Annotated in this window: 38 protein-coding genes (2 of these 38 cut by a window edge); 14 read left to right on the forward strand and 24 right to left on the reverse strand. The window is 68.4% G+C overall.

Annotation, left to right across the window (positions count from 1 at the left end; translation table 11 throughout):
* A protein-coding gene (locus G6O54_RS10640) for a beta strand repeat-containing protein (RefSeq protein ID WP_165224446.1) crosses the window boundary here: on the reverse strand, positions 1–480 show its 5' end (the start). Its footprint begins 2,430 nt before the window's first position; only the first 480 of its 2,910 coding nucleotides appear in the window; its start codon is at positions 478–480; its stop codon lies beyond the left edge, outside the window.
* A 219-nt stretch (positions 481–699) separates the two neighbouring features.
* Positions 700–2,136 (reverse strand): 30S ribosomal protein S1, encoded by a 1,437-nt coding sequence (locus G6O54_RS10645; RefSeq protein ID WP_165224450.1) that lies wholly within the window; start codon positions 2,134–2,136, stop codon positions 700–702.
* Positions 2,137–2,427: 291 nt separating this feature from the next.
* Here G6O54_RS10645 and G6O54_RS10650 point away from each other — a divergent pair, with 291 nt between their 5' ends.
* On the forward strand, positions 2,428–3,267 hold the full coding sequence (locus G6O54_RS10650; protein WP_205678734.1) for a hypothetical protein: 840 nt from the start codon (positions 2,428–2,430) through the stop codon (positions 3,265–3,267).
* A gap of 17 nt (positions 3,268–3,284) precedes the next feature.
* On the opposite strand, the gene G6O54_RS10655 is transcribed toward G6O54_RS10650, so the two are convergent.
* Together G6O54_RS10655 and G6O54_RS10660 are read right to left on the reverse strand one after the other, a co-directional pair.
* On the reverse strand, positions 3,285–4,922 hold the full coding sequence (locus G6O54_RS10655) for a prenyltransferase/squalene oxidase repeat-containing protein (protein WP_165224454.1): 1,638 nt from the start codon (positions 4,920–4,922) through the stop codon (positions 3,285–3,287).
* 194 nt (positions 4,923–5,116) lie between these two features.
* On the reverse strand, positions 5,117–7,759 hold the full coding sequence (locus tag G6O54_RS10660) for a M16 family metallopeptidase (protein ID WP_165224457.1): 2,643 nt from the start codon (positions 7,757–7,759) through the stop codon (positions 5,117–5,119).
* Between the two features lie 355 nt (positions 7,760–8,114).
* Here G6O54_RS10660 and G6O54_RS10665 point away from each other — a divergent pair, with 355 nt between their 5' ends.
* On the forward strand, positions 8,115–9,290 hold the full coding sequence (locus tag G6O54_RS10665) for a PP2C family protein-serine/threonine phosphatase (RefSeq protein WP_165224460.1): 1,176 nt from the start codon (positions 8,115–8,117) through the stop codon (positions 9,288–9,290).
* 49 nt (positions 9,291–9,339) lie between these two features.
* On the opposite strand, the gene G6O54_RS10670 is transcribed toward G6O54_RS10665, so the two are convergent.
* On the reverse strand, positions 9,340–10,149 hold the full coding sequence (locus G6O54_RS10670) for a PhzF family phenazine biosynthesis protein (RefSeq protein WP_165224462.1): 810 nt from the start codon (positions 10,147–10,149) through the stop codon (positions 9,340–9,342).
* A gap of 397 nt (positions 10,150–10,546) precedes the next feature.
* Between G6O54_RS10670 and G6O54_RS10675 the strand changes: the two genes are divergently transcribed.
* Positions 10,547–10,768, forward strand: coding sequence for a hypothetical protein (locus tag G6O54_RS10675; RefSeq protein ID WP_165224465.1), 222 nt, complete (start codon positions 10,547–10,549; stop codon positions 10,766–10,768).
* Positions 10,769–10,781: 13 nt separating this feature from the next.
* Here the strand turns inward: G6O54_RS10675 and G6O54_RS10680 are convergent, their stop codons facing one another.
* The 7 genes from G6O54_RS10680 to yegS form a co-directional block, all read right to left on the reverse strand.
* The gene (locus G6O54_RS10680; RefSeq protein WP_165224468.1) at positions 10,782–11,489 is read right to left on the reverse strand and encodes a YdjY domain-containing protein; all 708 of its coding nucleotides are present in this window, start codon (positions 11,487–11,489) and stop codon (positions 10,782–10,784) included.
* 225 nt (positions 11,490–11,714) lie between these two features.
* A complete protein-coding gene (locus G6O54_RS10685) occupies positions 11,715–16,109 on the reverse strand; it encodes a secretin GspD/PilQ domain-containing protein (RefSeq protein ID WP_250846819.1) in 4,395 nt (1,464 codons plus the stop codon).
* Positions 16,110–16,610: 501 nt separating this feature from the next.
* Complete coding sequence (locus G6O54_RS10690; RefSeq protein WP_165224473.1) at positions 16,611–18,722, reverse strand: hypothetical protein; 2,112 nt, start codon at positions 18,720–18,722, stop codon at positions 16,611–16,613.
* 93 nt (positions 18,723–18,815) lie between these two features.
* Positions 18,816–20,579: a hypothetical protein gene (locus G6O54_RS10695; RefSeq protein ID WP_165224475.1), complete on the reverse strand. Its 1,764-nt coding sequence runs from the start codon at positions 20,577–20,579 to the stop codon at positions 18,816–18,818.
* Positions 20,580–20,713: 134 nt separating this feature from the next.
* Complete coding sequence (gene pilM / locus G6O54_RS10700) at positions 20,714–23,305, reverse strand: type IV pilus assembly protein PilM (protein WP_165224477.1); 2,592 nt, start codon at positions 23,303–23,305, stop codon at positions 20,714–20,716.
* A 585-nt stretch (positions 23,306–23,890) separates the two neighbouring features.
* Positions 23,891–27,028 (reverse strand): hypothetical protein, encoded by a 3,138-nt coding sequence (locus G6O54_RS10705; protein ID WP_165224479.1) that lies wholly within the window; start codon positions 27,026–27,028, stop codon positions 23,891–23,893.
* A 210-nt stretch (positions 27,029–27,238) separates the two neighbouring features.
* Complete coding sequence (gene yegS / locus G6O54_RS10710) at positions 27,239–28,183, reverse strand: lipid kinase YegS (RefSeq protein WP_205678735.1); 945 nt, start codon at positions 28,181–28,183, stop codon at positions 27,239–27,241.
* Between the two features lie 127 nt (positions 28,184–28,310).
* On the opposite strand from yegS, the gene G6O54_RS10715 reads away from it, so the two are divergent.
* The 4 genes from G6O54_RS10715 to G6O54_RS10730 all read left to right on the forward strand — a co-directional run bounded on the left by G6O54_RS10715 (position 28,311) and on the right by G6O54_RS10730 (position 33,659).
* Positions 28,311–29,630, forward strand: a complete 1,320-nt coding sequence (locus G6O54_RS10715) for a hypothetical protein (protein WP_165224481.1) — start codon at positions 28,311–28,313, stop codon at positions 29,628–29,630.
* A 163-nt stretch (positions 29,631–29,793) separates the two neighbouring features.
* Positions 29,794–30,699 carry a carbohydrate kinase family protein gene (locus tag G6O54_RS10720; protein ID WP_165224483.1) on the forward strand — a complete coding sequence of 302 codons (906 nt, stop codon included), beginning with the start codon at positions 29,794–29,796 and terminating at the stop codon, positions 30,697–30,699.
* Positions 30,700–30,749: 50 nt separating this feature from the next.
* Positions 30,750–32,099, forward strand: coding sequence for a sugar porter family MFS transporter (locus G6O54_RS10725; RefSeq protein WP_165224485.1), 1,350 nt, complete (start codon positions 30,750–30,752; stop codon positions 32,097–32,099).
* A gap of 48 nt (positions 32,100–32,147) precedes the next feature.
* On the forward strand, positions 32,148–33,659 hold the full coding sequence (locus G6O54_RS10730; protein ID WP_165224487.1) for a glycoside hydrolase family 32 protein: 1,512 nt from the start codon (positions 32,148–32,150) through the stop codon (positions 33,657–33,659).
* Here G6O54_RS10730 and G6O54_RS10735 read toward each other — a convergent pair.
* Positions 33,649–35,019: a sn-glycerol-1-phosphate dehydrogenase gene (locus G6O54_RS10735; RefSeq protein WP_165224489.1), complete on the reverse strand. Its 1,371-nt coding sequence runs from the start codon at positions 35,017–35,019 to the stop codon at positions 33,649–33,651. The two genes, G6O54_RS10730 and G6O54_RS10735, sit on opposite strands and share 11 nt — an antisense overlap.
* 186 nt (positions 35,020–35,205) lie before the next feature.
* On the opposite strand from G6O54_RS10735, the gene G6O54_RS10740 reads away from it, so the two are divergent.
* From G6O54_RS10740 to G6O54_RS10765, 6 genes are all read left to right on the forward strand, one after another.
* Positions 35,206–35,916, forward strand: coding sequence for a Uma2 family endonuclease (locus G6O54_RS10740; protein ID WP_165224626.1), 711 nt, complete (start codon positions 35,206–35,208; stop codon positions 35,914–35,916).
* A gap of 228 nt (positions 35,917–36,144) precedes the next feature.
* On the forward strand, positions 36,145–38,670 hold the full coding sequence (locus G6O54_RS10745) for a DNA gyrase/topoisomerase IV subunit A (protein WP_165224492.1): 2,526 nt from the start codon (positions 36,145–36,147) through the stop codon (positions 38,668–38,670).
* Positions 38,671–38,709: 39 nt separating this feature from the next.
* Complete coding sequence (locus tag G6O54_RS10750) at positions 38,710–40,632, forward strand: DNA gyrase/topoisomerase IV subunit B (RefSeq protein ID WP_165224495.1); 1,923 nt, start codon at positions 38,710–38,712, stop codon at positions 40,630–40,632.
* Positions 40,633–40,662: 30 nt separating this feature from the next.
* On the forward strand, positions 40,663–41,655 hold the full coding sequence (locus tag G6O54_RS10755) for an ABC transporter ATP-binding protein (RefSeq protein WP_165224629.1): 993 nt from the start codon (positions 40,663–40,665) through the stop codon (positions 41,653–41,655).
* Entirely contained in the window at positions 41,642–42,517 is an 876-nt protein-coding gene (locus G6O54_RS10760) for an ABC transporter permease (RefSeq protein WP_165224498.1), read from the forward strand. The genes G6O54_RS10755 and G6O54_RS10760 overlap by 14 nt, the downstream gene beginning before the upstream one ends.
* A 3-nt stretch (positions 42,518–42,520) precedes the next feature.
* Positions 42,521–43,333 (forward strand): ABC transporter permease, encoded by an 813-nt coding sequence (locus G6O54_RS10765; protein WP_250846822.1) that lies wholly within the window; start codon positions 42,521–42,523, stop codon positions 43,331–43,333.
* A 70-nt stretch (positions 43,334–43,403) separates the two neighbouring features.
* On the opposite strand, the gene G6O54_RS10770 is transcribed toward G6O54_RS10765, so the two are convergent.
* The 11 genes from G6O54_RS10770 to G6O54_RS10820 form a co-directional block, all read right to left on the reverse strand.
* Entirely contained in the window at positions 43,404–44,075 is a 672-nt protein-coding gene (locus G6O54_RS10770) for a GAP1-N2 domain-containing protein (RefSeq protein ID WP_165224501.1), read from the reverse strand.
* Positions 44,076–44,095: 20 nt separating this feature from the next.
* Complete coding sequence (locus tag G6O54_RS10775) at positions 44,096–44,995, reverse strand: TRAFAC clade GTPase domain-containing protein (protein ID WP_165224504.1); 900 nt, start codon at positions 44,993–44,995, stop codon at positions 44,096–44,098.
* A 63-nt stretch (positions 44,996–45,058) separates the two neighbouring features.
* Entirely contained in the window at positions 45,059–46,135 is a 1,077-nt protein-coding gene (locus G6O54_RS10780; protein WP_250846823.1) for a formylglycine-generating enzyme family protein, read from the reverse strand.
* A gap of 19 nt (positions 46,136–46,154) precedes the next feature.
* Positions 46,155–46,700, reverse strand: a complete 546-nt coding sequence (locus tag G6O54_RS10785; RefSeq protein ID WP_165224507.1) for a hypothetical protein — start codon at positions 46,698–46,700, stop codon at positions 46,155–46,157.
* Between the two features lie 34 nt (positions 46,701–46,734).
* Complete coding sequence (locus G6O54_RS10790) at positions 46,735–47,730, reverse strand: coiled-coil domain-containing protein (RefSeq protein WP_165224510.1); 996 nt, start codon at positions 47,728–47,730, stop codon at positions 46,735–46,737.
* A gap of 1 nt (position 47,731) precedes the next feature.
* On the reverse strand, positions 47,732–49,270 hold the full coding sequence (locus G6O54_RS10795; RefSeq protein WP_165224513.1) for a response regulator: 1,539 nt from the start codon (positions 49,268–49,270) through the stop codon (positions 47,732–47,734).
* Positions 49,255–52,161 (reverse strand): hybrid sensor histidine kinase/response regulator, encoded by a 2,907-nt coding sequence (locus G6O54_RS10800; RefSeq protein WP_165224516.1) that lies wholly within the window; start codon positions 52,159–52,161, stop codon positions 49,255–49,257. Before G6O54_RS10800 ends, G6O54_RS10795 begins: the two co-directional genes overlap by 16 nt.
* Positions 52,158–53,522 (reverse strand): methyl-accepting chemotaxis protein, encoded by a 1,365-nt coding sequence (locus G6O54_RS10805; protein WP_205678736.1) that lies wholly within the window; start codon positions 53,520–53,522, stop codon positions 52,158–52,160. The genes G6O54_RS10800 and G6O54_RS10805 overlap by 4 nt, the downstream gene beginning before the upstream one ends.
* 9 nt (positions 53,523–53,531) lie before the next feature.
* Complete coding sequence (locus G6O54_RS10810; protein WP_165224519.1) at positions 53,532–54,032, reverse strand: chemotaxis protein CheW; 501 nt, start codon at positions 54,030–54,032, stop codon at positions 53,532–53,534.
* The gene (locus tag G6O54_RS10815) at positions 54,029–54,373 is read right to left on the reverse strand and encodes a hypothetical protein (RefSeq protein WP_165224522.1); all 345 of its coding nucleotides are present in this window, start codon (positions 54,371–54,373) and stop codon (positions 54,029–54,031) included. Before G6O54_RS10815 ends, G6O54_RS10810 begins: the two co-directional genes overlap by 4 nt.
* 143 nt (positions 54,374–54,516) lie before the next feature.
* Positions 54,517–55,668 (reverse strand): D-TA family PLP-dependent enzyme, encoded by a 1,152-nt coding sequence (locus tag G6O54_RS10820; protein WP_165224528.1) that lies wholly within the window; start codon positions 55,666–55,668, stop codon positions 54,517–54,519.
* Between the two features lie 213 nt (positions 55,669–55,881).
* Here G6O54_RS10820 and G6O54_RS10825 point away from each other — a divergent pair, with 213 nt between their 5' ends.
* Positions 55,882–57,671 carry the 5' portion of a M6 family metalloprotease domain-containing protein gene (locus G6O54_RS10825; RefSeq protein WP_165224532.1) on the forward strand. 592 nt of this gene lie beyond the right edge of the window, so only the first 1,790 of its 2,382 coding nucleotides appear in the window; it begins with the start codon at positions 55,882–55,884; its stop codon lies off the right edge, out of view.

Genomic DNA, 57,671 nt, shown 5'->3' on the forward strand with positions numbered 1-57,671 from the left:
CGGCCCGCGCTGGACGATCGGAGGGAGGGAGGCATTTCCCCTGAAGGTGACGACCGTCCCCGCGGCGTAGTCCTTGACCTTGAGGCTGCCCACCCTGACGTTCTTCAGGACCGCCACGCCCGCTGCGTCGGTCCTTGCCGCGCCCACGAACCGCCTCCCGAGCCTGAAGCTGACCACTTGCCCGAAGACGGGCTGACCGTTCGAGGTCAACGTGGCGGTCAGCTCGGCCCGCGCGTTCTTGAGCCCGATGCCGTGGATCTCGCTGATCTGCACTGCGGCCGGCGATGCGGGATGGACCATCAGCGGTCTCGCCCGGATCATCGTGACGTCCGCCGTACTCAGCAGGATTCGGGCCTCGACCGGCTCGATATCGGGCCGCCTGCCGATCGAGGCCGCTCGTGCCGCCCTGGTCCTCGCGTTGCGTCGGGCCGCCCGGCCGGACTCTCGCCATTCGTCGAAAAACGTCCGGATGCTCGACATCGGTCCAATCCTCACCGGAGGGGGTTCGGCTTCGCGCGGAGGCTCCGCGCCGAAGTCGCGACGGTCCCCGACAGTCGAGGCCCTGCGACCTGCTGCCGAGAACATAGGACACCCCTCGCGGCGATGAGAACCTCGACGCGACGACCGAACGTCCGGGCATCTGGCCGCCCGGCGCGCGAGCCCGCCGTGGCGAAAGGAATGCCGCCCGCGGCCGGCTGTCTATCCGAACAACCCGCCGTCGCGATCGCCGAGGCCGCCCTTCAAGGGCACCTTTCGCTCCGGCTTCGGGATCGGGGGCGTCTCGGGCTCCTCGGCCTCTTCCTCGGGCTCGTCGGCCTTCGGGGCGTCCTTCCCCTTGGCCGGGAGGAGCGACAGGGAGATCCGCTTGAGGTCGGGCTCGACCTTGAGGATCCGGACCTCGACTTCCTGCTCCGGCTGGACGATGTCGGAGATCTTGCGGACGCGGGTCGGCGAGAGCTCGGTGACGTGGATCAGGCCCTCGACGCCGGGCTCGAGCTCGACGAACGCGCCGAACTCCATGAGCTTCGTCACCTTCCCCTTGACCATCAGCCCGCGCGGGTATTTCTCCTCGACCGATTCCCAGGGGCTGGCCGTGAGCTGCTTCAGGCCGAGCGTGAGCTTGCGGGTGACCATGTCGATCTTGATGATCTTGACCGTGACCTTGTCGCCGGGCTTGACCAGGTCCTCGACCTTCTGGACGCGGGACCAGCTCATCTCGCCGATCGGCAGCAGGCCGTCCACGCCGCCGATGTCGACGAACGCGCCGAAGTTCTTGACCGAGCGGATCACGCCCTCGCGGGTCTGGTTGACCTCGAGCGTGGCCCAGGTCTTCTCGCGGAGCTCCGCGCGTTCCTGCTCGAGCAGCTCGCGGCGGGAGATGACCAGGTTCTTCTCGCGCGGATTCACCTCGGTGACCACGGCCTTGAGCTTCTGATTGACGTAGTCGGCGGCGTTCTCGACGCGGTTGAGGTCGATCTGGCTGATCGGCATGAAGGCGCGGATGCCGTCGATGTCGACCTCGAGGCCCCCCTTGACCGCCTTGGTGCCGCGGCCCTCGACCACGACGCCCTCGCGGAGGTTGTCCCAGTTCGCCTCGATCGCGGAGCCCTTGAGGCGGAGGTGCTGGATCCCCTCGGACGGGTCGTAGTGGTCGAAGACGACCTCGATCGTCGAGCCCGGCGCCGGGATCTCCCCCTCGAAGCTATTGATCGGGACCACGCCCTCGCTCTTTCCCCCCAGGTCTATGAAGAGGCTCTTGCCCCGGGCGACGATCACCTTGCCGGTGCGGACGCCCTTGCGGGCATTCTGCGACTGGGCCTGAGAAGCAATCCCCGGCTTCCCCGCGTCGTCCGCGGCTTTCTCCGCCTTCTTCGGGCGTTCACGCTTCGGGTCGACGGACCTCGGATCGAAACCCGCGAGGGCCGCCTCGAGCTCGGCCTCGAGCTGGTCGTCCCACTGGCGCTTGAGCGAGACCTCCTGGGGAGGTGTCATCCCGCTTACTTCACCCATGGCCTTGTCGAGGGCCTCGTCCAGGAGGGACTCCTCGGTGGAGGCATTCCGGGGGGAGCCCGGCGCGGCCGCGGGACTCGAGCCGGGCCTGGAAACGGGGCGGGAGAGGGGGTTCTGATCGGCCATGGGTCTGTCCGTCATCCGTCTGGGCGTGTCATTTCCAACGGGCTGGGCCGCGATCTGGGACGCGGCCACGGCGTCGGCTCGCTCCGTCCGCGAGGCGAACACCGAACCTTAGACTATCGATTCGGTGCCCGACGGCCAAGGTGCAGGACCCGGAACGAGATGCAGAGAGCATGGAAAAATGACCTGCCGTTGCCCGCCGGCCGGGGAATGCCTATGGTGGAAGGGGATGTTGTGCGCGCGGTCCTCGACGGAGGCACGAACATGAGGGCGAGACGGGCGGGAGTCGTTCTGATGGCCATGCTTGCGGCCTCCCTCGCGAGCGCAGCCGCGTCCGCCCAGAATCCGGGCCTCACGATCGACTCGGTCGTCGGCCGGCCGCGGGGCCTGCCGGACCTGCCGCCGGAAGGGGCCTGGGGTGAGGTGATCAACGTCACCTCGCGCTGGATCGTGATCCAGAACCACAGCGGCCAGCAGTTCCCGATCGCCCTCGACGACGTCCGCGAGTTCCTGATCCGCTGGCCGGCACGGTTCGACGAGCTGAACCAGCAATCGGTCGTCGAGGCCGTGGGCCAGGATGCGGGTTCCAACGTCGTTCGGACCAGCCACCTGGACGTGTTCGAGGGGGAAGACCGCGACCTGGTCAGCCCCACATACAACAGCATCCTCCCCAACAATATGGTGGTCACCACGCTCGACCCGGGGTTCAACCGGTTCATGAACGCGTGGGACTACGCCGGCCAGAACATGCTCTACGGATGGGCCTATCCCGTGCCGTCGAACACGAACGGGATCCCGTCGCGTCTCCATGTCGTGGGAAACGTCCTGGGCCTGCTCCAGGGTCCGGTGGTGAGGATCGGCCTGCCGGGCAACAACTTCGCCACGATCGGGCCGGATGCGTCCGGCCAGATGACCATCTCCCAGATCACGCGTGGGACATCGGCACTCACCAGGAAGGGCGACTACGCCTTCCTGATGCCGATCCAGATCACGCCCCGAGGGGTGATCGTGTCGCAGCTTGTCGTCTACAAGAAGGTGACGTATCGCCAGTTCCGGGCGAATCCCAACGCCAACGCCAACGCCAACCCCAACGCCAATGAGAACGCGAACGGGAATCGGAACGGCAATCGCTAGGCCGTCCGGTCGCCGATCTACGGCTGACGAACCGGCTGGGCCTTCTTCGCCTCGGGAGCCGTCGCGTTAGCCTCCAGGCCCTCGGTATCCGCCGTGCGATAGAGCGGCAGGTAGCGGTAATACACCTCGAGCGTCAGGATCGAGAGCGAGGTCTGGAAGAGCCGTCCGGCCGTCACCCCCCAGCGATCCTGGGCCGGTGAAAACGGGTCCCAGCTCCCATTGGCGCAGGTCTGATCCTTCACCTGAGCGCGGATGAGCCCCTCGCGGACCTCCGGGTTCCACTTCTCCCAGTCCTTGTTCTTCATGTTGTGGAGGAGCTGGGTGGCGTAATACCAGTAGTAGATGTTTCGATCCTTGTTGCTCTCCAGGTGGGCCGCGATCCGGCCCGCCCCCTTCACGAGGGACGGGTGGTTCCTGGGCCATCCCAGGAGCTGCCGGGCCAGGAGCGCCTCCGCCGTCATCACCGGCGAGACGTCCTGCCCGGGCTGGTAGGCGTAGAGGATCTTCTTGGAGTCGGTCGCGGCGGAGTTCAGCCAGTCCGAGCAGCCCTTGAGGGTGGTCCGGGGGATGGTCAACCCGGCGAGGTGACCGCTCCGGAGGGCGAAGATCTGCCAGCCGAAGACCGAGGTATCGCCAGCCTGGCCCGGGGCGTACCGCCAGCCGCCCGTCTGAGTGTTCTGGGAGTCGATGATGAAGGCGAGCGCGCGGCGGGCGGGTTCCTTCAGGTTCGAGTCGCGCGAGAGTCCGTAGGCCTCGCACAAGGTCATGGCGCCGATCGCGTGGCTGTACATGTACGCGATGCCCGGCGGCCCGGTGAACAGGTCGCCGCTGGGCTGCTGGTGCTGGACCAGCCATTCGAGGCCCCGGCGGACCGTGTCCTGGTGGCGACACTTGACGTTGTGGATGTAGCCCGCGCCGAGGAGCGGCAGGAGCGCCAGCCCGGTCGCGGCCGTGTCGGATTCCATGGCCCGCTGGGGGGGGCACGGATCCGCCTGGCAGTGGTCCTGGAAGTTCAGCGACCAGGAGCCGTCGGCCGCCTGATGGCGAACGATCCAGGCAAGCCCTTCCTCGACGGCCTTCTCCGAGTGGACGGTCCCCCCCTCGCGGCGGACGAGTTGCGCGCGGTCCAGACCCTGGCGGCCGGAGAATGGGGCGGAGACGTCCGCCGACAGCGAAGGGAACTGAGGGCCGCCTCGGAGGGCTCCGCCGCCGCTGAGGTCGGTGAGGATCTTCACGCCCCCCTTCTCGTTGCCCCGGGGCCCGGCCAGCTCGGGCGCGAATCGTTCCAGGGTGGGGATCATGGGCTGGGCGGCGAACTGCGCCAGGGGCTCGATCGGCTCCAGCCCGATGGACGGCGGATCGGGGCTCTGCTCCTTCGTGAACGGATCGCCGGCCTGCTCCGCCTCCACCAGAGAGCTCAGATCGCCGATCGCCGGGATGGCGATGGCCCCCTGGATGTCCTTGCTCGTCGAGGTTCCCTGCCCCGCGCGGATCAGGAGGGCGAGGATCAGCAGCAGGAGGGCATGCAGGAGGAGGCTCAGGCCCCATGACGGGACCGAGTAGACCGAATCGGTGTCCTCGTACCGGCGAGCCACCCGATCCAACCAGCGCTGGAGCCTCTGGGGCCGCCCTTCATTGGGGGGACGTGCGTCCATGGATCGTCTCGGAAGAGATGAAAACACGCCGGTCGCGAGGACCATGGGGGCGCCCCAGGCGACTCATTCTATGGGTCGAGGTGAGCCCTAGGCCATAGGAATTGGCGAGAGTCCGAATTTCTTCCCGAATGACGAGCTCGCGTCGACTCTCCGGGGGAGGCCCCGATCCCGGCGCGGTCGGTTCGGACCGGGAGTCACCCCCCGACCCGTTCCAGGTCCGCCCACCCGAGCCCCCTCAGGCTGTCTTCGACCTGCGAGGCGTCGGCGACGACCACGACGACGAGCGAGTCGGGATGGATCCGCCGGCTTGCCGCGGAGGCGAGGGCCGCGCAATCGACGGCCTCGAGCCGGGCGGCGAAGCCCCGGTAATGGTCCGATGGCAACGAATAGATGAAGAGGTTGGCGTAGCGGTTGACCAGGGCGGCTGGGGTCTCGAAATGGCGGGTCTGACCTTCGATGAGGGAGCGCCGCGCATCGTCGAGCTCGACCTGAGTCGGGGGACGATCGCCGACGAACGCGCGGATCTCGTGCATGATGTCGTCGAGGGCGTCGGCGACCTTGTCGGACTGGACCGAGGTCGAGACCGAGAATGGGCCCTCGGCGAGGCGACAGTCGAAGTGGCTGCGGACGCCGTAGGTGTACCCTTTCTCCTCGCGGAGCTTCTCGTTGAGCCTCGAGGTGAACTGGCCGCCCAGGACCTGGTTGGCGAGCAGGATGGACTCGAAATCGGCATCGGCCCTGGCGGCGCCCACGTGCCCGGCGCGGATCACCGCCTGGGCGGCCCCCGGGCGGTCCAAGAGCAGCAGGCGGGGCCGACCGGCAGGACGCGTGGCGGGGAACTCGGGCAGGGGGACGGGCGGTCCCGTCCAGTCGCCGAGCCGGCGTTCGAGGAGGTCGAGGGCCTTCTCGGGATCGATGTCCCCGGCGACGATCACGCCGGCTCGGCCGGGTCCGAGGGCGCGGCGATGGAACTCGATCGCCTCCGCCCGCTGGAGACCGGCGACGGACTCCTCGGACCCGTCGAGCGGGTGGTGATAGGGGTGGGCCGGGTCGTAGAGCGCGCCGATCAATGCCCGGTAGGCCAGGGACTCGGCGCTATCGCGTTCCGCCCTGAGCGCGGCGAGGGTCTGGCCGTGGAGCCGATCCCATTCCGACTCCGGGAAGGAGGGCTCGCGGAGGATGTCCGCGGCCAGCTCCAGGCTGGGCTCCGCCAGATGCGCCAGCGAACGAAAGGAAACGAAGGCCCCGTCCCAGCCGCAGCTCGCGGAGAGGCTGGTCCCCATGGCCTCGGCGGCGAGGGCGATCTCGGCGGCGGATCGTGTCCGCGTCCCCTCGTCGAGCATCGAGACGGCGAACTGGGCGAGCCCGGACCGGCCGGTCGGCTGGAGCCCGGCCCCGCCGCTCATGGCCACCGCCACGGAGATCGTCGGCAGGTCGCGGCGAGGGATCACCCAGACCGGGATCCCATTCCGGAGTCGCAGGATCTCGGGCGTTGGGGCCAGGAAGGCCGAGGGAGGAGCACTGACCGGGGGGATCGATCGGTCCAACGACTTCGAGGTCGTCAGGTTCTTGTGGCCCACGACCGAGAGGCTCACGCGGGGCTTTCCCGCGAGATACTTCCCCGCAACACGGCCGATATCGGCCACCTGGACGTCCTTGAATCGGAGCAGGTCCTTCGTGATCAACGAGGGATCGTTCCGATAGACGTTGTAGGCGTTGAGACGATCCGCGACCCCGCCGAAGCCCCCCAGATGCTCCAGGGCGAACAGGAAGCTGGCCGTCTTCATGGTCAGGACGCGAGCCAGCTCCTCCTCGTCGACTCCGGATGCGGCGATGGCGGAGATCTCGTCGTCGAGGAGCCCGCGGAGCTCGTCGATCGTCCGAGAAGGGCGGAGCGTGACGGTGAGCCCGAACGCCCCGGCCAGCTCGCGTCCGGACTGGTACGCGGTCACATCCTGCGCGATCTGGAGATCCATCACGAGCTTGCGATAGAGGCGACTGGACTTTCCCCGGGCCAGGATCTCGCCGAGCAGGCTCAGGGCCGCCTCGTCGGGATGGAAATGGGGGACGGTGTGCCAGAGGAGATAGAGCCTGTCCAGCTCCACGCGGTCTTGCAGGGTGAGCCGGCGATCCTCGGAAAGGCCGGCTCCGGGTGCCCAGGGCGTCAGGGCCTTGCTGCCGGCGGGGATCGACCCGAAATAACGCTCGACCTGCGCGAGCACGGCGTCCGGCTCGATGTCGCCGACGACGGCCAGGCTCGCGTTCGCGGGGACATAATAGCGCCCGAAGAAGGCGGAGACGTCGCCGAGGGTCGCGGCCTCCAGGTCCTCCATCACGCCGATCGTCATCCAGCTATACGGATGCTGGGGAGGGTACATGGCCTCGGCGATCAAGGGCCAGACCATGCCGTACGGACGGTTGGCATAGTTCTGTCGATATTCGTTCTTGACAACTCCCTTTTGAATCCTCAGCTTGTTTTCATCGAGCGCGGAAACGAGATGCGCCATGCGATCCGATTCCATCGCCAGGACCGTCTCCAGATGCGCCCTGGGTATATCCACGAAATAATTCGTCCGGTCGCTCGACGTCGATCCGTTGATACTGGCACCGAGTCTCTGGAGGTGTTTGAAAAAGTCACCGGGGTAATGCTGAGAGCCCTCGAACATGAGATGCTCGAAGAGGTGGGCGTAGCCCCGCTGGCTACGCTCTTCGTTCTTCGAACCCACATGATACCAAAGGTTTACGGCGACGATCGGGAGGCCATGCTGGGCCCGAAGGATGACGCTCAGGCCATTCTCGAGGGTGAACTTGGCGTAGTCGAGATCCGGTGGTTGCATGGTTGAAGTAAACCGATGGAGGTTTTCTGTTTATTCAAGCGGAGCGAGCGAGGTCACATGCCCTGGGCGGATGGGGTAATAGTCAGTACGAACGGGACCTCTCGCTCCCTGAGGCCACGGTCCGGGGTTCAACACGCGTGCAACGACTCCCGGGATGTCATCCATGCCGCAACCGAGGTGCTCGGCCGCTTTTCCGCCGACGAGTGATCGACGAGGCTCGGCTGCAAGTATCGCAACTGACCTTAGTCGTCGGTAGATTCCGAGGTCAAGATAGGATCGAGCCGATGCGGACGCGGCCGGTTCGGTCGGATCGGGGACGAGCTGCGGCCGCGTTTTCCAAGTTCAGGGCCACGCCGTGAAATGGGATGACATCATCATCGACGCGGCGGCCTCGGACACGGGGATGCGGCGAGCGAACAATCAGGACAGCCAGACGACCGTCCGGGCGACCCATCCCGAGGCCTGGAAGGCCCGGGGCCATGTCTTCATGGTCGCCGACGGCATGGGGGCCCATGCCGTGGGCGAGCTCGCCAGCAAGATGGCCTGCGACCTGATCCCCCATACCTACATGAAGGCGAAGGCCGGGACCCCCGCCGAGGCGATCTCCAAGTCGTTCCGCGAGGTGAGCGCGCTGATCTACAGCCGGGCCGCCGCCAATCGCGACTTCCAGGGCATGGGGACGACCTGCTCCTCGCTCATCCTCCTGCCCGAAGGGGCCCTGGTCGCGCACGTCGGCGATTCGAGGGTCTATCGGATCCGAGATCGTCGGATCGACCAGCTCTCATTCGATCACAGCCTGGTCTGGGAGCTTGTCCGACGCAACCACCTGACCCCCGAGCAGGCCAATCTCTCCGTCCCCAAGAACGTGATCACGAGGAGCCTGGGACCGGAGTCGAACATCGAGGTGGATATCGAGGGTCCCCTCGACGTCCACCTCTCCGACGTCTTCCTCCTCTGCTCCGACGGCCTCTCCGGCCCGGTCGAGGACCGGGAGCTCGGGGCCTTCGCCGGGAGCTTCCATCCCCGGGACGCCTGCCGATATCTGGTGAACCTGGCGAACCTCCGCGGCGGACTCGACAACATCACGGTGGTCATCGTCCGCATCGGTGACTGGATCGACCCGGAGTCATCCGAGGTGGCCCAGCAGCAGCCCGCCGGAACTCGCGACAGCAAGTCGGAGGCAGCCGGGAGCTGGAAGCAACGGCTCGGGCGGATTTTCAGGCCCTCGCGTAAGCCGCCCGCCGCCCTCCCCCCGGAGGAGGAGCACCGGTACAGGTCCTGCGATTGCCCCGTCGAGGCCAGCCTGCTCGATAAGCTCTCCGGGCTCATCGAGCAGGCTCGAGAGGCCGCGATCGAGCATGCCTGGTCGGTCGACTGGACGGAGTTGGCCGGCCGCCGCCGGAGGCTGGCCGAGGCACGGGCCAGCCGCAGGGACTGGGCTGCGTTGCGAGAGATCGGCGAGATCATCGCACTGCTCGGGCAGGCCGCACGCGCCCAGCGAAAGAGCTCCGGGGCCGCGGCCGTCAAGTAAGAGGGAGGGCTCCATCCTGGGGCAACCCGGCCTCAGGACCGCGATCCTCTCATTCGACGAGATGGCCCTTCAGGACCGTGACGGCCTGGCCCAGCAGGTGGGTCCGGGCACCCCGGACGCGGGTCCGGACGACTCCCCCCCGCCGCGACACCTGGTGTCCGGTCAGGTCATCGAGCCCGATCCGGGCGGCCCAGAACGGGCCGAGACAACAATGGGCCGATCCGCAGACCGGATCCTCGTCGATCCCCAGCGCCGGGGCGAAGAAGCGGGAGACGAAGTCGAAGGCGGGATCGGCCGACCGGGCGGTCACGATCACCCCTCGGACCGGGATTCTGGCCACGCGACGGTGGTCCGGCGACAGCTCCCGGACGGCCCGTTCATCCTCGAGCTCGATCAGCAGATCGAGGCGGTTCCGCCCCGCCCATTGCACGGACGCGCCGAGGGCCTGGCGGATGGAGTCGAGCTCCGTCGCGTCGACGATCTCATCCCCGCAGGGCTCGGAGGGGAAGTCCAGGGCGATCCAGTCTCCCTCTCGCTTCGCCTCCAACCGGCCGCTCCGCGTGTCGAAAAGGCACGGGTCGGAGCGATCGAGGATTCCTCCTTCCCAGAGGGCGTGGGCCGTGGCGAGCGTGGCGTGGCCGCAGAGATCGACCTCCGCCACGGGCGTGAACCAGCGGAGCCGAAAGATCCCGCTCCCCGCCTCGCGGTAGACGAAGGCCGTCTCGGACAGGTTCATCTCGGCGGCGATATGCTGCATCCGGATCTCGTCGGCCGGCCCATCGAGCAAGCAGACGGCCGCCGGATTACCGGCGAACGGCCTCGCCGAGAAGGCATCGACCTGGATGATCGGCGTTTTCATGGGCCCTGCTCCTGGTCTTCCTCGATCGTACACTCCGCCGTCCGCGGACTCGACCCATCTTGACCGAGCCGTTTCAGGCCTAGATGCCCCGTTATCTGCCTCGTGGGCCGGAGTTCAATGCTTAAGTAACGTTTGATCGACCTAAACCAAGGCTTTTTGGGGAAATAGGTAAGTAAACCGGAAAGGAGCCTTGACTAGTCAGTTTTATAAAGCAGATAATACTGTACACAGAGGGTATCACCAAGCGAAGCATGCTTCGACGACGCAGGGCCTGCATGCAAGAGTGAAACCTTCGGGCCACGACTCGACGATCCTTCGCAGGAAAGTCGAGGGACGGCCTCCTGGCGAGTCATACCTGAAACAAGTCGCTCAGGCTGCGACTGAGGAGTTGCCTCCGATGCTTCGGAATCTGCGCGAGCGAGGTCCTCGATTTGGCCTCTCGTATCCGAGGCTCTTTGATCCGGGGCACGTCGTCGAGGAGACGGCCCGATGGAGGATCAACGGCTTCAAGGTTCGACTGCTGATCTGGTCCGCGGATGAGTGGGATCTGCTGGCGGAACGGCCGGCGGATGCCCAGTTGCATCCGACCGGAGTCTGGTGCGCGCTGCGATACGATTGACCGGTCGAGGAGATCATCGAGGTTTCTCGTCCGGGCGCCCCTTGGCGGGGCGGAGGAAGACGAAGACCTCGGTGCCCAGCGGAGGGATCCGGGCCGTGTCGGCCAGGAAGAGGCGCTCCTCATTGCTGGCGGAACTGGCGATCGGGAGGTCGAGGATCGCGCTGCCGAAATTGGCAACGGTGATGAGGTCTCCCTCGTCGGCGGCGTACATTTTCTGCTTGGTGATGGGATCGGTGTAGACTTCACTCCCCGCGAAGACCCAGTTCTCCGGAAGATACTTCCTGTCCTTTGCATCCCTCAGCCACTTCCGAGCGTCGACGGTCTTCGGCTTGCCTCCTTCGTTGAATTGCAGCTCGATCGCGATGGGGCTGCCGGCGGGGGGTTCGAACTTGGGGAGGAAACGGACGGGGTGGCCTTCCTCGGCCCCGGTCAGCAGGAGGCCGGCGTGGATCTGTCGGGCGGGGGCGTCCGTGGCCAGGATGGCCTCGTGCTCCTTCGTCCCCTTGAGGCACATCAGGTGCTCCAGCGGGCCCTCCCTCAGGACGACCCGGGCGCGGATGATCACCTGCTTCCTGGCGGGGTCGAACCAGAGGCTGCGGGCCAGGGGCTTCCAGGACGCGTCAGGCTCTCGCGGACTGGCGGGGGCCGCGGAGTCCGGCCTGGCCGACTGCGCCTGAGCGGTCACGAGGACAGCCATGGCGATGGAAAGCACGGTTGACATGGTGAAGCTCCCTGGGTGCCGGTCGCGGTGCCGGAGGAGTTGCTTGACCCTCGTCGGTCGCCGATTCACCGATCATCGGCATGCGGACCCTTGATGGCAAGTTCATTCGCGACGAACGCGACCTCGCGGCGTCTCGCGGGGGGCGCACGGCAGCGGGCCGCCGGAGAAGGGATCTCCGGCGGCCCGCTGGACGTCTCGAATCGTGGCGGACCGCGGTCCGAACGATCAGAAGGTTGCCGTGGAGGGGATGCCGAGCTTCTCCTCCTCCTCCTCGATGATGATGATCCGCGGCGTGACCATCAGCATGAGGCTGCTGCTCACCCGGCCGATGCCCACGTTGCGGAAGAGGCGGTCGATCCACGGGGTCTTGGAGAGGACCGGCACGCCGAATTCCCTCCGCTCCTCGTTGAGGCGCTTGACGCCGCCGAGGAGGACCGTGCCGCCATCGGGGACGGTGACCGTCGTATTCACGAAGGTCGTGTTCGTCTGGGGGAGCTGGAGGGTCGCGTTGATCGACGCGGACCCACCACCGAGGCCGGCACCGCCGACCGCGGCCGGGACCTGGATGGTCGTGAACCCGTCAATCGTGTTGAACAGCGGAGACAGCGTCATCCGGACATACCGCCGATCGGCGGAGACGACCGGAGTCACGCCCAGGGTCACGCCGTTGGGCAACGGTTGCGGCTGCGGCACGAAGGCGACCGAGCCGGGGCCGACCACCGGGGTCAGGGCCGCGACGTACCACTGAAGCTCGGCGTTGACGATCGAGGCGTAGGCACCATTGAAGGTCGTCACCTTCGGGGCCTGGAGGATGTTCGTCCGGGTGTCTCCCTGGGCGGCCGTGAGGAAGAAGTAGACTTCCAGGTCGCTCAGGAAGGCGAGGCCGAGCGTGGCTCCCGCACCCTGGACGGCATTCGTCGGCGAGATCAGGCTGGCACTCGTGTTCGTGAACGGGATCTGAAGGTTCTGGGAGAAGTTGTAGAGCCCTCCCCCCTGAGTGCCCACGGTGATCGGCAGCTTGCTGCCCAGGGCATGATCGCGGATCGGGTTGACGAGGTAGGACTGGATGACGTTCGACGTGCCGCCGGTGCCGCCGCCGATGCCGCCGCCGCCGCCGCCGCCGATGCCGCCGCCGCCGCCGCCGATGCCGCCGCCGCCGATGCCGCCTCCGCCGGTTCCGCCGCCGCCGATGCCGCCGCCGCCGGTCGTGCCGCCGCCGGTTCCGCCGCCGCCGACGCCACCGCCGCCGGTCGTGCCGCCGCCGGTTCCGCCGCCGCCGATGCCGCCGCCGGTCCCGCCGGTGCCGGCCGTCCCTCCGGTGGTTCCCGGAGTGCCGGGGACGGGGATGACCTGGGCCGCCGAATTCGGCACGGCCCACGTGCTCTTCTTGCCGACCGAATCCGACTGGATCGAGAAGTCGAAGTCGACGCCGATCTGCTCGAAGAAGTTATCCGTGACCGTGATGAACCGCACCTCGATGGAGACCTGGAGATCCTGCAGCCGCCGGAGCTGGCGGAGCAGGTCGGCGATCTGCTCGTGGACCTCGGACGTGTGGCGGATGATCAGGCTGATGCTCAGGAAGAACGGGATGATCGATCCCGGCGGGCGACCCTCGTCGCCGCCGATGCCGCCACCGCCACCGCCGCCGCCGAAGCCGCCGCCGAGGCCGTAGTTGGACGAGAGGTCCTGGCCGTTCACCGAGTCCTGGACCCTCCACGTGCCCGGCGCGATCGAGGTCGTGATCAACTGGATCAGCGGCGTCATGTCGACCGAGGGACGTTCCCCCTTGGTCACGCCGCTCGCATCGGAGACGGTCCCTGGCGCCATGTTGCCGACCCCCGGGACCTGGCTGAGCGCGGTCTGTGTCGACGAGGTGTCGCCGAGGACGCCGAGGCCGGAGTTCTGCGGGGCCCGGTTGACGGGCATGATCAGGTCGCCGACATAGTACGTCACCGGGTACATGTCGGCCGTGTTGGCCTGCTGGCTCGTGATCAGGAGGACCTCCTCCTCGACCCGGTAGACCAGGCCCAGCGGGCGGAGCATGAGCTTCAGCGCCGACTTGAGCGAGATGTTGTTCACCGTGAGCGAGACCGGCGCGGCGGAGGTCAGCCCCTCGTCGCTGAGCGCCTTGGGGTCAAGCACCACGTTCAGTCCCGTGTAGTTCTGCAGGAACGTGATGGCCTCGCTGAGCGGCTGCTTGTCCAGGTTCAGCGAGATCGGCTCGCGGAGCTTGGACTCGATGGCCAGGACCTTGGGGTCCTTCTTGACCTCGAGGTTCTTGTTCATCCGCAGCCGTTCGCGGGTCAGGTCCTTGAAGTTCTTGGGGAACTTGAAGTTGTTGAGCTGCACCTCCGGGTCGGCGACGCTCGCGAGGTCGACCTCCTGGAAGGCGACCACGGCCCCGTTCTCCTTGGCGTTGCGGGTGTCCACGTCCTGCCTGAACCGCCGCTCCATTCGGGCCTTGTAGGCGAGCATGGTGGCGGCGACCTCGTTGGGGTCGACCTCGGCCGCCTTCTTGGCGTAGGACTCGGCCTCGGCCAGGTTCCCCTCCGCGTACGCGGCCTGGGCCTTGTCCATGAGGTCCTTCATGCGGCCCTTCTTGGCCTTGTCGGCCTCGAGGATCCGCAGCCGCTTGAGCTCGATCTCGGCCCGCTGGGTCTTGTCCTGCATCTTGACCTCGAAGGCGACCTTGTCCTTCTTGGCCAGTTCCAGGGCGACCTCGAGCCGGCGAACCATCGGCTTGGTCAGGCTGGGCGAGAGCCCGGATGCCTTCACGGCCTTCATGGACTGCTCGTAGATGGAGATCGCCTTGTCCGGGTCGGTCTCCTGGAGGCGGCGGGCCTCCGCGATCTTGGTGCCGACCTCCGCGTTGAGCCGCTGGGCGGAGAGCGCCTCCGCGTCCGCGATCGGGGCCTTGTCGCCGACGACGGCGCGGCCCGGGGCGGCGGCGGTCTTCTCATCGGCGGGGAGCTTCTTGAGGAGCTCCTGAACCTTGGTCCGGAGGTTCTCGTCGAGCGACGACCCGGCCGCGACCTCGTTCAGGTAGGCCCGGGCCCGGGCGTTGTCGCCCTTGCGCATCGCCGCGAGGGCGGACTCGTAGAGGCTGAGCGCGCCTCCCTGTTCGGCCATGCCGATCTGGGAGATCAGCTCGTCGGCCTTGGCGTCCACGCCATGCTTGCCGGACTTCGCCTCCTCCGCGAGCTGCCGGGCGGCCGGGAAGTTCCCGCTGGCGCAGAGGGCCCGGGCCTCGGCGAGCAGTTGCTCGCCCTTGTTCGTTTCGGCCGGGGCGGTCGACGCGGCCGCGGCCGGCGCGACGGCCCGGGGCTCGTCATCGAGATCGGGGACGGCGTTCGCGGCGGCCGGCTCCGGGGCGGGAGCCGCCGCGGGTGCCGGTGCCGGGGCCTGGGGCAGCTCGGCCGCGACCAGCTCGGGAGCCGCGTCGGCGGGCTTCGCGGCGACGGCCGGGGCCTGGGCCGGTGCCGGTGCCGGTGCGGCCGCCTCCGGGGCGGCCAGCAGCGGAGCACCGGCCGAATCGCCGGAGACCTGCTTCACGGCCGCGTCCAGGGTCGAATCCGAGCCCTTCCGGACGACCTCCTTGCGGCGGAGCTTCTCGGCCTCGATGAACTTCTCGGAGGCCCGAGTCTGATCGCCGGAGGCCAGCAGCTTGTTCGCCTCGCGCTCCGCCGCCGCGCTCGGCGATTCGGCGGCCGGGTTCCCGCCCTTGCCCGCACGCGCCGCGGCGATGTCGTAGAGGACCGACTCGGCCCGATCCGCGGTGAGCGGCGGCGCCACGTTCATCCGCTGCGCCTGCTTCGCCTTGGTCTCCGCCTGGTCGAGATCGCCGACCTTGAGGAGCTGGCGAGATTCCTGGACGAGGACGTCGTAGACGCCCGTGCTGGGCTGCTCTCGGGCCGGCGCGTTCCGGATTCGGTCTCGCTTCCGCAGGGCTCGGGCGGCGGCGATGATCTTGTCAGGATTGTCCTCGAAGAGGCTGTAGCTGAGGTTCCACCCCTTGACCTGGGTGGCGATGGCCTCCGCCTGGTCCACCTGGTGCTTGGAGAGGGCCGCGCGGGCCTCCTTGAGATGGGCCCTGGCGCTCTTGGGATCGCCGCTGGCGGAGACTCCGGTCGTGCCGGCCGTCGCGGCGGCCTTGGGGAGCTCACGCTTGAGGTCGTTGCGGACCTTGGCCGGCGTGTCGTCGAACAGACCCCACTTGACGTCGATAGCCTCGGCCCTGGCGAGCTTCTCCTCGGCCGCGGCCGAGTTGCCGGCGGCGATCTGCTCCCTGGCCTCGTGGAGCAGCCACCGGGCGCGCTGCTTGGGATCCGTGATCACGGGTTCTCCGGCGCGGCCGTCCGCGGCGGGGGACGCCACCGCGACCGTGGGGGCCGGAGCCGTCGCGGTCGAGGCCGCGGCCGTGGCCGCCGCCGGGGCGGGGGGCGTCGCCGAGGCGCCCTGCACCTTGGCGAGCTCTTTCAGGTAGGCGTCGAGCGTGGCCTGCTCGTCGGCCTGGAGTTCGTCCCGATACATCCTGGCGGCGTCGAGATACTTCGACGCACGATCGAAATCGCCGCTGTTGTACAGCCTGGCCCCCGCCTCGAGGTACTTGATCGGCGGCACGGGTGCTGGCTTGCGCGCCGCGGCTGCCGGCGATGGGGCGGCGTCACCGGGAGCCGCGCCTTCCGTGGCCGCTCCCCACGAGCCGAGTATCAGGATGACAGTGAGAGTTCTGAGCCTTCCCAACGCGACCTCCTTTCGCCGCCTCGATGGCCACCGCCGACGTCCCTGAGGGCGGCCCCTTTAGCCTTCGAGGCGAGAGACCATTATTCGTTGCCTTGCCGGAGCCGCCCCGTCTTGCGGGGGCGGCAACTCGCCCGATCCACGCGTCCCTGCGGGCAGTCTGGATGTGGAGTCGAAGTCGCGCAATCGGGACGAGGGCAAGTTCGTTGTGGGCTGTGTACTCGGTGTCCCGCTTTGGGTCAAGGCGAATGGCGGAAAATGTCGCCCGAAATTCGCTCTCGGGAAAATCCGACCCGCTCCGGTTACACGGGCGCAAGAAAAACCCCCATCGACAGGACGGGGGTTCGGTGGGTTCTCTCGAGATCGCGTCGGCGAGAAGGGCTATTTCATCCCTCCCATGCCTCCCATGCCGGGATAGCCGCCCATCATCCCGCCGTAACTGGAGCCCATGGAGCTCTCTCGCTTCTTGTTCGAGTCCTTGACCTCCTTGGCGTAGTTCTTCTCGATGTCCTTGCGCATCTCGTCGTTCTCGTCGTCGAGTTGCAGGCGTGCGGTCACGCTTCCGTCGCTCCGGAGCACCAGGGCCAGGGCCGGACGCTCGACGGCGCCTCCCGTGAACCCGTTGGGAAGCGCCTGGAGGCCTCCCGAGGTGTCCAGCACGATCGAGCGTGTGTTGAAGTCGATGCGCTTGGCCTTGGCACCGGTCCCTTCCGAGGTCGGGATGTCGACCGAGCTGGTCTCGCCGATCAGCTCGCCGGGGCTCGAGGCGAAACGGTGGGGGACGGTCACGCCGTCGGCCTCGTCGAACCGGACGACCTGGAAGTTGACCTTCAGGTCGGACCGAGGGCCGGTCGGCATGGTCCCCATGGCGTAGGGGGAGACGTCCGGAGGCATCGTCACCACATCCGTGGGCTGGCTCCAGGGGCCGGTGAGGTACATCTGCGTCTTGATCTTGCCGGCCTCAGGTGTCACGTCGTCGCGCTTGTAGTTCGGGTTGTAGACCACAATCCGGACGCGATAGCGATACTCGGAGTCCGGCTGGGCGGTGAAGTCGAGGCCGCGGATCATCACGGTCTTCTCGTCGCTCTTCCAGTCGCCCGTGATGTCCACGCCGCCACCGCCGCCGCCCATGCCCATCATGCCGCCCATGCCGGGGCCTCCTCCCATCATGCCGCCCATCTTCCCGGACATGCTCATTCCACGCATGGCGCTACCGCCGCCATAGCCGCCACCTTCCATGCCGTCGCCGCCGCCGGCGCCCATCGGGCCGCCCCGCATGCCGCCCATGCCGGGGTAGCCGCCCATGCTTCCCATCATGCCCCGACCCATCATGCCGCGGCCCATCGAGCCACGACCTTCGCCATCGTCCCCACCCATGCCGAGGCTCGGCGGAGGAGCGACTTCTTTCTTCTCCTTGGGCACCAGGCTGGCGAGGTGCACCTTCTCCCAGAGGCCGGTCTTGAGGAACGGGAGGGGATCATTGAGCCCCGGCGGGCGGACGCTCTCCGGGGTAAGCTCCTCATCCTCTTCCGGGAGATTGTCGAGGACCTTCAGGTTCTCGTCCGCGTTGACGTCTTCCCAATCACCCCACGAGCCGTCGTCCTGGTGCACCTGCCGTTGCATGTCGAGCCGAGCGTAGTAGGGCTGGGCACTGGCACTCTTCAGGGCTTCCTTGTAATTGGCCACCAGCTTGCCGTGGTCGAGCTTGCCCGTGATCGCGACCCAGCGGAGCCCCTTGGTGATTTCCTTGTACTGCTCCGGCGGTCCCTGCGGCTTCTCATCCTTCGACTTCGCCTTCTCCTCGGCGGACTCCGGCTCGTCGCGGCCAACGAGCTTGGACTGCACGGCCTCCTTGCGCTCCGCGAACTCCTTCTGCTGCTCGCGCTCGAGCTCGGCCTGGCTCTTGCGGCTGGCACGTGAACGCCTGCCGCCGCCCATCGCGGTGCCGCCCATCCCGCCCATGCCACCCATCCCGCCGGCCCCACCCCGGCGGCGCCGGCCGAGGCGTTCCTTTTCCTTGGGGAGTGCCTTTCCGTCCTTGTCGACGATCCGGTTGCCCTCCTTGTCGAGCTCGTAGACCAGTGCCCCTCCGCGGCTCGCATAGGCGTAGAGCTCGTGAACCGCGATGAGGACCGGGGTATCGCGGATCAGGCCGGCGCCCGGCTCCGGGATGATCCACTCGCGCACGGGCTTGTACTCGCTCGAAACGAGGACGGTCTTGACCGAATCCGCCACCTCCTTGGAGAAGTTGGTCGGCTTGATGTCGGCCTGCACGAGCGCCTGGTTGATGGTCTCGCGATCCTGCTTGCGATTGATGTTGGAATCCGCCTGCTCCGCCGACTTCTTGATCTGATCCGGCGTCAGTTCGATGGACTTCTTGGACAGCGCCAGCCCGAGGCAGACCACGAACAGGAGCGAGCTGAGGGCCACCGCCGCCTTGTCGCCATAACGCAGGCCGGCGTCTTTCATTTTCTCGACGATGGGATGGGCCATTCGGGGATCTCCTGCGAAGACTATTGGCTCACAGACGCTGGACGAGATCGAATTCGGGTGATGGCGATTGAGGCCGGGCTGAGACAGGGGCCGTCAGGCTCCCGGCGCCTTCTCCTTGGCAGGCTCCGGTGCCTTGGCAGGCTCCTGGGCCTTGGGGGCGTCGGCGGGCTTCGCGGCGTCGGCCTTGGGAGCCTCGACCTTGGGAGCTTCGGCGGGCTTCGCGGGTTCGGCGGGCTTCGCGGCGTCGGCCTTGGGGGCGTCGGCGGGCTTCGCGGCGTCGGCCTTGGGGGCGTCGGCGGGCTTCGCGGCGTCGGCCTTGGGAGCTTCGGCGGGCTTCGCGGCCTCGGCCGGCGTCTCGGATACCGCCTGATCGCCCAGGCTGGGATCCGGCGGTACCTCGGCAGGCGGGGCGTCGTAGAAGCGGGCCTGACCGTAGACCTTCAGCTCGACAATGTTGTAGTACGGGTCGAAGAGCGAAAGCCCCTTGGACGTTTCGACGGCCTTCTTGGCCTCCTCGCGCTTCTTGGCCTTGTCCTCGGTCCGCTTATCGGTCCCCGTCCGGGCCGGGGCGCCGCCGCCCATACCGCCCATGCCGCCGTAGGACATGCCCATGGGGCCGCCCATGCCGCCCATGCTACGCATCATGTTCGACATCTGGGACGCCATGCCGCCGTATCCCATCATGCCGCGGCCGCCTCCCATGCCCATCATTCCCCGCATCATGCCTTCTTCGCCGGCCCTGCCGTAATAGCCGCCCATCATGCCGCCCATCATCCCGGTCTCCCCCTTCTCGGGCTTGGTGACCCGGGCCGAGGGGCGCTCGAGGGTGAAGTCCTTGACCTGGATCGCCATGGGGGAGTTTTCGAGCTCGCAGAGCAGGTCCTGGATGTGGTCCTGGTCGATGAGCACGGAGAGGAGGACGGGGAGGATCTTGTAGGAGCCGCTCTCCGGCTTGATGAAGGAGATGGTCTCAGGGGCGGCGGTGGAACCGCCCGCGCCCATCATCCCGCGGCCCCCCATCATCTCTCGCATCCCCATGCCTCCATAGGCGCCGCCCATGGGGCCCGAAGACGCGGAGGTTGATTCCTCGGACGCGGCTTCCTCGCCGGGGGCCGTGATCGCCTCGGCCTCGGTCAAGGTCTGCCCCTTGGCCTGCGACTGCTGGTCCTGGGCCCCGGCGCTGCCGACGTCCAGGAAGTTGATCTGCTTGATGATCGCCGTATCCCAGTCCTTGGCATCCTTGTTCACCTGGGCAACGACCTCGAGGGCCGACCGCTGCACCCAGAGGCGCTCCTGGGCCGCCCAGACCTTGCCAAGGTCGGGCGGGGAGTTGATGTCGAACGGGCTGGGCTGGAGGAGCTGTTCCTTGGGAGGCGCGGCGATGACCCCCTTGCCGGTCTCGTAGTCGAACGGATTGATGATCTTGTAGACCGATTCAACGTAGGCCGGGTAGGCCGAGATGTAGTCGACGATCGCGAAAGTGACCGCGCCGTCGGCGACCTTCTCGGGCCACTTCCGGCCCCACTCGCGGAACCGATTCTCGACCACGTCGGGCCACTTGAGGAGAGGCTTCTGGCGGTTGTAGAGCTCTCTCCAGGCCGTGTCGACGTCCTTGTTCAGGACCGCCGTCTTCTCGTCGACGGCCTTGCGATAGTCGTCATTGGGGACGCCCGGGGCCTTGAACGGCTCGACGTCCTTGCTGGCCTGGGTGATGTTCTTGGTCTCCGTCTCGGCCTTGAGCTGGACGGGGCCCGCGCCCACGAAGTAGGCGATGAGGGCGAAGAGGGCCGCCGTGGCGACGGAGATCCAGAAGCGATAGATCACGCACTGGCGGAGGAATTCCTTGACTTGATCCATGGTCGTTCACGCCTCGTCTTGATCGATCAGTCGGTGAATCGCGTCCCGGAGCGGGGGTTGACGTCGGGGGCCGTGCGGGGCGCCGGGGCGGGATGTCGTCCCCGGCGGCCTCGCTCGATGCCCGGCGAGGAAGCTCACGGCTTGGTCGCGCCGCCGGGGGGCGCCGCGGCGGGCGGGGTGCCTGCAGGTGCCGGCGTGACCGGTGCCGGAGCGCCCGGCGCCGGAGTGCCCGCGGCCGGGGAGCCCGCGGCGGGGCTGCCCGGACTGGCGGGGGCGGCCAGCTTGGAGACGGCGTTGTTGATGGCCGTGTCGACCTCGGAGGATTTCTTCTTGGAGGCGGCCTCGATCTCTTCCATGCTGGGGATCTTGACGGCCGCGTTCTCCTTCTCCTTCTCGGCGGTCGTCATCTTCTCGATCATGTCCTTGACCTGGTCCTTGATCTTGGCGGCCTGTTCCTCGAGCTTGGCCTTACGCTCCTCGGGGTCGTCCGGGAGGGTCTCCGGGATGACGGGCGTCCAGAGGAACTGGATCAGGAAGTCGGTGCGCGTGAGCGTCTTGATGTTCTTCTTCATGTCGGCCGTGGAGCCTCCCATGGGCCCGCCCATGCCCATCGGGCCCATCATGCCCATGCCCCCGCGCCCGCCATAGGCCATGCCCATGGGGCCGCCCATGCCTTTTCCGCCGGGCATCATGCCGCCGCCGCCGCCGCCCATGCCCATGGGGCCGCCCATGCCGGCGCCCCCGCCCATCCTGCCGTAGGCGGCCCGCATGCTCTCCATGCCGGCCATCGGGCCGCCGGCGGCACCGCCACCGCCGCCTTCGGCGCTCTCGGGGGCCGTGGCGGGGGAGAGCAGGGGGACGGTCGAGCTCGCCAGGTTGTTGGTGGCGCTCCCCTTCTCCGAGGTCCACTCGCGGTCCGACATCATCCAGGCGAGGGCCACGTGGCTGACGCCGAAGAGGCGGAAGTCGAGCGAATTCAGGTTGTGGAGCAGCTTCTCGGTGATGAACTGGTAGGGTCCGAACTCCACCCTCTTCGGATCCCTCAGGTCGGCGATTTCAAGCTGCGTTTTGGAGGGATAGGGGTTGTAGTGATGGCCCACGACCTGGATGATCCAGCCCTCTCCCTTGGGAGGATTGGCCACGTCGTAGGGGTGCATCAGCCGCTTCATCTTGGCGTCAATCAGGTCGAACCACTCGGCCGCGACGTCGTTCCGCCAGACCGGCCGGATGACGTCGATGTGGACCCGCAGCTTGTCCAGGGTCTCCTGGTCGGCCGGGTTGTCGGGATTGAGCTTGTAGACGTCGCGAAGGGGGTCGTAGATGAAGGCGCTGAAGGTCTTCAGGAAGGCCGGCCAGAGGCCGCGCGAGTTGGGGTCGATGACCAGGGCCTTCCCCTCGTCGAATTTGGCCTTCCATTCTCCCTTGGCCTTGTCGTAGGCCGACTTGAGGTCGTTGCCCCGCTTCGTGACGTCCTTGGCCCGCTTCACGGCCGTTTCGAACTGGGGCGTGGAGACGCTCGCCAGCAGCCGATAGGGCCCGAGGATGAACAGCGAGCTGAGGGCGAGCATGACCAGGGCGGAGGCGGCCAGCGCCCAGGGCTTCTTGGCGCGGATCATCCGGACTCGCTCGATCTCCGGGGGCAGCAGGTTGGTGCCCAGGTTGGCCTTGCCCAGCCCCTGGACGCCCAGGCCGTAGGCGACCGCGAACGAGGCCAGATTGTCCTGGAACTGAGGCGCGGCCTTCACCTCGTCGCCGACCAGGCGGGCGAAGCCCTCGACCTTCTCGACCTCGCTGCTCAGGTTCTGCTGGAGGAACTTCTGGAGGCCCGGCAGCTTGAAGCCGTTGCCCAGCCCGACCACCTTGCGGATCTTGGCGGTCCGGTTGATGCTCGAGTAGAAGCCGATCGACCGGTTCACCTCGCTGGTGAAGTCATTGAACACCCCCCGCATGGCCGTGAAGATCGCCCGGGGATCGGGCGCCTTGGTGGCGTTCCGCTTCAGGTGCTCGGCCTTGGCGAACGTAAGCTTCAGCTCCTTCGTGAGCGCCCGGGTGAAATGGTTGCCGCCGATGGGCACGTTCCGCTGCCAGATCCGGGTGCCGTCGGTGATGATCAGGTCGGTGTTGTCCGCGCCGATGTCCAGGACGACCACCGAGTCCTTGTTGCCGCTCCCCTTGAGCTGGTCGAAGCAGATGTAGTTGTAGAGGGCGATCGGGCTCATCTGGACGATGTCGACCTCGATCCCGGCCACCGTCAGCGGGAGGATGGCCCGGTTGATCTGATCGCGCTTCATCGCGAACAGGCCCACCTCGGCCATCGTGAATTCCTCGTCCCCCGCCTCCTCCTCGTCGCCGCCGATCTGCTGATAGGCCCACACGACCTCGTCGAGGGCGAACGGGATCTGCTGCCGGGCCTCGAACTTGACGATGTCCGGGATCCGCTTCTTCTCGACCGGCGGCAGCTTGATGAACTTCACCAGCCCCGCCTGGCCGGGCACGGCGATCGCCACCTTCGATCCCTTGACGTCGTTGCGGTCCGTGAACGTGGCCAGGGCCTCGCGCACGAGCTCCTCCGGATCGGCGTCCGGCTGGCTGAGGATCTTGGGGTACTCGATGAAATCGAAGGCCTCGGCCACGACTTCGTCGGGATTCGGGCCCGGCACCAGTTTCAGCGCCTTGAGCGCGGCCTGGCCGATGTCGATCGCCCAGACGGCCTGGATCTTGGCCATGCGGGGAAGCTCCTGTGAGTCGATGGCACCGCGGACGCGGCCCGTCGCCGGGCCCCGATCGCGATTTCCAGAGTGGTCGTTCGGTTGTGGACGTTGGATCGATCGACGAGCTGGACGATCGGAGTCGTGAGCAGGAGCGAGGGTGTCTCCGCGTCGGGAGATCCTCCACGCCTTGCCAGAGTACCGGAGCACGCCCGCCGCGTGACGGTCCTCTCGACCCGGTCGCGTCACTCAGTTTGATGTCAGGCGACTCGGGAGAGTTCCCCGGCCAGGGCCGAAATCGCGACCATCCCGCGCGAGCGCCAGACGTTGCCGCCGGCGGGCATGGATTCGACGAATGGCCGGGCCCGGTTCGACTCGGGGACTCTCCCGCATCGACAATCTTACCACGCAAGTCCGCCGTCGTGGGCGACGGACGCCGCATCTTCCTTGCAGTGCATCATCTTCGGTGGGGGCTGTCAAGAAACGGGATGCCGGCTCGGCGGGAGCGCTCGACGGTTCCCGAAGGCCGCGAGGCCCACGGATGCATGGTGGTCGCAGGTGCGGGGTGTGAGTGAGGTCAGGATTGCCTGCTCGACGGCGTGATTACTCGCGTCGAAGTCGAGGGACGGTAGGCCCCGTGGCGGTTGCGGGGAGCGAGGTCTCGGGCGTCCGGGGCTGGGCCTGGCGACGGGCGGGGCCGGATTCGGCGATCTCGCCGCCGCGCGAGCCCCTGGCGTCTTCCTCGACCAGTTCGACTCGGAGGTCGTCGAAGAACGCCTCGCCGTAGCCGGCCAGGCCCAGGGTGACGGTCAGGTCGACGTCGGCGGGGGCCTTGCGATAGATCAGGACGCGCGACCAGGAGGGGATCGGTTCGGAGGTCCGGTACTGGAGCTGCTCGCCGCCGATCGAGTCCCGGACGATGATCCCGCCCATGCCCGGGGCGCTCGCGATCGGCCGCTTGACCAGGACCGAGATCCGGATCAGGTTCTGGGCCTCGACTCGCACCGCGGGGGATCGGACCGCGGCGATCGGGAAATCGAGGAACGGGACGTTCCTGTCCAGGTCCTCCTTCTGGGCCGGCTCGACGGACATCCGGATCATCCGGTCGGGCTTGCCTTCCTCCTTGGGGACGGTCGCCATCCTCGCGACGAGCCCCTCGAGCTGGTAATCCATGTTGACCCAGCCGTCCTCCGCCATCCCCTTCGGATCGTCGAAAGACCCGCTGGGGACGCGATTGGCGCCGAAATGGTAACCCGGCTTGCCGGCGATCCAGTCGATCCACAGGTAGAGTTCCGGCAACGTATTGAAGCCGATGGCCGGGGCGCAGCAGACCGGCCTGACCAGGTGAGGAATCGGGACCTTGGAGTCGTCCGTTCGCTTCGGCGGATTGTTGAGCGTGGCCTGGAGGAAGGCGGCCTGGGCATTGGACCAGTGGCCGTGCATCAGGGTCCGGAGCGGCCGAGAGGCGCGTCGGGCCTCGTCCCAGGCGAGGGCGAAGTCCAGACGTTCCTGGGCCTCGCGGGCCGACCGGATCGAGGCCTCGGCCTTGGCGAGGAGGTCGCGCTCATCGGTCGGTCGGGTCGTGACCCCCAGCTCCTTCCACCGCTTGATCAGGTCGGGACCGATCAGGGGGTGGCCGTCGGCGTTGAGTCGGCCGTTGATGTCGGTCGCCTCCTGGAGCAGGCGCTCGGCCTGCTCGATGGCCAGGGATACGGCCACCGGGCGGACCCGGGCGACGGCCGCCTCGACCCGCTCTCGGAGTCCCAGGTCGGTCGTGCAGAGGATGAGGGCCGTCGTGTCGAACTCGTCCAGGGTGAGCTGAGTCCCGCCGGGGGACCGGTCCCGCGGCAGATGCTTCACGCCGCCGGGGGAGATCTGGTAGGCCTGTGCCCCCTCCCGGAGCATGGGACGGAAGATCAGGTTCCGAGCGGCCATCTGGGGCGGCTGGAACTCCGCATTGGCCGCATAATCCGCCAGCAGGACGAGCGTTCCGCGCCGGCTGTCCTTGATGGCGGACGCGACGAGCCCGGCCCTGGGGGCGAATTCCTTCCTGGGGCGGACGCGAGTCCCCAGGGGTGTTCCCGGCGGGGGCAAGTCCGGCGGATCGGGGTCGAAGACATCATAATTCGAGATCGGATCCGCCCCCTGGGCGAGGGTCGACTCGCAGATGTCGATCTCCATGTTGAGGAAGGCGAGCTCGATGAGCAGGACGCGACCGGGCCCATCCAGGCGAGTCAACTCGGCGTCACCAAGGAACCCAAGCCCGTGATATCCCGCCGAGAGGGCCATGTAGGTCATCAGGCGGAGCTGCTCCGGCGTGACTCGAGGGCGTCCCCAGGCGGGTGGGACGTCGTTCCCCCAGATGTTCTCGCCGACGATCGAGGGCGCAGCCACCGGCAACCAGGCCCAGAAGAAGCCCCTCGGATTCGCCTTCGCCGCGAGGCGTCTCCGCTGACGGAGGAATTCGAGGCCCTCTCCCAGGTTCTGCGACGAGGCCCAGAGCAGGGGCCTGATCCCGATCGTGTCCAGATTTCCCGGGGCTCTCGAGTAGTATGGAAGGTCGCCGACGACCTCTCCGGTGGTGATCCCGGGGATGCCCGGAGGGAGCTGCCGCATCGAGGAGACGACCTGGCGGATCCGGCCCAGCTCCGCCTCGCGTGCCTTGGGATCGCGCCGCGCACCGAGCCTGCCGCCGATCTGCCAGAGGGCGACGGCGTCCTTGAAAGCGTACTCCTCGACCTCCTTGACCGCGGCGTCGGGGTCGTCGGACTCGAGTCTGGGCATCAGCAGGAAGCCCTTGTCGATGGCGGTCTTGATGCGTTCTCGATCGGTCCGTCGATCGTCAACCAGGATGTCGGCCCCATAGAGGCGCAACTGGGAGACGTCGGCTCCCGGTGCATCCACGGCGGTCGGGAACCAGTCTCGGAGTTTCCCGTCCTCTCCCAGACGACGGAGGAGGTTGCGGTCCAGCCGAACGAGCTTCTTTCGGTCCTCATCCCCGCCCCCGGCACGAGGGGGGGCGGTCGAGGGCCTGGGTGAGTTCGGGCGGGCCTCCGGCTTCGTCCAGTTCGCCAGGACTTCCGGCGAAACGGGCGAGACCGAGAGGTCGTCGAGGAAGACCTCCGAAGCCCCCGACCCGCCCAGGAGATTGACCACGACCTTGTCGATGTAGGCGTTCTCGAGGCTCACCGGTCGCCGCGACGAGGCCCGGAGGACCCTGGCCTGCCGTTCGACCGAGGCCGTCAGGCCGAGGATCTCAAGCCGCTGCCAGCGATCCACTCGGTCGTAAATCGTCCCGGGGATGAGCAGGAAGGACGGTGCCTTGGTGTCGGGATCGATGTCCGTCGGCAGGACGACACGCACGTAAGCCTGGACGCCGATCCGATTCGCCCGCGTGTAGACCACGACGGACAGGGAATCGCTCACCGGGACCTTCGGGACGGCATAGCTGACGAAGAACTGTCCCCCCGCCCCCGCCTCGAACTGGAATCGCTCCGACCGGTTTCCATCGTGCGCGGCGCGATCCGATCGCTCCTGCGAGATGAGGTTGATCGTCGTATCCGTGTGCTCTCGTTCCCAGGCGACCTGCGGCGATTCGAAATCGTCGTGGAACGTGCTCGCCTTCGGCTTCTCCGCGGCGGGGACCTTCGCGTCGGCCTCACCGTCGTCGCGAGCCGGGGTCCCCGCCGCCGCCGTGAGCGTGCCCGCGGCCATCAGCAAGACGCAGAGACCCTCACGCATGCGCATCGGCTCGAGACCTCCATGCACTCAGGGTCAGGCGACCCGATCGGCCGACCATACCCGCCTTCCATGGCTTCGCTGGGCGGGGAAACCCCATCGCGCGGATCGTAGCGGTTAACTCGCAGGCCGTGAAGATCAAACCCGACCAACCACCAACCGGGCCCCTCGACTCCCCCGATTCTCCCTTACGCAGAGGAGTGACCTCGTCAGTCACTCGAGGAGAGGGCACCCCGGCGGGAGCTTCATGTCTAGCCGTCCGGGCAGGACCTCGAAGCTGAAGCGGGTGCCCTCGATCGGCTCGCCGTCGAGATTGAGCTGCATCGGCTCGTCGGATTCGATGGTCAGGGCGGGCAATCGGGCGCTGACGAGCGGGCGGCGGACGGCCTGGAGGCCCTCGCGGAGCAGGATCTGGAGGTCGCGGTGGATCTCGACGGCAGGGAGGTGGGGAAGGATGCGGAGGTCGAGCAGGCCGTCGTTGAGCAGGGCGTCGGGGCAGAGTCGGTGCCCGCCGCCTGCCTGGCGGCCGTTGCCGACGGCCAGGGCGAGGAACTCGCCTTCCCAGTCGAGGCCGGGGCCGGAAACCCTCCCGCGGGCGGGGCGGATGCTCCCGAATCGCGTCAGAGCCGTCAGCAGGTAGGCAGCCCGCCCCAGGGTCGCCTTCAATTCCGGGGGCGTTTGTACCGTGACCTGGGTGCCGAAGCCTCCGGTGGCGACGTTGAGGAAGCAGCGGCCGTTGACCCGGGCGACGTCCACCGCGACGGCCTTACCGGTCGCGGCCAGCCGGAGCCCCTGCGTGGGATCCAGGGGGATGCCGCAGGAGTTGGCGAGGTCATTCGCCGTGCCCAGCGGCACCACGGCAAGCGCGGTGGGCTGTTCCGAGTTGCACCGTGCCGCAAGGAGTCCGGAGACCACCTGGTTGATCGTTCCATCCCCGCCGCCGGCGGCCACGATCGGGACGCCGGACTCGGCCGCCTGGCGGGCGATCTCGGGCGCGTCCCCTGGGCCGTTCGTCACGCGGATGTCGATCCGATGGCCCTCGTTCCGGATCGTGTGGATCGCGTCCCGCAAGTCCTCCCGCCCCGCCGCCTTGCCGTTGAGGATCAGGCACGTCATCGACTTCACCACCATGGCCGCTCCATTCGGGTACGAATCCATTCCAGACGGATCCTCGCGTGGCCGCCAAGGCGTGCACGTGGCGTACCAACGCGGGGTCGTTGCGGCGCCCCTCGGGGCCTGCTACCCTCGCGCCGAGAGGGCGGAGGTCCCGCCCCGGGAGACAATCATGATCGGTCATCGTGGGGTCGGGTCGCTCATCGGGATCCTGGTGCTGGCATCGCCGCTCTCGGCCGCGCGGGCCGCGGAGCCCTGGAAGATCGGAGAGCCGATCGTCGCATACTGGGCCGGTCCCGGCTATCCCGGCGGCGGACCGCTCGACGACGCCGCGGCCGACCAGATCGTGGCGGGGGGGTGGAACCTTGCCTGGTGCAGCCGCCCCGAAGACCTGGACGTGGCCCGTCGCCACCGGCTTCGCGGGCTGTTCACCGATCCCCTGATCGCGCCCGAGTCGCTCGACGACCCGAAGCGCCGCGAGGCCCTGACGGCGCTCGTGGATCGACTCCGGAGCCATCCGGCCTTGTACGCCTACCACGTCGTGGACGAGCCGAGCGCCTCGGCCTTCCCGGCGCTCGGGAGGCTCGTGGCCTTCCTCCGCGAGCGCGACCCGGCGCATCTCGCGTATATCAACCTGCTGCCCACCTACGCGAACAACCAGCAGCTCGGCGTCGAGGGGCCGATCCTCCGTGCCTACGAGGAGCACCTGCGGCGGTTCGTCGAGACGGTCCGGCCCGGGCTCTTGAGCTGGGACCACTACCAGTTCCGCCGGGGCGACGACGCGCCGGATTACTTCCTCAACCTGTCCCTGGTCCGGGATCGGGCGCTCGCCTCGGGCCTGCCCTTCCTGAATATCGTCCAGGCGAGCTCGTGGGTTCCGGGCGCCGCGGCGTCACCGACAAGCCCGCGCGTCCCCGGCTCCGAGGAGATGCGGTTCCTCGTCTACACCACGCTCGCCTACGGGGCGCAGGGGATCTCCTACTACGTCTATCACTACCCGGCTCACGAGGGGGGGATGATCGGCGACGATGGCAAGCCGACCGCGCGCTACCGGGCCCTGGAGACCTTGAATCGCGAATTCACCGCGATCGCCCGCGAGCTTCAACCGCTCCGGTCGCTGGCCGTCCATCACGCCGGGATGCAGCCCCCCGGTGCCGTGCCTCTACCGGACGACTCGCCGTTTCAGCTCGTCCCGCCGGTCTCGCCCGAGCCGTTCCGGTCCGGTGATCGGGCTCGAGGCATCCTCCTCGGCTCGTTCGGCCCGGCCGGGGCGAGGAGCGGTGCACGTCCGACCGCCACGCACGTCGTGGTCGTGAACCTCGATTACCGGGCGGATCGGACGACGACCCTGGTCGGGCCGGCTCCGCTCGAGGTCTTCAACGCCGCGACCGGCGGTTGGTCCGCGGCGACCGGCCCCCGCGCCGAGCTTCGCCTGAAGGGGGGCGGCGGGATGCTCATCCGCCTGGCGTCGGCGGGGTCGACATCTCGCTGAGAAGGAGGCGGATTTCGGCGGAACCTCCTGGCTCCGGCTCGGCGGCGCCGTTAGCTTCTGGGGGTCGAACCTTATCCAACGATCGATCTGCGAGATGACACGATGCCGCCAACGGCCCGAGGGGGCATCGGCGGGCGTGCGGTCGGAGCGGCGAGGCATCACCATGTCGTACAAGGTCCTGGCCCTGGGCGAAGTGCTCTGGGACATGCTCCCCTCCGGCAAGCAACTCGGCGGCGCCCCGGCGAATTTCACCTTCCAGTGCCGATCGCTCGGGGCCGACGCCGGTCTCGTCACGCGGATCGGGGATGACGAGCTCGGGCGGGAAGTCCTGGCACGCTTCCGTACCCTCACCCTGCCGACCGACACCGTGCAGGTCGATCCCAAGGCCCCGACCGGGACCGTCGAGGTCAAGCTCGACGAGGCGAGGCAACCCCACTACACCATCCGGTCGGACGTGGCCTGGGACCGCATCGAGGCCACCGACCTGGCGAGGGCCCGGGCGGCGGCGGCCGACGCCGTCTGCTTCGGGAGCCTGGCCCAGCGCGACGAGCCATCGCGGTCGTCGATTCGCGCCCTGATTCGGGCCAGCCGGCCCGAGACGCTGCGGATCTTCGACGTGAACCTCCGCGCCCCGTTCATCGATCGGGACGTCATCGAGGAGTCGCTGCGACTGGCCAATGCGCTCAAGCTCAATGACCAGGAACTGCCGGCCCTGGCGACGATGTTCGGCCTGCCGGGAGGAACGCGCGAGGTCATCACCGCGCTGGCCGACCGCTTCGGCCTCTCGCTGGTGGCCCTGACGCGCGGGCCGGCCGGCAGCCTGCTGATGTCCGGCGGATTCTGGTCGGACCACCCGGGCGTCTCCGTCACGGTGAGCGACACGGTCGGCGCGGGGGACGCGTTCACGGCCGCCCTGGTGGTCGGCCTGCTCGCCGGCCGATCACTCGACGCCATCAACGAACACGCCAGCAAGGTGGCCGCTTACGTCTGTTCCCAACCCGGCGGGACGCCCGCCCTGCCGGACGATTTGAAGGTCCTCATCCCTCACTCCCCGGAGGTCGGCTCTTGAACGTCCACGAACCTAGCCCCGCGACGACAGGCCCCTCTGCCGGGAGCTCGATGTCGAGCACCTTGATCGCCAGCGCGCTCATTGCCGCCCTCGGCGGGCTCCTCTTCGGTTATGACACGGTCGTGATCTCGGGGACGAACGACGCCCTCGTTCGGGTATTCGACCTGAGCTCGAAGACGCTGGGGATCACGGTGGCCATCGCGCTCATCGGCACGGTCTTCGGCTCGATTTTCGCCGGCCGTCCTGCGGACGTCTGGGGGCGGAAGAAGGCCCTGGTTCTTGTGGCAATCCTGTACCTGGTCACGTCGCTGGGGACAGCCCTGGCCTGGGATTGGTATTCATTCCTCTTCTTCCGATTCTGGGGCGGCGTGGCGGTGGGGGCGGCCTCCGTGGTCTCGCCGCTCTACATCGCGGAGATCTCCCCCGCGCGGTTCCGCGGGCGGCTGGTCGCGGTCCAGCAGTTCAACATCTGCCTCGGTATCCTGCTGGCGCAGCTCATCAACTACGGGATCGCACGGCTGAGCCTGGGCGAGAACGAATGGCGGTGGATGCTCGGCGTGCTCGCGATTCCGTCGTTCGCGTTCCTCGTCCTGGTGCTCCCCACCCTGGAGAGCCCCCGCTGGCTAATCGGCCGGGGCCGCGACGACGAGGCCCGCGCCGCGCTCCTGAGACTGGGCGTGGACGGGGGCGGCGTGGACCAGGAGGTCGCCGAGATCCGCTCCTCGATCGACCCGGAACACCTGAAGAAGGGGAACTCCCTGTTCAGGCCGGCCTACCGGATCCCGGTCATGCTGGCGATCGCCATCGCCATGTTCAATCAGCTCTCGGGCATCAATGCGGTCCTCTATTACGCGCCCAAGATCTTCGGGATGGCCAACGTGGCCAAGGACGCGGCGCTCCTGAACGCCGTCGCGGTCGGGACCACGAACCTGGTCTTCACGATGCTGGCGATGCTCGTGATCGACCACTTCGGGCGGCGAGCCCTCATGCTGGCCGGTTCGATCGGCTACATCCTCGGCCTTGGCATCACGGCGTTGGCCTTCTACACCTACGGCGGCAATTTCACCGGGCCGGGGATCGCGCTGGTGCTGGGCGGACTCCTGCTGTTCATCGCGGCGCACGCGTTCGGGCAGGGTGCCGTGATCTGGGTCTTCATCAGCGAGATCTTTCCCAACCGGGTTCGGGCCGACGGCCAGGCGCTCGGCAGCACAACGCACTGGGTGATGGCCGCGATCATCGCCGGCATCTTCCCGTATGAGCTCGAGATCCTCGGCCCCGGCACCACCTTCGCCATCTACATGGTGATGATGTTCATTCAGCTCCTCTGGGTCCTCTTCATCATGCCCGAGACCAAGGGTGTGCCGCTCGAGGAGATGGAGAAGAAGCTGGGGATCGGGTGATGCGGGCATCGGATCTCGATCGGCCCTCGAACCGGAGGTTGAGCCTTGATGGGTCAGACGATCGTGCTGCCGGTCCTCGCCTCCGCCGCGGCTCTCCTCCTGGCCGCGGCGGCCATCGGCGATGAGCCTGAGACCGGGCGCCCTCTCTATCACTTCACGCCGCCTCGGAACTTCATCAACGACCCCAACGGCCTGGTCCTGGTCGACGGCGAATATCACCTGTTCTACCAGCACAACCCCGAAGGGGACCGCTGGGGGCACATGAGCTGGGGACACGCCGTCAGCCGGGACCTGTATCGATGGCAGCACCTGCCGATCGCGCTCCGCGAGGCCGACGGCATCATGATCTTCTCCGGGAGCGCCGTCCTCGATCGGACCAACACCTCGGGCCTCGGCCGGGACGGAGTCGCCCCCATGGTCGCGGCCTACACGGGCGACGGCCTGGGCAAGCAGACGCAGAACCTGGCGTACAGCCTGGATCTGGGCCGGAGCTGGACGAAGTACGCGAAGAACCCGGTGCTCGACATCGGCTCGAAGGAGTTCCGCGACCCGAAGGTCTTCTACCACCACGACACCGGGCGCTGGATCATGGCCACCGTGCTGGCCGACCAGCACAAGGTGAGGTTCTGGGGCTCAAGCGACCTCAAGACCTGGGAGATGCTCAGCGACTTCGGCCCGGCCGGGGCGGTCGGCGGCGTCTGGGAGTGCCCGGAGCTGATCGAAGTGCACGTCGAGCGGATGACCCGCCAGACCCGCTGGGTCCTGAAGGTGGACGTCAACCCCGGGGCGCCCCATGGCGGATCCGGCGGCCAGTATTTCGTGGGCGATTTCGACGGCAGGACTTTCCGCGCCGATCGGAAGCCCGACGAGCCGCCGCTCTGGGTCGACGGCGGCAAGGACTTCTACGCCGCCCAGGCCTGGAACGGGGCCGACGGCGTCTGGATCGCCTGGATGAACAACTGGCAATACGCCAACGACATCCCGACCTCGCCATGGCGAGGCGCGATGACGATCCCTCGCCAGGTCCGGCTGAGCAGGAGAGACGACGGTTACAGGCTGATGCAGATCCCGCATCCGTCGCTCGAGGCCCTGCGGGGGCCGAAGATCGAGCTGGGCCCTCGCGCGGTCCCCCCGGGCTCCATGACGCTCGCCGCCGAGGGCGTCGAGGGGACGTCGCTGGAACTCATGGCCGTCATCGAGGCGGGAGACGCCGACACGTTCGGCCTCAAGGTCCGCACGGGCAAGGGGGAGGAGACGATCGTCGGCGTGGATCGGAAGGCCGGCGAGGTCTTCGTCGATCGGGCGCGGTCCGGCAACGTGGCGTTCAGCCGGGATTTCCCCGGCAGGCATGGGGCGAAGCTCCCGACCGGGAGAGCGGAGCAGGTCGTCTACCTCCACGTCTTCGTGGACGCGACGTCGGTCGAGGTCTTCGCCGACGGCGGGGACGTCGTGATCACCGACCAGGTTTTTCCCCGGCCGGACAGCCGTGGGGTCGGCCTCTTCGCCGAAGGCGGCACCGCCAGGCTGAAGTCGCTGGAGGCGTGGCCCCTCAGACCGTGAAAAGGTCGGAGTCGGGCTTCAGTGGCCAGACTCCTTCGGGACCGAACAGCCGCCCCATGGCTGCGTCCAGGAGCCCGAGTCGCTGGATCAGGTCGAGGATCGTGAAACGTCGGCGAATGAATGACGCCTGCTCAAAGCTGGCGTGCAGGCGTTCGCGAGGGATGCCGATCTGATCGGGCTCGAAAGGGCAACCTGCCTCGAGCAGCATCCGGCGCGCCTGCCGAAGTGGGATGAGATGATGCCTCAGCCGCCGCTGAAGCTCGGGCCATCCCTCACGGAGGCTCGTGAGTTGGGTGCGGAGCTGGTCGCGATGCGGGTACTTCGCCCGTGTCTCCTCGTGGGCCTTCACCGCCAGTGGGCCGGAGCCGAATGAGGCCTTGATCCGAACGTTGTGTTGCTCCAGGGTCGGCCAGCAATCGACGGTCTGGTCGATCTCCAGATTGCGGAGATCGCGAGTCAGCAAGTCCTCATAGAGAGCCAGCGAGGCCAGCGTGCCAAGTCCCACCTTGAAGCCGTGGGATGGGATGGAACCGAGATGCGTATGATGTTGCATGTCCCAGAGGTGGCTGAGTTGGTGCTCTGCGCCGGAGGCCGGCCGGCTGGATCGGGCCTGCTGCATGGCCAGGCCGGTAGTCATCAGGCCGATCACCAGTTGCCGCAGCGTCTCGGGCTCGCCTCGTGCGACCCCAGCCGGGGAATCGACCCAGCGGCGGAACGGGCCGTGGATCATCTCCCAGACGGTCGGATCGATCGGCTCGACGCCGACTGCGTCCGCGAGGATCCAGTCCGCCCCGGCGACATTCTTGGCCAGCAGATCGGCGTAGCCCGCGGCGTTCATTCCTCGCGGGGCTCGCGCGATGACGTCCAGATCCGCCAGGACCCCCGCCGGTGCGGGGCATGCGAAGGTTTGCTTCGATCCCTCGTGCAGGATCGAGGCCCCGAACGCCGTGTAGCCGTCCATCGAGGCCGCCGTGGCGACGACCATGTACGGCCGACCGAGGCGATGCGCCGCCAGCTTCGTCAGGTCGTTCAGCGTCCCCGAGCCGACGACGACAGGGATCGCTTCGGTCCTCGAGAGTGCACCCTTCAACGCATCGAGCCGAGCATCCTCCGCGACGATTTCAGGCGGAAAGAGGACCGGCTCTTCAGGCGGCTGCCCCGCACTCCGAAAGCTCTCGACAACATCGTTTCCTGCGACCTGGTACGTCCGCTCATCGGCCACGACGATCGCCGGCACGTCGCCGAAGAGCAGAGTGTGGATCTCGGCCGCGCGATGGCGAATGCCGGGCTCGATCTCCAATCGCCGAGTCTCCCGGGCGAAAGCGAGAGTACGATCCAGGGGACGGTTGATTTCGCTCATCAGGAGTCATCCGCACGTCGGGCCCGGTCGTCCTTGATACCTCCTCAAAGACTATCCGCCAGCCGAGGCCAGGCCAACCCGCGGGATTCGATCTGGGCGACGGCCGCGTCGCGTGGGAAAATGAAGCAATGAGAATCGTCTCGGTCTCACGTCCCAGTAGTCGAGGGTAACATGAGTCTCGGACCCATGGATGCGCTCACGCCCACGCTGGCGGCCAGGCCCGCGGTCGCGCTCGATGTCGAGTATCCCGATAGCGACGGACAGCCCATGTCGGACAACACCACGCAGTTCCGGTGGATCGTCACGATCAAGGAGGGGCTCGAGTCCCTCTTTCGCGACCGTGCCGATGTCTTCGTGGCCGGCGACCTCCTCTGGTATGCCGTCGAAGGTCAACCGAAAATCCGGACCGCCCCCGACGCCATGGTTGTTATCGGCCGGCCGAAAGGGGAACGGGGCTCTTACATGCAGTGGCTGGAGGATGGCGTCGCCCCTCAGGTCGTCTTCGAGGTCCATTCCCCCGGCAATCGGATGTCGGATGCAGTCCGTCGATTTCGGTTCTATGAGCACTACGGCGTCGAGGAGTACTACCACTACGATCCGGATCGCGGAGAGCTCACGGGCTGGTTGCGAGGAGATTCAGGACTCGAGGAGATCGAATCGATCGCAGGCTTCACGAGCCCTCGCCTCGGCGTCCGATTCGAACCCGGAGACGGACCGGATTCCCTCAAAATCTATCGCCCCGACGGCCGGCCATTCCTGACATACCTGGAGCTTGAATCCCTGTGGCTGGCGGAGCGGCAGCGGGCCGACCAGGAGCGGCAGCGGGCCGACCAGGAGCAGCTGCGGGCCGATCGACTGGCCGCCAAACTCCGCGAGATGGGGATTGAACTGGATTGATAGCGGCCTACCTCCCTATGCACTGAAATCTCGACGAGCATGTAAGTCACCTCATCGATCGTTTGAGATGACGGGATCGACTGCCTCTTGAGCCGCAACTGAAATTCTGTACATTATTCCTTGTGCGGTCCGCCGATAAACTGGTATTGTGATTCCTCGCCGACTTGGTGAGATCGTGCGGATTTTGCCGAGGGTGCGGGACTTCGGGAAGGGGACGAGAGCCGATCGATGGGCAAACGGAACCGCGGAGCGGGGCAGGATCCGGTTCGGAAGGTGAGGCGAGACGTCTTCGTCGAGGATGTCCCGCTGGCGGAAGCGGCCCGCACGCGATACCTGAACTACGCGCTCAGCGTGATCACCTCGCGTGCCCTGCCGGACATCCGCGACGGCCTCAAGCCGGTGCAGCGACGGATCTTGTACGCGATGTACGCCGATCTCCACGTGTCGGCGGAGAGCCGCTACATCAAGTGCGCGGCGGTCGTCGGCGAGGTGATGAAGACGTACCACCCGCACGGCGACCAGTCGATCTACGATGCTCTGGTCCGCATGGCCCAGCCGTTCAGCGTCCGGCATACGCTCGTCGACGGCTACGGCAACTTCGGCTCGATCGACGGCGATCCTCCGGCCGCCTTCCGGTACACCGAGTGCCGGCTGACGCCGATCGCCATGGCCCTGCTGACGGAGCTCCGCGACCAGACGGTTAACTTCCGGCCCAACTACGCGGCCACGGAGCAGGAGCCCGAGGTCCTGCCGGCGCAGTTCCCCAACCTGCTGGTGAACGGGGCGGCGGGCATTGCCGTGGGCATGGCGACGAACATCCCGCCGCACAACCTCCGAGAGGTCTGCAACGCCCTGGTCGCCCTGCTGGACAATCGCGAGCTGCCGGCGGAGAAGCTCTCCCGGTACGTGCTCGGCCCGGACTTCCCCACCGGCGGCACGATCCTCAACGGCCCGGAGGACATCCGCCAGATCTACGCGACCGGGCAGGGCTCCATCAAGCTCCGCGGCACTTACGAGAAGCACCCGGATCGGCCCAACTCCGTGATCATCACGGCCATCCCCTACGGCATCGAGAAGGACGCCCTGGTCGAGCGGATCGGCGAGCTGATCAGCAAGGGGCAGGTCCCTCAGCTCGTCAACGTCAAGGACCTGAGCACCGACGACATCCAGATCGTCCTGGAGCTTCGCCCGGGCGCCAACGCGGATGCCGCGCTGGCGTACCTCTACAAGAACACGCTGCTCCAGATCAACTACAACGTCAACCTGACCTGCCTGCTGCCGGCCGCCGGGGCCGAGGTCGCCGTCCCGGCCCGGCTCGACCTCAAGACGATCCTCCAGCACTTCCTGGACTTCCGGATGGAGGTGGTGACGCGCCGCCTCGAGTTCGAGCTCAAGAACCTGCTCGAGCGGATCCACATCCTGGAAGGCTTCGCGATCGTCTTCAACAACCTGGACGAGGCGATCGCCATCATCCGGGCCAGCGACGGCAAGTCCGATGCCGCCCCCAAGCTCATAGCCCGCTTCGGCCTGACCGAGATCCAGGCCGATGCCGTCCTCGAGACCAAGCTCTACCGACTGGGCAAGCTCGAGATCAAGGACATCCTCCAGGAGCTTCGCGAGAAGAAGAAGCGAGCCGCCGAGCTCAAGAAGCTGCTCCAGGACGAGCCCGCCCGGTGGGCGATCATCCGCGACGAGCTGAAGCAGGTCGCCAAGACCTACGGCGACGCCCGCCGGACGCGGATCGAGGCCCCGTCGGCGCCGATGGAGTTCCGCGAGGAGGACTACATCGTCGACGAGGACTCCTGGGTCATCATCACGCGCGAGGGCTGGACCAAGCGGCAGCGGTCGTTCGCCGACGTCGCCAGCATCCGCGTCCGCGACGACGACACGGTCGGCTGGGTCTACCGCGCCCGGGCCCGCCAGACGATCACGTTCTTCACCGATCGCGGCAGCGCCTACACGCTCCGGGTCAACGACATCCCCATGACGACCGGCCACGGCGAGCCCATCCAGAAGCAGTTCGCCTTCGAGGATCAGGAGCACATCGTCGGCGTCATCTGCCACGACCCGCGCTGCCTGCCGGATCCGTCGAAGCATCCCCAGACCGCGCCCAAGATGGTGCAGCGGATCTTCGATGACGGCGACGGCGATGGCGACGCGGGCGCAAATGGGGAGGCGCCCGCTAACGGCCAGGCCAACGGCGACGGCGGTGCGAACGGGCACCCCCACGCGGCCGCCCCGTCCCTGCCGCCTCCTCCTTATGGCATCGCCCTGACGGCCGGCGGCAAGGTGCTCCGGTTCTCGCTGGCCGCGCTGGCGGCGATCTCGACCCGGAAGGGGAGGGTGGTGGCGAAGCTCGATCCGTCGTTCAAGGGGGACCGCGTGGTCGGCGTGGAGGCGACCGACGGTTCCGAGAACGTCTGCCTGGCCACCCGCATGGCCCGCGTCCTGATCTTCCCGGTCGTGGAGGCCAACGTCGTCGCCGGCGCCGCCCGCGGCGTCGCCGCGATCCGGCTCAACGCCAAGGACCAGGTCGTCGGATTCGTCCTCGCCAACAAGAAGCGCGAGGGCCTGACCGTCCGCACGAACCGCGGCGCGACCCAGATCGTCCGCGCCACCCGCTACCCCGTCACCGGTCGTGGCGGCCACGGCTACGCGATCCTCCAGCGCGGCTCGATCGATGCCGTGCTCCCGGCCGAGGTCGAGCCCATCCCGCCGCAGGACCAGGTCGGCGAGACGGCGGCCGATAATTGAGGACAGGACGACTGACCGCAATCCGAGGGTGATGGCTCCATGTCCAGCGGAACGTATAACGCCAAGTCGATCACGGTCCTCGAGGGCCTGGAGGCCGTCCGCCGCCGGCCCGGCATGTACATCGGCGGCGTGGACAAGGCGGGCCTCCACCACCTGCTCTGGGAGATCGTGGACAACGCCGTCGACGAGGTGATGAACGGCCACGCCAGCCGGATCGTGGTGACCCTCCAGGCCGATGGCCGGACGATGTCCGTCGCCGACAACGGCCGCGGCATCCCCGTGGACAATCACCCCAAGACCGGCAAGAGCGCGCTCGAGGTGATCCTCACCACCCTGCATGCGGGCGGCAAGTTCGACAATGACGCGTACAAGGTCGCCGGCGGCCTGCACGGCGTGGGCGCCAGCGTCGTGAACGCCCTGTCGAAGACCCTGATCGCCGAGGTCCGCCGCGACGGCACGACCTACACCCAGAAGTATCGCAAGGGCAAGGCGCAGGGGCCGGTCGAGAAGGGCGAGCCCTCGCGCGGGACCGGCACCACGATCACCTTCACGCCCGACCCGGAGGTCTTCGCCGCGCTCGACTTCGACACGGCGCTGATCGCCGAGCGGCTCGAGGTGAAGACCTACCTCAACAAGGGCCTGGTGATCCAGTTCGTCGACCAGAAGAACAAGACGTCGGTCGAGTTCCGCCACGACGGCGGCGTCGCCGATTTCCTCGACGCCGTCACCGCCCAGCGGAACGACAACCGGGTGGCGCCGCTCGCGTTCGTCCTCGAGCGGGAGGACGAGGAGGACGGCCTTCGCTGCCACCTGGCGCTCGCCTGGACCGAGGCGACCGACGAGGACATCCGCTCGTTCGTCAACACCATCCCGACCCGCGACGGCGGGACCCACGAGCTCGGCATGCTCTCGGGGGTCGGCACCGCCGTCCTCCGGTTCATGGAGACTCACGACCTGGTCAAGAAGGGGACCGAGATCAAGCGGGAGGACATCCGCGAGGGGCTGACGGGGGTCCTGGCCGTCTGCGTCCGCGAGCCCCAGTTCCAGGGGCAGACGAAGGGGCGGCTCAACAACCCGGAGGTCCGGGCCCAGGTCGAGTCCATGGTCCGCCCCGCGCTCGAGAGCTTCCTGCTCAAGAACAAGAGCGTCGGCGACGCGATCGCCGCGCGGGTCATCCAGGCGGCCCGCGCCCGCGAGGCGAGCCGCGCGGCGGCCTCCCAGGTCCGGCGGAAGACGGCGATCAGCGGCCGGCTCAACCTCCCCGGCAAGCTCGCCGACTGCGACAGCACCGACCCGGAATACTCGGAGCTGTTCATCGTCGAGGGCGATAGCGCCGGCGGTTCCGCCAAGCAGGGCCGGGATCGCTCCATCCAGGCGATCCTGCCGCTCCGCGGCAAGGTCCTCAACGCCGAGCAGGCGGGCAAGGCCAAGGTCCTGGACAACAAGGAGCTGACCGACCTCATCAGCGCCCTCGGCTGCGGCCTGGACGACCAGTTCGACCCCGGCCGCCTGCGGTACGGCAAGGTGATCCTCCTGACCGACGCCGACAGCGACGGCCACCACATCGCCACCCTGCTGCTCACCTTCTTCTACCGCCACGTGCCGAATCTGTTCGCCGAGGGGCGCGTCTACCTGGCCTGCCCGCCGCTCTACCGGATCGCCTGGGGCAAGGAGATCTACTGGGCCTCCGACGATGCCCACCGCGACCGGATCCTGGGCAAGATGCCGAAGAACGCGAAGCCGAACATCACCCGTTTCAAGGGCCTGGGCGAGATGCCCGCGAAGCTCCTCTTCGAGACCACGCTCAATCCGGATACCCGCCGGCTGCTCCGCGTCGTCGTCAACGAGGACGACCGCCCCTACACGGATCGGACGGTCAGCGACCTGATGGGCAAGGAGGCGGAGGCCCGCTTCAAGTTCATCATGGAAGAAGCGTACACGGCCAAGGATATCGACATCTGATCCAGCGAAGCGGACGGGATGGCACGACGCATGGCGATCATCGAGGTGGACGGTTTGACCAAGACCTATCGCGTCTTCCAGAAGCGCGAGGGGGTCCTCGGCGCGTTCCGGGGGCTCTACCGGCGCGAGTACCGCGAGGTCCGCGCGGTGGACGACGTCCGGTTCCGGATCGAGCCCGGCGAGATGGTCGCCTTCCTGGGCCCCAACGGCGCGGGCAAGACGACGACCCTGAAGATGCTCTCCGGCCTGGTCTATCCCTCCGGCGGCGCCGCCCGGGTGCTCGGCTTCGTGCCGTGGGAGCGGACCGACGCCTTCCGCCGCCAGTTCGCGCTGGTGATGGGCCAGAAGAACCAGCTCTGGTGGGACCTGCCGGCGGCCGACAGCTTCCAGCTCCATCGCGAGATCTACTCCATCCCGGCCGACCAGTTCAACCGCACCCTGGGGGAGCTGACCGAACTCCTCGGCGTCGAGAAGCTGACCCGCCAGGCGGTCCGTGAGCTCTCGCTGGGCGAGCGGATGAAGATGGAGCTGATCGCCGCCCTGCTCCACGGCCCGCGGCTGCTGCTCCTCGACGAGCCGACCATCGGCCTGGACGTCGTGGCCCAGGCGGCCATCCAGAAGTGCCTGCGCGACTATCACGAGCGGCGCGGGATGACCATGCTCCTGACCAGCCACTACATGCGGGACGTGGAGGCCCTCTGCGACCGCGTCCTGGTGATCAACCAGGGGCGTGTGGTGTACGACGGCGACCTCTCCGGGATCATCGAGCGGTTCGGCGAGCGGAAGCTGGTGAAGCTCCAGTTCGCGGGCCCCGCGCCCGAGGGCCTCGACCAGTTCGGCGAGGTGATCCGCCGCGAGGGCCCCTTCGTCGAGATCAAGGTGGACCGCCCCCGGGTCGCCGAGATGCTCGGCGCGGTGCTCGACCGCCACGAGCTGGCCGACGTGAGCGTCGAAGACCCGCCGCTCGAGGAGGTCATCGCCCGGGTCTTCGAGGAGGCGAAGCTCTCGCATGACGCCGCCTGACACCCTTTCCGTCACGCCCCCGGTCCCCGCCCCCGCGATGGGCGGACTGGTATCGACGGTCCGGAAGTACGTCCGGATCCTCCGGGTCTCGCTGGTGGAACGGATGACGTACCGGGCGGATTTCCTCCTGGGTACGGTCCTCCGCTTCCTGCCGCTGATCACCACGATCCTGCTCTGGAAGGCCATCTACGAGGGGGCGGGGCAGGACAACCTGGCCGGATTCAAGTATCGGGAAATGATCGCGTATCTGCTGCTGACCCACATCAGCCGGATGTTCTCCAGCATGCCGGGCCTGGCCGGCGGCATCGCGCGCGAGGTCCGCGAGGGGACGCTCAAACGCTACCTGATCCAGCCGGTGGACATGATCGGCTACCTACTCTCGTACCGGATCGCCCACAAGGTCGCGTACATCACGATGTCGTTCCTCCCTTATGGATTGCTCTTTTTCGTCTGCCGCGGCTATTTCGACGGCTTGCCGGACCCGGTCACGCTGGCGGCGTACGGGGCGTCGCTGATCCTCTCGTTCCTGGTCGGCTTCTACTTCGAGGCGGCGGTGGGCATGGTGGGGTTCTGGTTCCTGGAGGTCACCTCGCTGCTCTACATCGTGATGACGCTCAACTTCTTCATCTCCGGCCACATGCTGCCGCTGGACCTGCTGCCCGAGCCCTGGTCGAGCCTCCTCAAGGCGCTGCCGTTCCAGTACATGGCCTATTTCCCGGCGGTCGTCTTCCTGGGGAAGGTCACCGGCTGGGCGCTCGTGGGGCACCTCCTGCTGGAGCTGGCCTGGGCCGTCGGCTTCATGCTCCTCTGCCGGACGCTCTATCGCCTGGGCCTGAAGCGCTACAGCGCCTACGGAGGTTGACACGTGCTCGACGGCCTGTCCCGATACCTGAGGCTGTTCGGGCATCTCGCCCGCTACACGCTGACTCGCGAGCTCTCGATGCGGGGGAATTTCCTGGTCAAGATCTCGGTGGAGATCCTCTGGCTGGGGATCATGGTGGCCTTCTACCGGACGGTGTTCGCCCGCACGAGCTACGTGGCGAGCTGGTCCGAGCCGGAGTATTTCTTCTTCGTCGGCTGCTACTTCGCCCTCAACGGCCTGATCGAGACGCTCTTCCTGGAGAACTGCAACGAGTTCGCCGAGCTCGTGCGGACGGGCGACCTGGATTTCCTGCTCCTCCGCCCGATCGACGAGCAGTTCCTGATCAGCTTCCGCCGCGTGGACTGGGGGACATTCCCGAATATCATCATGGGCGCGGTGCTGATGGGGATCGCCCTGGTGCAGAAGGGATGGGCCTTCGACGCCGGCCGCGTCGCCGCGTTCATCGTGACGTTCGCCGCCGGGACGGTGATCGCCTATAGCTGCATGCTCGTGCTGACGTCGCTCTCCGTCTGGCTGGTGCGGAACCAGAGCCTGATGGAGATGTGGTGGCTATTCTCCAGCCTGGCCCGCTATCCTCGCGAGATCTACAAGGGGCCCTGGGCCGCGGCCCTCGGAGACGTCTTCACCTTCCTGATCCCGATCCTGCTGGTGTCGAACGTCCCGGCCAACGTGATGGTGCGGGTCCTTGATCCGGCGATGGTCGCGCTCTCGGTGGCCTCCGCGGTCCTCCTGCTCTGGTTCAGCCGGGCCTTCTTCCAGCATGCCCTCAGGTCGTATCGAAGCGCGAGCAGCTAGGCGGCGAGCATTCCGGCCGCGGATCTCGGCCGAGTCCTCGCGACGCCGAACGGTGCCCGTCGACCGACGATCACGGGCGTTGCCGCTCGGGGCGGACGATCGAGAGCAGGAACGGCCGGACGGTCGATGGCTGGAGGCTCGCGGCGAAGCTGACCTTGCGACGCAGCTCCGGGGTGAGCATGCCGAGGAGGCACGTCGCCAGGTCTACGCGGTCGCCAGCGTGTGCAACCTGGATCGGACGACCGGCGAGTATCCGGTCGCGGATCGGCCTCAGCGGCGGCAGCTTGAGCGTGATCCCGCGCGCCTCCCAGTCCTTCGGCCCGAGCGGGACGAACAGCTCCGGGATCCGCACCGTACGCAGCGAAATCGGCGGGCACGCGTCGTAGATGAGGGCGCCGACGGCCATGGCGTTCTGATAGGCCGCGAGCGGTTGCCAGCCGACCGAGTTCATCGCCTTCTCGTCGAGGACCAGGGTGTGAGTGTAGAGCTGCAAGCCGCCGCGTCCGCTGTATTCCGGCGGGCCCTCGCAGCTCCGGGCCAGGGCGAAGCGGCCGCTCGGCAGGGCGTAGAAGCTCACGCCGGCCGAATTCTCGGCATCAAGGTCCAGCGACCCGTGGGACGGTGACCAGCGCGAGATCGCATGGGCATCCTCGTCGCCGACGCCCGGGGACCGGGCGATGAGATGATATCCGCCCCGGCCTTGCCGGAGGATCGACGTGAAGATCGCTTGTTCGGCCCACATCGACGAACATCCCCCCGCGGTCAGGCGTCGAGCTGGCCGACCATCCAGGCGAACGGCTCGATGATCCCCCGCGGCTCCACCCGGAGCGGGACCAGGCTCTCGCGGCCCGAGTCGTCCACGACCTTCGCGGAAGAACCGGCCACGCCAGACGCGTAGTAGGTGACCCGCTCCAGCCGCGCCTGGCACTGGCCGTAGAGGCCCGGCACATTGCCCTTGGCGAACGCGACGGGGTCGGCGATCCCGTCGTCCAGGAGGTCCGCCTTGGTGAAGACGACGGCCACCGGGACGTCGACCTTCCGCCCTTTCTTCCGTCCCGGCCGGAGCGCCTCCAGGTAGCTCACGAGCTGCATGGCGAAGATCTCCTGGGCCTGGCCGTCGGCGACGACCTGCACCAGATCCATGAGGATGACCACCCCGGCGCAGCAGGACATCAGGGCGCGGATGGTCTTGTGGCTTCCGGGGTCTTCCATCTCCTCGGTCACGGCCTCGCCGGCGACGTCGGGCGTGACGATGTCCACCGCCGAACGGCCCTTCGCGGGGAGGATCTCGCAGTGGATCCACTGCCAGCGATCGGTCTCCACCGGAGTCTTCTCGGGGAAGCGCTGCCGCTCCAGGGCGAGGATCAGATTGCGATGTAGGGCCAGGGAGAACGGGCTCCGGGACAGTCCGCGGAGGCCCGTCGCGCCGCGTGAGAGCAAGTCCAGCAGCATGCCGAGGTACACCGTCTTGCCCACGCCGGTGGGCCCAAGGACCACGACGAATCGGGGCGGAGTGGTCCGCGAGCGGATCGACTCGGTCACCTTGTACGGCAGGAAGCAGGCCGCGCAGGGCTCCCCTTCGTAGATGTGGCCGCCGCAGAGGGGGCAGCCCTGGCTGCTCTGCTGGCGGTTGTACTCGGTCAGGTAGGGGCGGGCGGGCATGGCGGGATTCCCCCTGGCATCCGGGCGATCGTGGGACGTATTCGTGCGAGTGCGGAAGGTCGTTCAGGGCAAGGGCCGGAGCTGGTCCAGCGGAAGCACGCAGCGGAAACCGATGTTGTCGCGGCGGTCGAGCTCGCCCTGTCCGGTGATGAACTGGCAGGCGGATTCGCCCGGGAGGTAGGTGTCGAACGCTCCGCCCAGGATCCGCCGCATCGGCTTCCAGGGCTGGAAGGACTCGCCCGGGAGGCACGGGATCGTCTCGAGCGGGTCGTCGAGCCATTCCCAGACGTTGCCGGTCATCTGGTAGATGCCGTTGGGCGTGGCGCCGGAGGCGAAGTCGCCGACCGGGGCTGTATGGCCGGAGCCCGAGGCGGACACGTTGGCGCGGGCCGGCTCGAAGACGTTCCCCCACGGATACCGGTTGCAGGTCCCGCCGCCGAGATGCTCCGGCCAGCCGCAGGCCTTCTGCCACTCCGCGGCGGTGGGGAGCCGCTTGCCGACCCACCGCGCGTAGGCGACGGCCTCATGCCAGCAGACGCCGACGACCGGATGCTCGCCCCGGCCCGCCGGGAACTTGCCGTGCTCCCAGTCCCTGGGCCCGGCGCGGCCGGTGCGGTCCGTGAGCCGCGCGACGCTCGGCCAGACTTCCCTCGGCCAGATCTCCAGGTCGTCATAGCCCTTCGCCTGGACGAAACGCAGGTACTGGCGATTGGTCACGGCGAAACGATCCATGAAGAAGCCGCCCAGATCGACCACATCGAGGCTCCCGTCGCAGCGGATCACCGGGACGTTCCCCGCCGGGACCATCGCCATCTGCGAGCCGAGCACCTTCCAGGCGGCGAGGGCATCCGGCTCGGTCACGCGGCCGGACGCGTCCGCGAGGAGGACGAAGCTGTAGCGGTCGTCCGCGATGAGCCGGGCGGCCATGCTGCGCGTGGACTCGCGGCCGTCCGGCCCTGCGGCTTCCGTCCCGCTGGCCGGCACGGTCGCGCGTCGCGGCCGCGGCGACAGCCAGCCGAGCAGGCGCGCGCCCAGGCCCGGCCGCGGAGGGAGGGCCGCCTTCATCGTCCCCGACGGCCGCTTCCGTCCCTCCTCCCGGCCGTCCGGGAGGCGATCGATCACCGAAGGCTCTGCACGCATGGCCCGAACGTCCTCCCTCCTACCTTGGGGAACCTCGCATGTCCGACGCGCGCCGGACATCCTGGCATAGGGTCTGGAACTGGCGGAGGATCGACTCCGCGACGGGGTTGGCCGCGGCCGAGCCGTCCCGCGTCCGGTCCTGGTGCCCCGCGGCCACCGGGGGCGTGACCTGGCTCGAACTCGAGGCCCGCTGGCGGCCACGCCCCGCGCCGGCCGCCTCGATCCGCTCACGCTCGAGCTTCTGCCAGGCGTCGGACAGGAGCTTGCGATCGTCCTCGAGCCGCTCGAGCCGCTCCTTCCAGTTCGTAGCCTGATTCTCCGAGTCCTCGAGGAGGCGGTCCCGCTCGCGTTCCAGCTCCTCGACCTTGCGGCGGAACTCCGCCTCCGCCCGGGTCGACTCCGCGCCGCCCGAGGGCCGTTTGCGGGCCTGGTCCTCGATGAGCTGGATCCGGAGGAGCAAGGTCCGGCGCAGTTCTTCCAGGTCGCGAATCCAACCCGTCGTGGAGGATGCGGATGCCGTCGAGGGCAGGTCCTCACGCTTCGACTTCGATGCGGCGGGATCCATGGACGATGTCCACCTCTGGGTTCCTGGTGACGGGTCAACGCTCGGGGGCGGTCCGGCCCCAGAGCCTGGCCAGCCTGGCCGACAGGCCGCTGTTGCGCCTGGCCTCCGCCTCGCGCTCGTGGATCTCCTTGAGGTGCTGGCGGAACGCGTGGATCCGCATGTCCGGCTCCAGCTCGCCGTGGCCGGCCGAGGCGACGGGCCCAGGCCGGGCGGCGTCCGCCGCCGCGGCCCTGGTGGCCTGGGCTCGGAGCGAGGCGACGGCGATTTCGTACTCGCGCTGCTCGCGGTCGCGGAGGTCCTGGACGACGATGAGCTGGCCGCTCGCCTCCTCGGCCTGCCGCTTGGCCGAATCGAGCTCCTCGCGGAGAACGGCCAGCCGCGCCTCCGCCTCCGCCTCGAGCGCCTTGTGGAGCTTTCGGAGCCGGCGGTTGTCCGCCTCGATGGCCTCCATCGCCTCGGCCGTGGGGCCGGCGGTGTCCCCGCCCCCCTTGCCGGGTGCCGCGGCGAGCAGTTCCTGGACACGCTCGATCTCGCGCTCCAGCTCGGCCTGCCGTTCTGACCAGGCCCGCCGCTCGCGGCCTAGTTCGGCCCGAAGGTCCTCGGCCTCGCGTCGGCGCCGTTCCACCTCCTCGGTCGCGGCCGAGGCCGGGGCGACCTCGGCACGCTCCACGCGTTCCTCCATGTCGGCGACCCAGGCGGCGAGCTGCTCCCATTCCGCCCGCCCGGCGGCCTCTGCCTCTTCCACCAGCCGGAGCTGGTCGAGCACCAGGTTGAGCGTCTCGTCGCGGCCCGCCAGCTCCGTGCGCAGGCGATCGAGCTCGTCATGGGCGGCCCGCTCCGCCTCGGCCCTCGCCGACTCGACGAGCGCGTCCGCGGAGGATCGGCCCCGGTCGTCGTCGTCCCGTGCCAGCAGCTCCGCCTCCAGTCGCGCGACCTCTTCCTGGAGCAGGGAGATCGTCTCCAGGAGGCCGCCATCGGGGTCGTCCCGCTCGCCCTGGTCGCGTTCGTCGAACACCTGGATCGGGCTCATGTCAGGCGACTCCCATCCGGGACCCCGGGGACCGCGTCAGATGTTCCACCGTCGCCCGAAGGTCCGCCTCGCTCAGCGGCCGGTGGAGCACGCCGTCGAGGCCCATGGCGTCGAGCCGCGCGAGCTCGGCCTCGTCCTCGATGCTGGCGACGCCGATGAATCGCGAGCCCGCCGGGCACTGGCTCTTGCATTGCCGGAAGAAGGCTTCATGCTCCGGCCGGTCGAGCGGCAGGATCACCAGGTTGAAAGCCTGGCGGCGGAGCAGGAGCTGGGCCGCGACCCGGTCGCGGACGAGCTTCACCTGGTGGTTCGTCCCCTCCGGGCCGAGCACATGCTGGATCAGGCGGGCGTTCTCGGGGTCGTCGTCGAGCGCCAGGATGGCCTCCGAGGAGCTGGGCGTCCGCCGTTCCACCATTCCGGCGAGCTCGAAGCCCCGGACGACCGCCGCGACGTCGGCCAGGTCGAGTCCGGCCTGCCGGGCGACCTCCTTCAGCGGCTGATTGCCGTCGAGCAGGGTGAGGATCTTGACGTCCACATTGGAGAGCCCCGTGCGGTCGCTGCTGCCGCCGCGGACGGTCTGCCTTGCGAAGGCCAGGCCGCCCCATTCGCCCGGGTCGACTCCCGAGCCGCAGGCCCGCACCCCTTCGACGATCAGGGCCGCCACGCTCGTCTGCAGGGGCATCGCCTGGAACATCGGCGGCAGGGCCGACGCGGGCTCGAAGGCGAACTTGCCCGGCTCACCCTCGATCGCCCTGTGGGTCAGGACGGCCGCCTGGATGCGGAGGAGCGAGCGGAGCCGGCGGGGGTCGGACAGGCTCCGCTCCAATAGCTTCACCAGGCCGGACATCGACGGGTCCTGCTGCTCGCCGAGCGTGAGCGCCAGCAGCGGGGCGAGGTCCTCCAGCTCCTCCGGGAGCGCGGCAACGATGTCGTCCGGGCCCACGGTCGTCGAATAGACGGCCTGCACGCGGCCGGCGGCCAGGGCGAAGCGGATCCGATCCCGGCCGGTCTCGAGCGTCAGCCGTCCGGACTGACGGCTGTGGTTCAGGAAGTCGAGGACGGCGCGGAGGGGGAAGGCGGCGGTGGTCCCCTCCAGCGACGCATCGCGGACCTCGCTCACCGCCTCCGGCATGGCGCAGCCGGTCCGCTGGGCCTGGACGACCATGGCCCCGGTCTGAAGGGCGTTGGCGACGCCGCTCTTGAGCAGCTCCGGGGTGAACGGCTTGGGGATCTGGTCCACCACGTTGGTGAACTCGGTGTACTGGGCGAAGGCCCGGTTCCGCATGGCGGAGCTGATCACCACGGGGATCGCCGCGGTCTCCTCGCGGCCGAGGAGCTCGCGGCAGACTTCGTCGCCGGTCGTCCCCGGGAGCTGATGGTCCAGCAGGATGAGGTCGGGGCGCTCGGCCCGGGCCATCTCGACGCCGATCTCCGCGGCCGGGGCCATGATGACCCGGTAGCCGGCCTGGGAGAGGTGGCATTCGACCATCTTGCGGATCGTCTGGCTGTCGTCGATCACGAGAATCAGCGGGCTTTCCATGGCTCCTCCGCGGTGCGGTTGTCTCCGGGGCCTGCGGGCCTGTCGGGCCGGGGGACCGACCCCCTAACGACTTCGGCGAGCGCCGCGGGATCGACGGGCTTGGGGAGGAATGCCCTCGCCCCCAACGATCGGACCTTCTGCTGCGTCTCCTCGTCGGACCTGGTGCTGGCGACGATCACCGGGATCGTCGCCAGCGAGGCGATCCGGCGGATCTCCGAAAGCAGCCCCAACCCGTCCAGCCGGGGCATCTCCAGGTCGGTCACGACCAGACAGTACGACCCGTCGCGGAGGCGGACGAGCGCCTCCTGCCCGTCGGAGACCTCGTCCACGGCGAATCCGAGGGATCGGAGCTGCCGGGCCATCACGCGGCGGACGCTGATCGAATCATCGACGACCAGCACCGGCCGGCCGGCACGGTCGATGGCGCCGATCGGGTTGCCCGCCACGGACGGCGAGATCCGAGGCCCCTCCGCCTCACCGTGGAGCCCGGCCAGGTTCAACACGCAGATGACCTCCCCGCTCGCGAGGACGCTCGTCCCCGAGACAAGGGGATGGCCACTCAGGAGTGCGTTCAGCGGCTTGATCACCAGCTCCTCGGTCCCCTCGATCGCGTCCACGACGAGACCGACCGGCCCGCCGGCCGATCGGACCACAAGAAGCTTAGGCCACGCCGGCCACGGCGTGGTGGCGACGCCGAGGATTTCCCTCGCGTCGGCCAGGGGGATCTCGCCGCCCCGGAACGGGAACCGGTCCTCCCCCAGGTCCTTCGGCTCGATCGGCTGGGCGTGCTCGATGAGCGCGACCGGTATCGCAAAGGCCTGGCCGTCCACCCGGGCGATCATCACGGTCTCGAGCGCCAGGCGGCCGGGCAGGCGGACGGTCATCCGCGTGCCTCGGCCGCGCTCGGTCCTGAGCTCGATCGTGCCGCGGAGGAGCCCGACCTCGCGGGCGACGACGTCCATCCCCACGCCGCGGCCGGAGATGGCATTCGCCGCGTCCCTGGTGGAGAAGCCGGAATGGAAGATCAGCTCGTTGAGCCGTTCGACCGAGGGGGTCTCCGTCGGGGCGACCAGCCCGAGGCGGCGCGCCTTGGCCTCGATCGCCGAGTGGTCCAGGCCGCGGCCGTCATCGTGCACCGAGATCGCCAGGCCGTTCCCCTCGCGGCGGGCCTCCAGCGTGATCTTGCCCGCGGCCGGCTTGCCCGCCCGCGCTCGCTCCTCGGGCGCCTCGATGCCGTGTCCGACCGCATTGCGGACGACGTGGAGGAGCGGCTCGTAGGCCTTGTCCTGGACCGCGCGATCCAGGCCCGCCTGGTCCCCCACCATGGCGACCTCGATCTGCCGTCCCTCCACCCTGGCCGCGTCGAGGGCCACCCGCGCCAGCCGCTGGAAGAGGCCCCTGACCGGGACGATGCGGATCGACTGGAGCTCGTCCCAGAGCTGCATCGTCAGCCGACCGAGGGCGTCGCCGTGGTCGGCCAGGGGGGTGGCCGCGGCCATGGCCGTCTCGGCGATCACCGCGAGGTCATCGTCGAGCTCGCCGAGCTTTCGGAGCTGGGCAGGGACGTCGACGCGGCGAGATCGTGGGCCGTTGATCGCGCCGGTCGCCCGGTCCTCGCGGCCGAGGCCGGCCTCATGGAGCCGGTCCAGGCAGGCGTGCATCCGGCCGCGGAGGCCCCGGGCCATCGCCGCGACGGCCTTCAGCGACTCCGCCTGGCCCATCCAGGACCGTCGCCGGGCGATCAGCTCCGAAGCCACATCGAGCAGCTCGTCGAACCGTGCCGACGCCACCCGAATCGGCCCCTCCTGGGCCGTCGCCGGGGCCTCGGAGCCGCACGAGGTCGGGGCTTCGGGACGGGTGACGGCCTCCGCGGGAACGGTCACCGGGGGCGTTTCGGCCGGCGGGGCGGCGGCTCGATGGCCGCCGCGGAGCAGGCCGAGGAGGCCCTCGAGGTAGGCGAGCGTCCCGTGGAGCAACTCGACGAGTCCGGGTGGGAGGACGTCGCGCCCCCCGTCCAGACGTTCCTCCAGCCCGTGGACCAGGGCCGAGAGCTCGCCCAGGCCCACGCTCCCCGCTGCCCCCTTCAAAGTGTGGAGGCAGCGGCCCAGCTCGCGGAACGACTCGGGAGAGCCGCCCCCCGCGCCGACGTCCAGGACCAGCGACTGGATCCGCTCGAAGAGGTCCGTGGCGTCCGCGAGGAATGCTTCGCGGATCTCGTCGTCCAGGTCCAGGCCGCGGGGCAGGGGGGGGATGACGAGAGCCGGAGCGACCTCGGCACGGGGAGGCGTCGCCCGCGGCTGGGTGGGCTCGACGCGAGCCACCGGGGGCGGCGCATTCGGCGGTGCCGAGGGGGTCGCCCCGAAGAGCCGGAGCAGGGCCTGAGCGTCGATCGCGGGGGGCTCGTCAAGGTCCGGCTCGGGGTCCGTGTCCTGTCGTCCCTCTCGCTCGGGCTCGCCGTCGATGCCCTGGAGCGAGACCGAATCTCCGGCGGCGTCGGCGGACGCGTCCTCCAGGAGGCAGAGGTAATCGCCCCACGACGCCGACGATTGCTCGAGGAGCCGGGCGGCAACCTCGTCGTCGTCGCCGCCACGGGCCTCGCTGCGGGCGAGCTGGGCCATGGCCTTCACGCAGAAGAGGCCGATCTCATCGGCCGCACCGTCAGGCTCCGCGGCCCGGCATTCCCACAGCTCCGTCAGCGTGGAGAGTCGAGAGAGTGCCCTCGCGAGGGCCGGCCGGGGCCCTCGACAATCCGAGGCAAGGTCGGCGAGCGCCCGCCGGACCGGGCCGAGATCGGCCGGCGCCGGCTCGCCAAGGATCGCGAGCTGGAGCCGATCGGCGATCTCGTCGATCCGGGCCGCGACCGGGGTCGCTTCCGTCGCGGCCTGGCTCATGGGCGCGCCTCGCTCGAGGCCAGCTCGCGGGCCCGGCGTGGTCCGAGCGGGGCCGGCAGGTGACCGGGCGGCGACGGGTCTCGTCCGGGGGCGGGCTCGGAGGGCGCGGTCGCGAGCCGTTGCCAGGGCTCGCACGACTTGACGAGGGCCCTGAGCGAGGCCCTGGACCTCGTCGTCCGCTCGAGCGTCTGGTGGGTCACGTCGGAGATCCGCTGCATCGCGCGGACGAGCTCCTGGGTGGCGATGACCTGGTCGTTGGTGGATCGCGAGATCCCTTCGACGAGCCGGGCCGAGTCCTCCGCGACCTGGCTGATCCGGTCGAGCGCGACGCCGGTCTCGCGGACGCGGTCGCCTTCGCGCTGCATCTCGGCCTGTTCCTCGCCGAGTGCCCGCAAGCTCTCGTGAGTGTCGGCCTGGATCGCCTCGACGATGGTGCCGATCTCGCGGGTGGCGGTGGCGGCACGTTCCGCGAGCTTGCGGATCTCCTCCGCGACGACGGCGAAGCCCCGGCCGTGCTCGCCGGCGCGGACGGACTCGATCGTGGCATTGAGGGCGAGCATGTCGGTCCGGCTCGAGATGCCCCGGATCAGGTCGACGATGGCGCCGATCTCCTCGGATCGCTCCTCGAGTCGCTTCGCCGTCCGGCCGTTGACCTCGATCTGGGCAAGTAGCCGGTCCATGCCCTCGCTGACGCTGTGGACCTGCTCGAGCCCGCGACGGGCCTCGGTACGGGATCGCTCACAGGCGCGGAGGGCCTCGTCGGCGTTGTGGGAGATCCGATCGATCTTCTCGGAAAGGGCCTCGACGGCCGAGGCCGTGCGGGTGACCGCGTCGGACTGGTCGGCGGCGCCGGAGGCCACACGCTCGTTCAGCTCCTCCAGCGAGGAGGCGTCCTGATGGATGGCCATCGCCGTCTGCCGCAACGTCTCGAGCACCGCGGGGAGACGGGCACCGACCTCCGAGAGGGCGTTCTCCGGCCTGATCGCGGTGCCCGATCCGTGGAGCGAGGCCCAGTACTGGCGGGCTGTCCGCTCCGACTTGGCGAAGTCCTCTCGCATTGCGGTTGCTTCGTCCAGGGTCCTCGACAGCGTGGAGATCCCCGCGTCGAGTTGGGCGTGCCCGAGGTCCCGGGCCGGCTCTTCGCATCCCGGATCCGACAGTGCCGCGATCCGGCGGGCCGCTGCGCCGAGGACGGAGCTCGCGGCGAGTGCCGCGATCAGCCCCCCCATCACGGCCCCGGCCGCGAGGTCCGCAACGATCCCCGGGGTCGCGCCGATCGCGGCGCGAGCCCCCTGGCCGGCCCCGGCGCCGGCCAGGCCCAGGAGGACACCGAACGGGATCCATCGCCTCGAGAGAGTCATGATGAGTCCTCAGCTCCTCGCTGAATTCGGAAGGGTCGACGCCGGGGCGAGGAATGTTCCCTCGATCATCGCCCGGAAGCTCCGCCAGGTGGCCTCGGCGTCGATCAGTCCGTGATCGACCCCCTCGCGTCGGACCAGCCCGACCGTGACGACGCCCGACTCATCCCGCGCGGGGTCGTGCCGGGCCGGCCTCGCGGTGACGATCTGAGTTCCGCCCCGATCCACCCCGAGTGCCCAGAGGCCTGCCTCGGTCTGGGCGACCAGGGCCACCTCGTCCGGGATCCTGAGCCCGCCGCCGAGGGAGAGGACCGGGAGCACGTGCTGGTGATACACGCAGAGCCCCGCGACCTGTTGCGGACATCGGCTGATTCGCACCAGTGGGCCCACCTCGGTGATCTCCGCGACGTGCTCGACGGGCATCGCCAGGGGGCGGGACCCGGAATGGAACAGGCAGAACGTCGGATCGATGGACACGTCGGCGAGTCTCCAGCTCGAGGGAACCCTGGTCATCCGGCTGACTTCTCTCGATCCCCGTCGCGGCCGCCCTCGGGGATCGGCTCTGCGAACCGCAAACGCTCGCCGAGATGTCTCGCCAGTGCGTCCAGGCGGAGCCTGGGGTCGTCGCCGGTCTGGGGAGCGGCCGGGGCGACCTGCGTTCGTGCCTGGACGCCGCCGTCGACCGTTGGCGTGCGCACCGCGATCCGCTCGGATTGCGCGTCCGCTCGATGACCCGCCGCTTGTTCCTTCCTGAGGAGGTCAAGCCGCGAGTCGATCCAACCGACGAGTTCGCGGCGCAGCGTACCAATTGCCGCCAGCAGGGGATCCGCCGGGTCCTCTTCCTGGGTCATCATCCGTCCCTTGCAGCCTCCCGCCCCGAGATGCACCATGCATGGCCGGGCCGGGAGGTCTGAGAGAACCCTAGGTCAGGGTTCGGCGAACGAACCTGAATTCCCCCGGACGCGATCGAAGTGAAGGCCTTGCGAGTTTCTCCGCGTCAAATCCCGATCACCCGGTCGCGGGCAGCCACGTCCCACTGGTCGACGATCCGGCCCTCGTCGACCACGTAGGCCCGGCGGTGAAGGGCGACTGTGGGGCAGATGTGAGTGGGGATGGCCAGGATGCAGGCCCCGACGGGGTAGCGGTCGGCGGCGGGGGTGTCGATGACGAGGTGCTCCTCGCTCTGGCCGACAAAGGTGGGCTCGGGGATGCCGATCAGGTGGCAGCGTTCGCCGGCCGGCGGGTCGGCGGCGACGGCCTTGTGGCCCAGATCCAGGCAAAGGCGGCCGGCCCGGGGGCGGCTGACGACCCGCGTCAGCAGGAACGCGGCCGGTATGAAGGGGAGGTCGGGGAACCGGCTGGCGTAGCCGTGATCGTGGAGGACCATCGTCCCGGGCGAGCATTCGACGTCCGGCTCCTCGAGCGCCGCGTGGATCGGAAAGCTCGGGGTGCCGCCGAAGACGATCCGCGGGACGGGGAGGCCGGACGCGAGGAGGCGATCCCGGAAGGCGAAGGTCCTCTCCTGGATATCCCGCACGACGGCCCGGCGGGCGTCCGGGTCGGCCTCCCGGACGTGGCCGTCGTAGGCGTGCAGGCCGTCGGGAATCAGCCCCGGGAGGCTGGCGATCAGGTGATAGAGGGACGCCGCGTCGTCGGACGGGGCGATCCCCGTGCGTCCCATGCCGACGTCCAGGTCCACGAGCGTCGGCACCCGGCCGTCGACTGGGCTTAACACGGCTGACAGGGCATGCGCGGAATCGGGATTGTCCACGGTCGCGCGGAAGCTCGTTCCGGGATAGTCGCGCCGGAGCAACAGGAAGCGCTGGAGGTTGGGACCGGCGAGCGGGTAGGCGATCAGGATGTCCGCCGCGCCGGCCCGCGCGAGCATCTCCGCCTCGGCGATGGTCGCGCACTTGTGCTTGCGGATGCCGAGCTCCGCCTCCATCCGCGCGATCTCGATCATCTTGTGCGTCTTCGCGTGCGGCCGCAGCCGGGCGGGATCGCGCGCCAGCTCGATCGTCTTCTCAATGTTCCTCTGCACGATCCCGCGGTCGATCAGGAGCGAGGGGCTTAGGGCTCGGGATACGTCGATCTCGGCCCAGCGTTGCGCGAGCGAATCCGGACCCTGGAGGTCGCCCTCGGCGATCATGGTTTTCCTTCCTCTCCCGATTGAACCCGCGGGCGAACCTCGGAGGCGATCGGATCCCAGGATAGCATGTCGAGTCGGCTTCGGTGTGGGGCGACGAAATCGGATTCATCAGGGGTGGAGACATTGGGGACCGACCCCGCCTGTTTCGCCGCCGCTGCGGCGCCGTCCCAAGGAGCCGCATCGCTCCGGTTCCTCACGAAAGGAGTGCGACCCGTGATCTTCCCAGGACGCGCCGCTGTGGGCGCCGTGGGCATGGCCCTCACGATCCTTGCGGTCGTCTTGCCGACGGCCAGTGGCTTCGACCATCCCACGCGCGCGGACATCGAGAAGGCCAAGGCCGATGGCACCTTCAACGACAGGCTGCTGCATTTCCGCCAGTTGGAACTGCATCGGACCGGCGCGGCGCTCCGCGACCGCGCCCTCTTCCGGATCCGTCGCGCCGCCCTGCAGGCCCAGGGACTCTCCGCCGCCGAGATCAGCGCCCGGCTCTTCGGCGGACAGCAAATGGCTTTCCCGTTCAATCCGGACACGGACCTGAGGCCCAGCGGGACGCAGAAGACGCTGACGATCCTCATCGACTTCAACGACATCAAGGCGGACGTGGTCCTGCCCGGGATGACGGCGGGGACCATTGGCCAGAATATCTACGGCGCCGGAACTCCGGCCGCCGCCGCGTTCCTCCCCTTCGACAGCGTCCACAACTACTACGCCCGCGCTTCCGAGGGGAAGTTGAACATCCAGGGGAATGTCCTGGGATGGTATCACCTGCCGAAGAACCGGGGGGACTACTTCGCCCCCCCGGCGGGCGGGGACAATTCGGCGCTCAGGAACCAGGCGATCTTCGACATGGTCAAGGAGGCGATGGGGGCGTTCGACGCGGCCCACGACTTCTCCCAGTACGACAACGACCACGACGGAGACATCGACCTGGTGACGATCCTGTACACGGGCCCGGACACGGGCTGGGGGTCGTTCTGGTGGGCCTACCGCTGGTCGTTCTTCGTGCCGGAAGCCTCCACCCGGAAATTCGACGGCAAGACGCTCAAGCAGTTCGTGTTCCAGTTCGTGAACCCGCGCGGGCCCGCCGGCGACGATTTCAACCCCCAGACCCTGACCCATGAGATGGGCCACTCCTTCGGGCTGCCGGATTACTACGACTACGATACCGGCAGCGGGCCCCCGGGCGGCCTGGGCGGGCTCGACATGATGGACGCGAACGTCGGCAACCACAATGCGTTCAGCCGCTGGCTGCTGGATTGGATCACGCCGCAGGTGGTCGGCTCCGGGCCGCCGGTGCTCCGCACCCTGCTGGCCTCCGGATCCGGCCAGACGGGCGTCAAGGCGATCGCCATCTTCCCGGGCGCGTCGAATCCCCTGACGCCTGACCCGGAGATGTACATCATCGAAAACCGTTTCAGGATCGGAAACGACGGCGGGATCTCCGGGGCGCCCGGCGACGGCCTCCTCATCTGGCACGTGGACGCACGGCCAAATACAACGAACAACAACTTCCTGGAGGACAATTCGTATACGGGCAACAAGCTCATCCGGGTCGTCCGTGCGGACAACTCGTCGGATTTCCTGGATGGTGAGAACGCCGGGCCGGGAACCTACTTCCTGCCGCCCGGCGTCCTGACGCCCACTTCGTTGCCCAACTCGAACGGGTACAACGGCCCGACCGGTATCTCCGTGACGGCGATCTCCGCCCCCGCCGAGACCATGACGGCTCTGATCGGATTCGTGCCGACCCCCGGCGGACCGGCCCCTGGGGCCGGCGGCGCGGCCGTGGCGGTCGTCGCCCCCGCCGTCCCGGGTGCCGAGGCCGCGGCCCGCGCGCAGCCCCCCGCGGCCGGTGCCGACGGTCGGCCGACGACGATCGCCGCCGACCTGCGCCGGGTCCTGGAGCGGGCGAAGTCCAAGGACGGAGACGTCGTCGACATCGACCGGCTTGAGGCGTTTTCGGCGAGCCTTCGCACGGCCACCCCGGAGGCCATCGCCGCGGC

The organism is Aquisphaera insulae (genome assembly GCF_011064615.1).
Classification (GTDB): Bacteria; Planctomycetota; Planctomycetia; order Isosphaerales; family Isosphaeraceae; genus Aquisphaera; species Aquisphaera insulae.

Bases quoted from the DNA above. Each gene is read 5' to 3' on its own strand.
- G6O54_RS10645 (WP_165224450.1), bottom strand. From the start codon at position 2,136: ATGGCCGATCAGAACCCCCTCTCCCGCCCCGTTTCCAGGCCCGGCTCG.
- G6O54_RS10650 (WP_205678734.1), top strand. From the start codon at position 2,428: ATGGCCATGCTTGCGGCCTCCCTCGCGAGCGCAGCCGCGTCCGCCCAG.
- G6O54_RS10655 (WP_165224454.1), bottom strand. From the start codon at position 4,922: ATGGACGCACGTCCCCCCAATGAAGGGCGGCCCCAGAGGCTCCAGCGC.
- G6O54_RS10660 (WP_165224457.1), bottom strand. From the start codon at position 7,759: ATGCAACCACCGGATCTCGACTACGCCAAGTTCACCCTCGAGAATGGC.
- G6O54_RS10670 (WP_165224462.1), bottom strand. From the start codon at position 10,149: ATGAAAACGCCGATCATCCAGGTCGATGCCTTCTCGGCGAGGCCGTTC.
- G6O54_RS10675 (WP_165224465.1), top strand. From the start codon at position 10,547: ATGCTTCGGAATCTGCGCGAGCGAGGTCCTCGATTTGGCCTCTCGTAT.
- G6O54_RS10680 (WP_165224468.1), bottom strand. From the start codon at position 11,489: ATGTCAACCGTGCTTTCCATCGCCATGGCTGTCCTCGTGACCGCTCAG.
- G6O54_RS10690 (WP_165224473.1), bottom strand. From the start codon at position 18,722: ATGGCCCATCCCATCGTCGAGAAAATGAAAGACGCCGGCCTGCGTTAT.
- G6O54_RS10695 (WP_165224475.1), bottom strand. From the start codon at position 20,579: ATGGATCAAGTCAAGGAATTCCTCCGCCAGTGCGTGATCTATCGCTTC.
- pilM (WP_165224477.1), bottom strand. From the start codon at position 23,305: ATGGCCAAGATCCAGGCCGTCTGGGCGATCGACATCGGCCAGGCCGCG.
- G6O54_RS10705 (WP_165224479.1), bottom strand. From the start codon at position 27,028: ATGCGTGAGGGTCTCTGCGTCTTGCTGATGGCCGCGGGCACGCTCACG.
- yegS (WP_205678735.1), bottom strand. From the start codon at position 28,183: ATGGATTCGTACCCGAATGGAGCGGCCATGGTGGTGAAGTCGATGACG.
- G6O54_RS10715 (WP_165224481.1), top strand. From the start codon at position 28,311: ATGATCGGTCATCGTGGGGTCGGGTCGCTCATCGGGATCCTGGTGCTG.
- G6O54_RS10720 (WP_165224483.1), top strand. From the start codon at position 29,794: ATGTCGTACAAGGTCCTGGCCCTGGGCGAAGTGCTCTGGGACATGCTC.
- G6O54_RS10725 (WP_165224485.1), top strand. From the start codon at position 30,750: ATGTCGAGCACCTTGATCGCCAGCGCGCTCATTGCCGCCCTCGGCGGG.
- G6O54_RS10730 (WP_165224487.1), top strand. From the start codon at position 32,148: ATGGGTCAGACGATCGTGCTGCCGGTCCTCGCCTCCGCCGCGGCTCTC.
- G6O54_RS10735 (WP_165224489.1), bottom strand. From the start codon at position 35,019: ATGAGCGAAATCAACCGTCCCCTGGATCGTACTCTCGCTTTCGCCCGG.
- G6O54_RS10740 (WP_165224626.1), top strand. From the start codon at position 35,206: ATGGATGCGCTCACGCCCACGCTGGCGGCCAGGCCCGCGGTCGCGCTC.
- G6O54_RS10745 (WP_165224492.1), top strand. From the start codon at position 36,145: ATGGGCAAACGGAACCGCGGAGCGGGGCAGGATCCGGTTCGGAAGGTG.
- G6O54_RS10750 (WP_165224495.1), top strand. From the start codon at position 38,710: ATGTCCAGCGGAACGTATAACGCCAAGTCGATCACGGTCCTCGAGGGC.
- G6O54_RS10755 (WP_165224629.1), top strand. From the start codon at position 40,663: ATGGCGATCATCGAGGTGGACGGTTTGACCAAGACCTATCGCGTCTTC.
- G6O54_RS10760 (WP_165224498.1), top strand. From the start codon at position 41,642: ATGACGCCGCCTGACACCCTTTCCGTCACGCCCCCGGTCCCCGCCCCC.
- G6O54_RS10770 (WP_165224501.1), bottom strand. From the start codon at position 44,075: ATGTGGGCCGAACAAGCGATCTTCACGTCGATCCTCCGGCAAGGCCGG.
- G6O54_RS10775 (WP_165224504.1), bottom strand. From the start codon at position 44,995: ATGCCCGCCCGCCCCTACCTGACCGAGTACAACCGCCAGCAGAGCAGC.
- G6O54_RS10780 (WP_250846823.1), bottom strand. From the start codon at position 46,135: ATGCGTGCAGAGCCTTCGGTGATCGATCGCCTCCCGGACGGCCGGGAG.
- G6O54_RS10785 (WP_165224507.1), bottom strand. From the start codon at position 46,700: ATGGATCCCGCCGCATCGAAGTCGAAGCGTGAGGACCTGCCCTCGACG.
- G6O54_RS10790 (WP_165224510.1), bottom strand. From the start codon at position 47,730: ATGAGCCCGATCCAGGTGTTCGACGAACGCGACCAGGGCGAGCGGGAC.
- G6O54_RS10795 (WP_165224513.1), bottom strand. From the start codon at position 49,270: ATGGAAAGCCCGCTGATTCTCGTGATCGACGACAGCCAGACGATCCGC.
- G6O54_RS10800 (WP_165224516.1), bottom strand. From the start codon at position 52,161: ATGAGCCAGGCCGCGACGGAAGCGACCCCGGTCGCGGCCCGGATCGAC.
- G6O54_RS10805 (WP_205678736.1), bottom strand. From the start codon at position 53,522: ATGACTCTCTCGAGGCGATGGATCCCGTTCGGTGTCCTCCTGGGCCTG.
- G6O54_RS10810 (WP_165224519.1), bottom strand. From the start codon at position 54,032: ATGACCAGGGTTCCCTCGAGCTGGAGACTCGCCGACGTGTCCATCGAT.
- G6O54_RS10815 (WP_165224522.1), bottom strand. From the start codon at position 54,373: ATGATGACCCAGGAAGAGGACCCGGCGGATCCCCTGCTGGCGGCAATT.
- G6O54_RS10820 (WP_165224528.1), bottom strand. From the start codon at position 55,668: ATGATCGCCGAGGGCGACCTCCAGGGTCCGGATTCGCTCGCGCAACGC.